This window comes from Dyadobacter sediminis, from assembly GCF_005860765.1.
GTDB lineage: Bacteria > Bacteroidota > Bacteroidia > Cytophagales > Spirosomataceae > Dyadobacter > Dyadobacter sediminis.
The window spans coordinates 1-48,741 of the sequence record NZ_VCEI01000001.1 but is presented as its reverse complement, the minus strand read 5'-3'; the positions used below and the strand labels follow the sequence as shown (position 1 = coordinate 48,741).

General features: G+C 44.0%; 36 protein-coding genes. 20 read left to right on the top strand and 16 right to left on the bottom strand.

From position 1 onward, the window contains the following. On the top strand, positions 1-183 hold a 183-nt coding region (locus FEM55_RS25085), incomplete at its 5' end, for a hypothetical protein (RefSeq protein WP_212748275.1). Between the two features lie 171 nt (positions 184-354). On the opposite strand, the gene FEM55_RS00180 is transcribed toward FEM55_RS25085, so the two are convergent. Continuing rightward, positions 355-705, bottom strand: coding sequence for a hypothetical protein (locus FEM55_RS00180; RefSeq protein ID WP_374756462.1), 351 nt, complete (start codon positions 703-705; stop codon positions 355-357). A 216-nt stretch (positions 706-921) separates the two neighbouring features. Here FEM55_RS00180 and FEM55_RS00175 point away from each other — a divergent pair, with 216 nt between their 5' ends. Next, complete coding sequence (locus FEM55_RS00175; protein WP_138279310.1) at positions 922-3,213, top strand: ATP-dependent helicase; 2,292 nt, start codon at positions 922-924, stop codon at positions 3,211-3,213. A gap of 110 nt (positions 3,214-3,323) precedes the next feature. Then, the gene (locus tag FEM55_RS00170) at positions 3,324-4,820 is read left to right on the top strand and encodes a DUF4301 family protein (RefSeq protein WP_138279309.1); all 1,497 of its coding nucleotides are present in this window, start codon (positions 3,324-3,326) and stop codon (positions 4,818-4,820) included. Between the two features lie 109 nt (positions 4,821-4,929). Here the strand turns inward: FEM55_RS00170 and FEM55_RS00165 are convergent, their stop codons facing one another. After that, on the bottom strand, positions 4,930-5,403 hold the full coding sequence (locus tag FEM55_RS00165; RefSeq protein ID WP_138279308.1) for an Lrp/AsnC family transcriptional regulator: 474 nt from the start codon (positions 5,401-5,403) through the stop codon (positions 4,930-4,932). Positions 5,404-5,589: 186 nt separating this feature from the next. Then, the gene (locus tag FEM55_RS00160; protein WP_138279307.1) at positions 5,590-6,531 is read right to left on the bottom strand and encodes a GDP-L-fucose synthase family protein; all 942 of its coding nucleotides are present in this window, start codon (positions 6,529-6,531) and stop codon (positions 5,590-5,592) included. Positions 6,532-6,625: 94 nt separating this feature from the next. Between FEM55_RS00160 and FEM55_RS00155 the strand changes: the two genes are divergently transcribed. After that, entirely contained in the window at positions 6,626-7,642 is a 1,017-nt protein-coding gene (locus FEM55_RS00155; RefSeq protein WP_138279306.1) for a toxin-antitoxin system YwqK family antitoxin, read from the top strand. An 88-nt stretch (positions 7,643-7,730) separates the two neighbouring features. On the opposite strand, the gene FEM55_RS00150 is transcribed toward FEM55_RS00155, so the two are convergent. After that, positions 7,731-9,005: a D-alanyl-D-alanine carboxypeptidase/D-alanyl-D-alanine-endopeptidase gene (locus FEM55_RS00150; protein ID WP_138279305.1), complete on the bottom strand. Its 1,275-nt coding sequence runs from the start codon at positions 9,003-9,005 to the stop codon at positions 7,731-7,733. A 283-nt stretch (positions 9,006-9,288) separates the two neighbouring features. Between FEM55_RS00150 and FEM55_RS00145 the strand changes: the two genes are divergently transcribed. The 3 genes from FEM55_RS00145 (at position 9,289) to FEM55_RS00135 (ending at position 15,011) form a co-directional block, all read left to right on the top strand. Continuing rightward, entirely contained in the window at positions 9,289-11,208 is a 1,920-nt protein-coding gene (locus FEM55_RS00145) for a RecQ family ATP-dependent DNA helicase (RefSeq protein WP_138279304.1), read from the top strand. Positions 11,209-11,279: 71 nt separating this feature from the next. Then, positions 11,280-12,638, top strand: a complete 1,359-nt coding sequence (locus FEM55_RS00140; protein WP_138279303.1) for a DUF5723 family protein — start codon at positions 11,280-11,282, stop codon at positions 12,636-12,638. 36 nt (positions 12,639-12,674) lie between these two features. Continuing rightward, on the top strand, positions 12,675-15,011 hold the full coding sequence (locus FEM55_RS00135; RefSeq protein WP_229209026.1) for a CehA/McbA family metallohydrolase: 2,337 nt from the start codon (positions 12,675-12,677) through the stop codon (positions 15,009-15,011). 26 nt (positions 15,012-15,037) lie between these two features. Here the strand turns inward: FEM55_RS00135 and FEM55_RS00130 are convergent, their stop codons facing one another. The 8 genes from FEM55_RS00130 to FEM55_RS00095 form a co-directional block, all read right to left on the bottom strand. After that, a complete protein-coding gene (locus FEM55_RS00130) occupies positions 15,038-15,352 on the bottom strand; it encodes a DUF6787 family protein (RefSeq protein WP_138279302.1) in 315 nt (104 codons plus the stop codon). 8 nt (positions 15,353-15,360) lie between these two features. Continuing rightward, entirely contained in the window at positions 15,361-16,092 is a 732-nt protein-coding gene (locus FEM55_RS00125; protein ID WP_138279301.1) for an RluA family pseudouridine synthase, read from the bottom strand. A 27-nt stretch (positions 16,093-16,119) separates the two neighbouring features. Further along, complete coding sequence (gene panB, locus FEM55_RS00120; RefSeq protein ID WP_138279300.1) at positions 16,120-16,938, bottom strand: 3-methyl-2-oxobutanoate hydroxymethyltransferase; 819 nt, start codon at positions 16,936-16,938, stop codon at positions 16,120-16,122. Positions 16,939-17,099: 161 nt separating this feature from the next. Beyond that, complete coding sequence (locus FEM55_RS00115) at positions 17,100-18,440, bottom strand: murein hydrolase activator EnvC family protein (RefSeq protein WP_138279299.1); 1,341 nt, start codon at positions 18,438-18,440, stop codon at positions 17,100-17,102. A gap of 92 nt (positions 18,441-18,532) precedes the next feature. Then, positions 18,533-19,381 carry a lipoprotein insertase outer membrane protein LolB1 gene (lolB1, locus tag FEM55_RS00110; RefSeq protein ID WP_138279298.1) on the bottom strand — a complete coding sequence of 283 codons (849 nt, stop codon included), beginning with the start codon at positions 19,379-19,381 and terminating at the stop codon, positions 18,533-18,535. Next, complete coding sequence (locus tag FEM55_RS00105; RefSeq protein ID WP_229209025.1) at positions 19,371-21,122, bottom strand: tetratricopeptide repeat protein; 1,752 nt, start codon at positions 21,120-21,122, stop codon at positions 19,371-19,373. Before FEM55_RS00105 ends, lolB1 begins: the two co-directional genes overlap by 11 nt. Positions 21,123-21,309: 187 nt before the next feature. Further along, positions 21,310-23,739, bottom strand: a complete 2,430-nt coding sequence (locus tag FEM55_RS00100) for a TonB-dependent receptor plug domain-containing protein (RefSeq protein ID WP_138279296.1) — start codon at positions 23,737-23,739, stop codon at positions 21,310-21,312. A gap of 64 nt (positions 23,740-23,803) precedes the next feature. After that, positions 23,804-25,138: an APC family permease gene (locus FEM55_RS00095; RefSeq protein ID WP_138279295.1), complete on the bottom strand. Its 1,335-nt coding sequence runs from the start codon at positions 25,136-25,138 to the stop codon at positions 23,804-23,806. A gap of 105 nt (positions 25,139-25,243) precedes the next feature. Between FEM55_RS00095 and FEM55_RS00090 the strand changes: the two genes are divergently transcribed. From FEM55_RS00090 to FEM55_RS00075, 4 genes are all read left to right on the top strand, one after another. Then, on the top strand, positions 25,244-26,356 hold the full coding sequence (locus tag FEM55_RS00090; RefSeq protein ID WP_171036421.1) for a sensor histidine kinase: 1,113 nt from the start codon (positions 25,244-25,246) through the stop codon (positions 26,354-26,356). After that, complete coding sequence (locus FEM55_RS00085; RefSeq protein ID WP_138279293.1) at positions 26,337-27,032, top strand: LytR/AlgR family response regulator transcription factor; 696 nt, start codon at positions 26,337-26,339, stop codon at positions 27,030-27,032. Before FEM55_RS00090 ends, FEM55_RS00085 begins: the two co-directional genes overlap by 20 nt. Positions 27,033-27,150: 118 nt before the next feature. Beyond that, the gene (locus FEM55_RS00080) at positions 27,151-27,888 is read left to right on the top strand and encodes a dioxygenase family protein (protein ID WP_138279292.1); all 738 of its coding nucleotides are present in this window, start codon (positions 27,151-27,153) and stop codon (positions 27,886-27,888) included. A 139-nt stretch (positions 27,889-28,027) separates the two neighbouring features. Next, complete coding sequence (locus FEM55_RS00075) at positions 28,028-28,708, top strand: pirin family protein (RefSeq protein ID WP_229209024.1); 681 nt, start codon at positions 28,028-28,030, stop codon at positions 28,706-28,708. A gap of 77 nt (positions 28,709-28,785) precedes the next feature. Here FEM55_RS00075 and atpC read toward each other — a convergent pair whose 3' ends face one another. Together atpC and atpD are read right to left on the bottom strand one after the other, a co-directional pair. Next, positions 28,786-29,028 (bottom strand): ATP synthase F1 subunit epsilon, encoded by a 243-nt coding sequence (gene atpC, locus FEM55_RS00070; protein ID WP_138279290.1) that lies wholly within the window; start codon positions 29,026-29,028, stop codon positions 28,786-28,788. 116 nt (positions 29,029-29,144) lie between these two features. Further along, positions 29,145-30,659, bottom strand: coding sequence for a F0F1 ATP synthase subunit beta (gene atpD / locus FEM55_RS00065; protein WP_138279289.1), 1,515 nt, complete (start codon positions 30,657-30,659; stop codon positions 29,145-29,147). 164 nt (positions 30,660-30,823) lie between these two features. Here atpD and FEM55_RS00060 point away from each other — a divergent pair, with 164 nt between their 5' ends. From FEM55_RS00060 to FEM55_RS00035, 6 genes are all read left to right on the top strand, one after another. Next, on the top strand, positions 30,824-33,487 hold the full coding sequence (locus FEM55_RS00060) for a tetratricopeptide repeat protein (protein WP_171036420.1): 2,664 nt from the start codon (positions 30,824-30,826) through the stop codon (positions 33,485-33,487). Between the two features lie 31 nt (positions 33,488-33,518). Beyond that, positions 33,519-33,971, top strand: a complete 453-nt coding sequence (locus FEM55_RS00055) for a hypothetical protein (protein WP_138279288.1) — start codon at positions 33,519-33,521, stop codon at positions 33,969-33,971. Positions 33,972-34,026: 55 nt separating this feature from the next. Then, on the top strand, positions 34,027-34,737 hold the full coding sequence (locus FEM55_RS00050) for an ABC transporter ATP-binding protein (RefSeq protein ID WP_138279287.1): 711 nt from the start codon (positions 34,027-34,029) through the stop codon (positions 34,735-34,737). Positions 34,738-34,822: 85 nt separating this feature from the next. Next, entirely contained in the window at positions 34,823-35,545 is a 723-nt protein-coding gene (locus tag FEM55_RS00045; protein ID WP_138279286.1) for an RluA family pseudouridine synthase, read from the top strand. A 68-nt stretch (positions 35,546-35,613) separates the two neighbouring features. Then, positions 35,614-36,348 (top strand): hypothetical protein, encoded by a 735-nt coding sequence (locus tag FEM55_RS00040; RefSeq protein ID WP_229209023.1) that lies wholly within the window; start codon positions 35,614-35,616, stop codon positions 36,346-36,348. A gap of 44 nt (positions 36,349-36,392) precedes the next feature. Continuing rightward, complete coding sequence (locus tag FEM55_RS00035) at positions 36,393-36,719, top strand: hypothetical protein (RefSeq protein WP_138279285.1); 327 nt, start codon at positions 36,393-36,395, stop codon at positions 36,717-36,719. A gap of 159 nt (positions 36,720-36,878) precedes the next feature. Here FEM55_RS00035 and FEM55_RS00030 read toward each other — a convergent pair whose 3' ends face one another. Together FEM55_RS00030 and msrA are read right to left on the bottom strand one after the other, a co-directional pair. Continuing rightward, positions 36,879-37,409 carry a hypothetical protein gene (locus FEM55_RS00030; protein ID WP_138279284.1) on the bottom strand — a complete coding sequence of 177 codons (531 nt, stop codon included), beginning with the start codon at positions 37,407-37,409 and terminating at the stop codon, positions 36,879-36,881. Between the two features lie 142 nt (positions 37,410-37,551). Further along, positions 37,552-38,235 carry a peptide-methionine (S)-S-oxide reductase MsrA gene (gene msrA / locus FEM55_RS00025; RefSeq protein ID WP_212748274.1) on the bottom strand — a complete coding sequence of 228 codons (684 nt, stop codon included), beginning with the start codon at positions 38,233-38,235 and terminating at the stop codon, positions 37,552-37,554. 151 nt (positions 38,236-38,386) lie between these two features. Between msrA and FEM55_RS00020 the strand changes: the two genes are divergently transcribed. From FEM55_RS00020 to FEM55_RS00005, 3 genes are all read left to right on the top strand, one after another. Beyond that, a complete protein-coding gene (locus tag FEM55_RS00020) occupies positions 38,387-38,920 on the top strand; it encodes a CopD family protein (RefSeq protein ID WP_138279283.1) in 534 nt (177 codons plus the stop codon). Positions 38,921-39,217: 297 nt separating this feature from the next. Further along, positions 39,218-44,770 (top strand): Kelch repeat-containing protein, encoded by a 5,553-nt coding sequence (locus FEM55_RS00015; RefSeq protein ID WP_171036419.1) that lies wholly within the window; start codon positions 39,218-39,220, stop codon positions 44,768-44,770. A gap of 1,418 nt (positions 44,771-46,188) precedes the next feature. Then, positions 46,189-48,741 (top strand): putative Ig domain-containing protein (locus tag FEM55_RS00005; protein WP_171036418.1); only part of this gene is annotated, 2,553 nt, incomplete at its 3' end.

Genomic DNA, 48,741 nt, shown 5'->3' with positions numbered 1-48,741 from the left:
CTGCTGTCAAATCCAATCCATAACAGATCTTCCCTAACAGCGCCGAATTCTCCTAAACAAATCTCCTTGTTTTGCTCTCTTCATCATGTCAAAGAACTTGGCCCTGATTGCCTCAGAACTGATGGCCCTGCCGCTCGCAAGACCCGTTATTTCCCGATTGGGAGTGCAAAAGTGCAACTTTAACCTTTTATACGCAAGTGCAAAACCAAAATATTGCTGAACTTTTTTAAAGATATTTCCTAACCCGTTGATAATCACATTTATCGAAAGGTAAAGTTTTCAGAAAAACTTTCAAAAACCTCACAGATGCTTCCCAAAGACCTTCCAAATACCAGCTTTGAGCCGATCCGTTCTTTATAGACGAAAGTATTCCAGCACATGCATCTTCAACAGGTTTTCCTGCTTTAGGATGTCTCCAACAGGCAAGGCACGGTTTAAACGATAATGCGGCCAGCCGTCACTGTCGGTATACTCCAAAACGTAGTAGGAAGACAAGCTTAAAACTTTACATATGCCTATATGCATCAGATCTTGTTTTTGCTCTTTTGTAAAGCGCTTTGCTCCCTGGCCAAGTTCCTGAACGCCGATCAGGAACAATACGCCATTTAAATCAGCCGGCCTTTTACCGATCATCGTTTCCAGTTTATCCAGTAAATGATTCCACTGAACTTCCAATGGCTGATCTTCAATATCTATGTCGTCCATGTCTGCTCTACTTAATTATATACTTGATTTGCAATTTTCCTGAAAGAGTGAACAGAAACACAACATGAATGATTTGGTTTTAACCTTTAAAGTTTTTTCTGCGTTCTTCATTTTAAAATATTTTTCCAGCTGCTTAGATCTTTATATCCGATTATATAATATATTGAAAGAAGGCTTTTAATGCTTTTTCCTAACTTTGGCTTTTGCTGTAATAAGATGAATCAATTAGAAAAGCATACAATTTTGAATCATAACGATTATTTGTCAACTCTGAATGACCCTCAGCGGGAAGCGGTATTGCATGGAGAGGGTCCTTTGATGATTATTGCAGGAGCAGGCTCCGGAAAAACCAGGGTACTGACTTACCGCATTGCCCATTTAATTGAAAATGGAGTTGACCCGTTCCGGATTCTATCGCTGACTTTTACCAATAAGGCATCCGGCGAAATGCGCCATCGTATCGAAGGTGCCGTCGGTACGGAAGCACGCAATATCTGGATGGGTACTTTTCACTCTGTATTTGCCAAAATATTACGAATTGAAGCCAGATATCTGGGGTATACAAGTGATTTTTCAATTTATGATACCGATGATTCCAAGTCATTGTTAAGAAGTATTATCAAGGAATATAACCTGGATGACAAGACTTACAAGGCAAATGTAGTTTTTAACAGAATATCGGGAGCAAAAAACCGGCTTGTATCTGCAGACGATTACATCAACAATCCAGCTATTCAGGCGGATGACGAAGCTGCCAAAATGAAAGAAATCGGCAGGCTGTACAAGACGTATGCAACGCGCTGTTTCCAGGCCAATGCAATGGACTTTGATGATCTGTTATTTAATACCAATGTCCTTTTCCGCGATTTTCCTGATGTGTTGTATAAGTATCAGCACAAGTTCCAGCATGTCATGGTGGACGAGTTTCAGGATACCAACGTTTCGCAATATCTGATTACACGCAAACTTTCTGCTGTTCACCGCAACATCTGCGTCGTTGGCGACGATGCACAGAGTATTTATGCGTTCCGAGGAGCCAATATCGAGAATATCCTGAACTTTGAAAAGGATTTTCCGGATGTAAGGACGATCAAGCTGGAACAGAATTACCGGTCTACGGGCACCATTGTAAATGCAGCTAATTCTGTCATTGCACGAAATAAATCGCAGCTTAAAAAAGAAACCTTTACAGCAAACGAGGAAGGATCTCTGATTGATGTGCTTAAAGCAGGTTCCGATAATGAAGAAGGCCGGCTGGTTGCTACGGCAATCTTTGAAGAAAAAATGCAGAAAGCGCTGCGGAACGAGAACTTTGCCATTCTTTACCGTACCAATGCGCAGTCACGTTCCTTTGAAGAAGCTTTGCGCAAGCTGGGGATCAAGTACCGGATTATTGGCGGACAGTCATTTTATCAGCGAAAAGAAATCAAGGATCTGCTTGCTTACCTTCGGTTTACAGTTAATCAGAGAGACGAGGAAGCTTTCAAACGCATTATAAATCTTCCGAAAAGAGGAATCGGTGACTCAACGGTAGCTAAAATAGCCGTTGCCGCTTCCGAAAATGACCTTCCGATCTGGGACGTTGTGGCAAACATCGGAAATTATGCAAGCGGACGTACCATTACGCCAATTGATCAGTTTGCAACTTTAATCAAGAGTTTCAAGATTCTGGTGGAAGAAGGAAAAGATGCCTACGAAGTTGCCGCGCACATTGCAAAAGCTTCGGGCATTTTGCGTGAACTGTATGAAGATAAAACAGTAGAAGGTTTGTCGCGCTATGAAAACGTGCAGGAATTGCTGAACGGTATCAAAGAATTTGTTGATAATCCCGAAAGTGAAGACAAAACTTTAAGTGCTTTTCTGCAATCCGTTTCCTTGTTGACAAACGCCGACGAGCCGGATGACAACAATGACAATGACCGCGTTACGATGATGACCATTCACTCTGCAAAAGGGCTTGAATTCCGCAATGTGTTCATTGTCGGCCTGGAAGAAGATTTATTTCCAAGCCAGATGATGCTGGAAAGCAGGCAGGATCTGGAAGAAGAAAGAAGATTATTTTATGTCGCCATTACGCGTGCTGAAAAAAGGCTTTCATTTTCGTATGCCGAAAGCCGCTATCAGTGGGGACGTTTGAAAATGTGTGAACCGAGCCGCTTTTTACTGGAAGTTGATCCTAAATTTCTTAATGCTTCCAGGATTCTGCATGGCCCTGAAAGAGACAGTTCCCAGCCGGCTGCTTCCTCTGCCCGGAACCTGGTTCAGCGTAAATCCACAGAATACAAACCTGTTTCCAATGTAGCGCCGCATATTCCGTCCGAAGGGTTTGTGCCAACCGATACTTTTGACCTTGCAGAAGGTGACAAAGTGGAACACTTGAAATTCGGTTTCGGGGAAGTTACAAAAATAGAAGTAAACGGCTCTGATCGGAAAGCCACGGTTAAATTCGATCTGGTTGGAGAAAAAACCTTGCTGTTGAGCTTTGCCAAACTTCGTATACTTAAATAAATTTATTATAATGATTATAGCAGGTACTTACACCGCTTATTATTAATAATATTCATACAAATGCAGTTCAAATAAATTACTCTAAAACTTCACTGATAAAATTATAATTTATGTTTGTTGAAAAAGATATATTACAAATACAAGAACGCGGAAGTGACATAGCAACTGTGGAAGAACAAGTTCGCTATTTTATCGATGGCTTTCCGTTTCTTCAGCTTTCAAAAGCTGCAACAGTCGGTGACGGAATTATTCGTCTTACTGACGATCAGATTACAGAAGTGATCAGTGAATTTGACAAAAGTGCTGCCGAAGGTGAAATTGCTTTATTGAAATTTGTGCCGGCTTCGGGTGCTGCAACCCGCATGTTCAAATCCTTGTTCGGGTTCCTTCAGGAAGGAAAAAAAGATAAATCGGTCGAGGAGTTTTTTGCAAAACTTCCTGATTTCGCGTTTTATGAAGATCTGAAAACAAGTATGGCTTCGGACAATTTCAACATTGAAACAGCCGACGAAAATACAATCGTTTCCTATTTCCTGACGAATAAAGGATTGGGTTACGGTGAACTGCCGAAAGGATTGCTGAAATTCCATAACTACGAAGACCGTTCCCGCACTCCGCTGGAAGAGCATTTGGTGGAAGGCGCAAAATATGCCAACGCAGGCGGCAACGTGCAGATCCATTTTACCGTATCTCCGGAACACCGCGACAAGTTCGAAAAACTGGTCGTGGAGGTGCTTCCTACTTATCAGAGTGAATTCGGAGTGAGATACATTGTTTCTTTTTCCGAGCAGAAAAGTTCAACGGATACGATTGCTGTAAATCTGGACAACACGCCTTTCCGGGAAAAAGATGAAAGTTTGCTTTTCCGTCCGGCAGGCCACGGCGCACTTCTTGAAAATCTCGGACAACTGGATGCCGATATTATTTTTATCAAAAACATCGACAATGTAGTTCCTGACCGCATTAAGGAAGAAACCATTACTTACAAAAAAGCACTGGCCGGAATTGTTCTGAAATATCAGAAGCAGATTTTCGGATACTTGAGAAAGCTGAACGAAGAAAGTGATGCTGCGTTACTAAGCGAACTGGATTCATTTTTCAGAAATGAATTGTGTGTTGTTCCGCCCGCCGGATTTGATAGCTGGAATGACGAAAAGAAAAAAGAATATTTTGTTCAGAAGCTGGACAGGCCTTTGCGTGCATGCGGAATGGTGAAAAATCAGGGAGAACCTGGCGGCGGACCGTTCTGGGCAGAAAATGCGGACGGATCTTCTTCTTTGCAAATCGTGGAATCTGCTCAGGTGGATGTGGATGACGAGGCGCAAAACAGTATTTTCAAGAATTCGACGCATTTTAATCCTGTCGATCTGGTTTGTGCAGTGAAAAACAGCAAAGGAGAATTGTTTGATCTGAAAAAATTCAGAGATCCCTTAACCGGCTTTATTACCGGAAAATCAAAGGACGGAAAAGAGCTGAAAGCACAGGAATTGCCGGGTTTGTGGAATGGCGCCATGGCCGACTGGAACACGCTTTTTGTTGAAGTTCCGCTGATTACGTTTAACCCTGTAAAAACCGTTAACGATCTTTTGCGCGAACAGCATCAGTAATAGTCAGCTGAGGAGAAATCTGAACTTGACGATCAAAACCGCTTGAAATAACAAAAAAGGCGCAGAAATCAGTTTCTGCGCCTTTTCTATGAAATAATTGAATGAGAAATCAAGGAATAGGCAGTACTTTGCTTTCCTTGAAAGTAGACAAAATAACCATAGTCTGCGTACTTGCTACTTCTTCAATTTCATTGATTTTTTCAAGCATCAGCTTCTGATAAGTACTTATATCTTTAGAAATGACCCTTAGCAGAAAATCCCCGGTACCGGTTATGTGGTGACATTCAACAACTTCCGGAATTGCATGTATTTTTTCAACAAAAGATTCAGTAACCGCTTTTCTGTGTCCGACCAAGGAGATCTGTACAAAAGTGCTGACGCCCAATCCTACCTTTTCAGGTTCAAGCTGAGCATGATAACTCTTGATGATTCCGGATTGCTCGAGTTTCTTTACACGTTCCAGTGTGGGTGCAGGAGAAAGTCCTATTTCCTTGGATAATTGTGCATTTGTTATTTTTGCGTTCGTTTGTAAGATTTCCAGTACTTTACGGTCGATCTGGTCTAACTTAATTATGGCCGACATTTCTCTATGACTAAGGTTTCGTATAGCGCCTCTTTTAAGACGATGCAAAACTAATTAGTTTCCCCGAAGAATCTTATAATTATATACTGAAATTTGTCAAAAAAAAAGAATTATCGTAGGCAAAAAGTCAATTTAGTTTGGAAATATTAGGCTTGCGTATCTTGTAATGCATTAACTTCAATCAGCTTACGAAGCATATGTTTCAATTTTCTGCAAAAAATCCTGGTACGTCATTCTTATGCCTTCTTGCAGTTCTGTGCGATGTTTCCAGCCAAGACTGTGCAATTTGCTTACGTCCATCAGCTTTCTCGGAGTGCCATCCGGCTTGTCCGTATTCCAGCGGATTTCACCTTCATATCCTGTTACATTCATGATCAGTTCGGCCAGAGATTTTATTGTTACATCGGAGCCTACGCCAATGTTCAGGAATTCCGGTTCATTGTAATTCTGCATCAGAAAGTAACATGCATCCGCAAGGTCATCTGCATGAAGAAACTCCCTTAAAGGCGAACCTGTACCCCACAACTCGACAAAAGGTCTGTTTTCTTCCCTGGCCGTATGGAATTTCCGGATCATCGCTGGCAATACGTGAGAGTTGTTAAGGTCATAATTATCGTTCGGGCCGTAAAGGTTGGTTGGCATCACAGAAATAAAGTTGCAGCCGTACTGCGAACGGTATGCTTCACACATTTTGATACCCGCAATTTTGGCAATGGCGTAAGGTTCATTGGTCGGTTCCAGCAATCCGGTCAGAAGCGATTCTTCACGCAGCGGTTGCGGGGCCAGTTTCGGATAAATGCAGCTTGATCCCAGAAACATCAGTTTTTTTGCATCTGTTCGGTAAGCGCTGTCAATTACATTGTTCTGAATCAGTAAATTGTCATTCAAAAATTCGGCACGGTAAATGTTGTTGGCCATAATTCCGCCTACCTTTGCGGCTGCCAGGAAAATATATTCCGGACATTCTTTTTCAAAAAATTCTCTTACCGCATTTTGATTCCTCAGATCCAGTTCGGAAGAAGTTTTTAAAACAAAGTTTTCATAGCCTTCTTTTATCAATTTTCGATGAATAGCAGAGCCAACCATTCCCCGGTGTCCGGCAATATAAATTTTAGCACTTTTTTCCACTGTGTTTTTTTAAATTTGTGTGTTGAAAATCAATATAGAAAAAACCTGTTCGTTACAAAAGTAATCATCTTGCTTTGAAGAAAAACTTATACACATGCAAAGAGTAACTTCGATCTGCTGTTTTTTTCTCCTTTATCTGATTAAAAGCGCTTCTGCACAATCAGAACAAAAAGAAACTGCACCGCCGCCTTCATGGCTGCCAAAGGAAACTGTCAAGAAAGATACAGCCAGCCGCTCCAAGGACCTCAAATCATTTATCAGCGGTCTTGATCCGGTGATGGGTTCGTCTGTGCCGGGCGCCAATGGAAAATCAACAAGCCTTTCAACGCTCTTCGGAGAAACCATTCCTGATCTTGGCTTACGGGTAAAGGAATACAAAAGCCAGAAGAAGGACAGGAAGTCAAGAAAAGAAAAAGCCAAACTGGCCAAAGTTCAGTACGAAGGAATTCCGATGCAAAGCATGTCTGTGAAATACGGCAGCGGCGACCGGGCGACGGTGGAATACTTTCATGTTCTGAAAGAATACAAGCCGATCAACCCTTACATCCGTACAACAGAAACACGTTGGTATGATAAAAAAGGCAAAAAATTAAGCTCGGCAGTCATCAAGGAAAAAGAACAGGCTCTTCCGCTTCACGGATCGTATAAGAAATACACGGGCGAAAACCTGATGGAAGAAGGCTATTATTACATGGGTGCAAAGGACGGCCGCTGGGTTAAATACGATGCAAAATACAATCTTGTTGACAAAGTAGTCTGGAACAGAGGATTTCCTGCCGAGTCACGCATTGCATATTATGATTCTGCTCATACGCAGATTATGGAAGTGGTTCCCGTTGTATTCGGTAAAGTAGAAGGAGAATATATGAAATTCTACAAAGAAGGCCAACTTATGCTGAACGGCAAGTACGATAATGGGCAAAAAGTAGGCCGCTGGGTTGAATATTACCAGTTCCGTCGTCAGCGCAAAAAAGAAATCCAGTATCCGAAAACAGCCTGGGAAGAAGAATTTGAGCCATTTGTTTTAAGAGAATGGGACGATAAAGGCAAACTTCTTTACGATTACACCAAAGATCCTCGTGCTTCGGTAGAGGAAGAGATTGAAAACTGACAGTCTCGAAAGAATTTTCATTACACACACTTAATTGGCATGATCACTTTATCTGCCGATCCTAAGAATCAAATAAAATAAAGCACAGTTAGAACTTCTCATTCAATCCTGTCAGGATACGTTCTGCTTCTTTCCGGATATCGCCCGTTGGCCGCACAAAATTGTTGTTCATAAAACTGAATGCAAGTACCTTTCCTTTTCTGGTCACAAGGTATCCGCTGAGATTATAAATGTTGCTCAGACTTCCCGTTTTGGCAAAAACAAACGGTTTTTCACCCTTGAACAAATTGCTTAATGTGCCCGTTTTCCCACCTTGCGGCAGTATGGAAAATAATCTCTCCTGCGGAACTTTTGTATAAATTTTTTGCAGTAAAGCCACGATTGTTCTCGGCGTAAACAGATTATACCGGCTGAGCCCCGAGCCGTCTTTCCATACTGGACGGTCCGGCAAGTCGTCCATATGATGTTCCATGGCATAGGCAATGGCTTTTTCTGTGTTCAATGGCAGGCCATTTTCCGAAGCATAAAGCAGCATAAGCTGTTCCGCAAGCATGTTGTCGCTCGTCTGCATCATTCGGGCATAAAGAGAATCGGACGGAATACTGTATACTTTTTGTAATTCCACATCCAGCGGAATATTGATCAGCTTGATTTCCCTTTTTAATGTATCGCTTAAAAGCTGTGCAGTCAAGTCATCCGACATATGAACGGGAACATCCTGAATCAGTCCTTCCGGAACAACAAGCCGGGAATGACGGAACAAATTCTGGAATTCATCTCTTTCAATGCCCGAAACGGTGCTGTCAAAAACCATAGACTTGTTCCAGATGCCCGGACTTACCTGAAATTGCTGTGAAGCCTGACCTTTAAACCTTGCAATGTTTCCATAAACAGGCATCGGAGAAACTTCCGGCTGATAATAATCATTGTAATCGCTCCAAGCCCAGCCCGGCCCGAAGCGCTTGTTTTCAAAGTTGAAAGGAGTCAGAAAAATCGGATCTTTCCTGTTCTTTAAAAAATCAAAAACCTTGCTGTGAGGCAAATCGGGATGCAATAAAGAAGGATCGCCTGTTCCCCGGATGATCAGTAACTCGCCCCACTCCAGGTATTCCAGTCCGGGAACAGAATCTCCAAGCGCGCACAATCCGGCGTAAAAGCTAAACAGTTTCGTATTGGAAGCAGGTGTAAAGTACTTGTCATCCTGATAAGAAGCAATGTCTTTTTTGCCGTTAACTTCCCGAATGGAAATTCCCGTATGCTGCTGGGTAAATACTGTTGAGTTTTTCAGCTCACGTTTCATATAATGCGAAACAGAACAGCCGGATAATGCCAGAATACTCATGAAGAAAAAAAGCGTACGCATGGAAATACGTTAGGATTAAGACCGTTAAAGGTACTATTTTGCAAATTTAAATCGACTTTTACATTAAGTCATCAAAGTAAATTGATGGTGTGAAGAAAACTGTATTTTGTCCTTTTTATTTCCGGTTTATGCAAGTTTATCTTTTGGTAATTTGTGATTTTATTCATTTTGAAATGAAATCTGGGTGGTTTGACACAAGCCGGCAAGCACAATTTCTTTACTTAACAAACATTATCCTATTACTTTGCACATCAACAGGCACACTGCAATTGTTAAAAATCTGATGACTGATCTTCATTCCGTTCTGAACCAATATTGGGGTTACGATTCGTTCCGGCCCTTTCAGGAAGAAGCCATCCGGACGGTCCTCAACGGAATGGATACGCTTGTTTTGCTTCCGACGGGCGGCGGCAAATCAGTTTGTTTTCAGGTGCCTGTCATGGTTTCTGACGGCATTTGCATTGTCGTTACGCCGCTTATTGCATTGATGAAAGATCAGGTGGAACAGCTCAAAAAACGGGGCATTCCGGCTGCGTCCATTCATTCCGGCATGAGCAAAAATGAAATTGACTTTACGCTGGATAACTGTATTCACGGAAATACCAAATTTCTGTACGTATCCCCGGAAAGGTTACGGACTGAAATTATGATTGAACGCGTCAAAAAGATGAAAATCTGTCTTCTGGCCGTAGATGAAGCGCATTGTATTTCTGCGTGGGGTTATGATTTCAGGCCGTCCTATCTTCTGATTGCTGATTTCCGAAAGCTGATTTCCGGCGTTCCCGTCATGGCACTTACCGCAACGGCTACCGAAGAAGTCCGGGCGGATATTCTGAACAAGCTGCAGATGCGCCATGCAAGGGTGTTCAAACAGTCTTTTGCAAGGGCAAACCTCTCCTACTCTGCTTTTCTGGAGGAAAGTAAAGAAAGAAAATTATTTCAGATTTTAAAAAATGTTGCAGGATCGGCAATCGTATACGTAAAAACGCGCAAGCAAACCAAAGAGCTTGCGGACTGGCTTAACCGGCAAGGAATCAGTGCTTATGGTTATCATGCCGGATTGCCGCTGCGCGAACGTTCCGACAGACAATCCGCCTGGATCAAAAATCGGGTCCGGACGGTTGTGGCTACCAATGCTTTTGGAATGGGAATTGACAAACCGGACGTCCGGGCAGTCATCCATTTTGACTTGCCGGATAATCTGGAAGCGTATTATCAGGAAGCAGGCCGTGCCGGACGCGACGAAAAGAAAGCGTATGCCGTTGCGCTGTTCAATAAAATTGATCTGGAAGAACTTTCCGCAGGCATAAACAGAAAATATCCTTCTGCCGAAATCCTGAAAAGAGTTTATCAGGCGCTTGCCAATTATTACAAAATTCCGACGGGCGGAGGCGAATTTGCAGGTTTTAGTTTTGACATTCAGGAATTTACAGGAACATTCGGACTGCCTGTCAATGAAACGCATTATGCTTTGAAATTGCTTGAAGAAGAAGGATTTATACAACTGAGCGAGAATTTTAATGATTTGTCCAAAATCCATTTTCTTATTGATAACCGTCAGCTTTATGACTTTCAGATTCGTTATCAGGAACTGGATTCATTTATCAAAACAATGCTCAGGCTGTACGGAGGAGAACTTTTTACAGAGTATGTCCGCATTTCGGAAAGTGAACTTGCACAGATTTATTTTGCTCCGGAAACAGAAATAATCAGGAAATTGAAATTCCTGCAAGAACGCGACATCATTGATTACGAACCCAGACGGGACAAGCCGCAGCTTACATTCCTGACGCCCAGGTATGAAGCTGCTTTACTGCCGCTGAACGTTTTTGAGATAGAAAAGAAACGGAACAGAGATCTGAAAAAAGCCTATGCAGTAGTACGTTACGCTTCACATACCAAAATTTGCAGAACCTTGCTGCTGCTTGAATATTTCAACGAATTTGATGCGCAGGAATGCGGTGTATGCGACATATGCATTCAGAACAGGAAAAATGAACCGACAAATGAAGCCGGACTTGAACAGGCTCTGATCCGGTTTTTAAATCAGAACGGACCAATCGGCCCGCGCGATTTGTTGAAAGCATTTGAAAGGATTTCAGAAAACAGTTTTACACACACTATAAAGCAACTGATCGAAGATGAAATTGTACAATATGATTCACTCGGAAAGCTTGCTTTGACTAACAAAACACAACCTTGAAAAAAGTTATTATTTTTTGCGCTTTTTTATTTTTGAACTTACGGAGTGCCTATACGCAAGGGGTTTCAAGTATGCAAACCAGCAATTACGGAGGGCTTTACCGTGCAACTTACAACCCTTCCATTACAGGCGGATCAAAGCAAAAGTGGCAAATAAATATTGGAACCGCAGGCGGCAGCATCAATTACAGATACTTTGTTTTCCTCGGTAAAAACTCCTTGCTATACCCTCTTCTGGTACCGCATTCAACAAAGGAATTATACGGCCGTTCCAGAACAATGGGATCATTGATTCAACGCGATCCGGTTTATCTTGCAAGCGAAATCCGCTGGCCGTCAGCAATGATTTCCTTGGGAAAATATCACGGATTGGCATTTCAGCTGAGAACAAGAGGATATTTTTACGGAAAAAATATTCCCGATGCCGTTCAGAATCTTTATTTCAAAAGACTTGATACCGAAAGTACGCCTGTAACTGCAAACCAGTCTTGGGGAAATTTCAGTCTTGTACAGCAGAGTTTTTCGGAAGCAGGTGTATCGTACGGTGCGCAACTGCTGGATTTGCATACGCATAAACTGCGTGTGGGCATTACCGGCAAACGCATTTTTGGAGCACGGATTGCATACATGGATGCGTCCGCGGATCACTTTGGCGTTCGACAGGCAATCGGAAATGTGAAGTCTAGTGAACTGGTCTTATCAGATTTCAGGTATGAAAGCGGTTACAGTGCTCCGGTACAGAAAATGCACTTTAAAAACTTGTTCGATTCAGGTCATTACGGTTCCGGCTGGGCATATGATCTCGGGGTTTCCTATGAACTGGGCGCATATTGGAGCAGGAAAAAAGAAGAATTTGATGAAAGTCCCGAGTATCTGCTTCGTTTAGGCGCGTCTCTGACGGACGTAGGCTTCATCCAGTATAAGACGTCACAAAGCAGGATTATATCCGGAGTGCAAACCGAAGCTGTCATCGGGCAAAATGAACTGGAAACAATCAGTGACTTTGGGCCGGAAGGTTTTATGAATCTTTTTCCGGCTAAAACAGATACCATTTTCAGAAAAAATGTCCAACTTCCGCAAGCTGTTCACCTGGAAGCAGATATACAGCTTGTAAAGGGATTTTTCCTGAATCTGGAACAAACCCGAAGATACAGAAGCCGTACTGAAAGGCCATTGGATATATTCCGGCCAAACTCATTTACAATTACGCCGCGTTTTGAAGATGAAGATTCCGATTTTGCTTTTCCAATCTCCTTTGTACAAGGAAACAAACGGCCTTCTCTGGGTGCTTTTGGGCATTTCGGGCCTCTGTTTCTGGGGTTCAGTAATGTAAATGGATTGTTTAAAAAACGGGGTGCAAAAGGAAGTATGCTGTACATCGGCTTTACAGCGTGGAAAATGAACAGGAAAGATGCAAAAAGTAAAAGGTAGGCAGTAAACTGTAAGCTGTAAAACGTGAAAAGTAAAATGAAAAAGATAGTTATGCTTTGCTTGATTAACTTGTTTTTACCGGGCGTTTTGCTTGCGCAGCATCAGCATCATGAATCTGCTTTTTCTGCAGGAACAGGCATTGAGCCACAGCCGTTGCTGGCTCAGGCATTGCGTTTGCAGGAAGCACTGACTTTTTCGGGATCTTCTTTGTCTTTGGAAGATGCAAAACGTTTGAGGATTTTAAGCGACAAGCCGCTGAATGAAGAAACCGTAACGGGCATTCAGGAAATTCTGGATCCATACTGTTTGAATGTAGTCCATATCAATCCGGAAGGACGTGTAAAAGTGGAAAGAGGCCCGGCAAAAGCATTGCTGGTTCAAAACGGATGGACTAGTTTTCTGGTCAAGGTTCATAATGAAGCCGGCATTACTGCAAAACTTGAAGCCGCAAGTCCGAATGCCGCCAGGCCGTTTCATTCTCCGTCTTTTGAACCAGTTATCAAGAAAGAACACGAACTTTCGCCCGGACAGGTTGCCAATCGTTTTGTAGAAATTCAAATGTATGCCAACCGGCCTTTACAGCCGGAACTGACGGGCTTGAAACTGGAATATGCCATTGTTCAGATTTACTCGAAAGATGCCGGAAAGCGGGAAATTGAAATTGGCTATAATGCTGGTCAAGGTTCGCAGGATCTTGGTTTTCGTAATTCCACGCATATTTTGTTTGATGTAAAACCTTCGGTAAAAGTAAAGTTCCATATCAAAGATGACGATGGAACGCCTGCCATGGCGTCATTTCTGATTACAGACGGTCAGGAACATGCTTCGGGAAAGTTTACCGGCGTTTATCCGCTTCCATCGCGTCGCGTCGCTGCATTTGACGCATATCCCGACTTCTTTTTTCAGCCTCAGATTTATCGCAAAGATGGCGAGCATGTGTTGCTTGCACCTGGAAAATACACGATTTCATATACACGCGGACCTGAATACATCAGGCAGACCAAAGAAATTGTTATACCCGGTCATGCAGAATCCATGGATATTTCCTTTCAGCTGAAACGCTGGATTAAAATGGCGGAACTGGGCTGGTACAGCGCAGATCATCATGTTCATGCAGCCGGATGCAGCCATTACGATAGTCCGACCGAAGGCGTTGATCCGAAAGATATTTGGCGGCAGGCATTGGGCGAAGATCTCAATATTGCTGCAAATCTGGCCTGGGGACCAAGCTGGTATCATCAGAAAAGCTTTTTTACAGGCAAAGACGATCCGTTGTCTGATCAGAAAAATATCATGCGCAACGATGTGGAAGTTTCCGGTTTTCCGTCGTCTCATGCCGGGCACATTGTGCTTTTGCGCGTAAAAGAAGATGATTATCCTGGAACGAAGCTTATTGAACAATGGCCAAGCTGGACGGCTCCGGTTTTGACCTGGGCCAAATCACAAGGTGCTGTTGTTGGATATGCGCATTCTGGCTGGGGCTTGGAGCCTGTGCAGTCTACGGATAAACTGCCCAATTACATGGTTCCGAAAATGGACGGAATCGGCGCAAATGAATACATTGTAACGGTAACACAAAATCTGGTCGATTTCTACAGTGCAGGCGATACGCCGGCTCCGTGGGAACTCAATATGTATTACCATACGCTTAATTGCGGCTTTAAGACCCGACTAAGCGGGGAAACAGATTTTCCATGCATTACAGATGCGCGCGTAGGGCAGGCAAGAAGCTACTTCAAACCGGCTGCAACAAACAGCGCACTGAACTACGATGATTTTGTGGAGTCACTTAAAAAGGGCAGGAATTACGTTTCAGATGGCCGGTCGCATATCATGGATTTTGCCGTGAACGGAAGAGAAGCAGGCATTGAAGAAAGTGAATTATCGGTCAAAGAAGGACAAAATGTGCATGTTACAGCAAAGATAGCAGCGTACCTTCCGGCGGAACAGGACAAAACAGGAGAAAAAACAGCCCAGACGCCGCTTACTAAAATGCCATACTGGGATATTGAAAGGGCTCGAATAGCCAAAACAAGAAAAGTCCGCGTTGAACTTGTTGTGAATGGCGAACCGGTGGACAAAGCCGAAGTGGAAGCGAACGGCAGCGTTACGGATGTTCGATTTTCTTATAAAATAGACAAGTCAAGCTGGATGGCGCTGCGGATTTATCCGAGTTCACATTCCAATCCTGTATTTGTAAAGGTAAACAACAAGCCTGTTCAGGATAAAAAAAGTGCAGAATGGTGTTTGTCGGCATTGAATCAATGCTGGAAAATGAAAGAACCCAATATTCGCGCCGAGGAAAAAAAGGCCGCCGAAGCTGCTTATGAAAGTGCCCGAAAAGTGTACAGGAATATGATAGACAGCAGGTAAAGTTGCTGTTCAGCATGCGAAGGAAGTTAAATCCGGCTGCTTTTCCGTCTGAACAGGCTTCCGATGCGACTGAACATTCTTTTTTCAAACGCCCAGAAGAAATCAAATTTTCGCCATATCCAGCCCCAGAACAGCAATATAACCTGATACAACGGAAGTACAATCAATATGTTAACTGCCCAGCGAACCCATGCAGGAGACTGTTTTGTAAGACCGATTAATTCAAAAATCCAGCGTTTGGCGTATAAAACGGAAAAACCCGTACAGGCAAAAACGCACAGAATGATCAGGACGTCCCAGCCATTTTTTACATTCCAGCGCTGTTTGAGTTTTTCGATCATCCCGGTTTTTATTCGTAAAGAAAGCCGAGGTGTTCAGGCTTGATTTCTTCTGTATCGAGCGACAAAAATTCTTCCCAGAAAGGATCGTTCGGAAGCCCGGCTTTGCATATAATCGGTTCTTTTTTTACAGGATGTTCAAAATAAAGCCTTCTTGCATGAAGATTGATATTTTCGTCCGGATTGCCTTTTGGATAGCCGTACTTTACATCGCCTCTGATCGGGCAGTTCATGGATGCAAGCTGAACCCGTATCTGATGCGGACGGCCTGTAACGGGTGTTACTTCCAGCAAGTGAAACTTGTTTATTTCCCCGAGCCAGCGATAGGAGAGTTCTGCACGCTGCGTTCCCGGCGCTTCATAATCATATGCCGTGGTCACGTTTTTGGACTCATTTTTGGATAGCCAGTGCACCAGTTTTCCTTTCTTTTCAGCCGGTTTGTTCTTAACAATCGCCCAATACGTTTTCTGGACATCGCGCTTTCTGAATATCTCGTTCATGCGTTCCAGTGCCTTCGATGTACGTGCAAACACCACCAGTCCGCTCACCGGTCTGTCAAGACGGTGAACCGTGCCCAAAAAGACAGCACCGGGTTTATTGTAGGTTTCCTTGATATAGTCTTTTACCATATCGAGCAGGCATTTATCGCCTGTTACATCACCCTGAACCAGAATTCCCGGCTGTTTATTTACTATAATCAGGTGATTGTCTTCGTATATAACTTGGAAAGGCTTTTTATTCATATTGTCTGGTAAATACTTTTAAAAAGGTCAATAAGACTCTTTTTCATTCGGAAATGATTTGGCTTTCACATCCTTGATATAATTTGAAATGGCATCGGTCATAACACCGTTCAGATCCGCATAGCGCCGCAGAAAACGAGGCTTGAATTCTTTATTGATACCCAGTAAATCGTGCAGAACAAGAATCTGGCCATCTGCATGCGGCCCGGCCCCGATCCCAACGGTCGGAATCTGGATACTTTCGGAAACCTGCTTGGTTAATGAAGAAGGAATTTTTTCAAGAACAACAGAGAAACAGCCTACTTCTTCCAGCATGCGGGCATCTTCCAGTAATTTCTGCGCTTCCGCTTCCTGCTTTGCCCTCACGGTATAAGTTCCGAATTTGTAAATCGACTGAGGCGTAAGTCCCAGATGACCCATAACCGGAACGCCCGCACTCAGAATTCTTGTAATGGAATCCCGGATTTCAAGGCCGCCTTCCAGCTTTACAGCATGAGCGCCGGATTCTTTCATAATCCTGATGGCAGAATTAAGCGCTTCGCGCGAATTGCCCTGATACGAACCGAAAGGCAGATCCACAACAACCAAAGCCCTTTTAACCGCTCTTACCACAGAAGCAGCATGATAAATCATCTGATCTATTGTAATGGGCAGTGTCGTTTCATGCCCCGCCATTACGTTGGATGCAGAATCACCGACAAGTATCAGCTCCACACCAGCGGCATCCACAATTCCGGCCATAGAATAATCATAGGCGGTAAGGCAGGATATTTTTTCACCGCGGGTTTTCATTTCCTGTATGACATGAGTAGTTACACGCTTGATATCAGGAGTATGTATGGACATAATTTACAGGATTTGTAAGTAAATATTTTCAGGAACCGGCAACCGGCTGTCGCTTGTAGCAATAAATGAGCAAGGATGATAACTTCACAGCAAAGTCCGGCTTTCAGCCATGTAACAACTTACCCGGCCCGATCATTCCTTTTCAAACCGACAATCTGGTTTTACCTTCTGATGAGCCAGTTTTCAGGATTCAGTCGTGATGTATTTTTCCAGATCTGGAACTGCAGTTCCGAGGTGCCGTCGCTATCCGTTGCAACTCTGCCGATGTTTTCTCTCGCTTTTACTTTCTGTCCGGCTCTTACCGTAACGCCGTTCATTTTTGCATAAATAGTCATGTAATTTCCATGCTGGATCGCCACTACATTTCCCATTCCCGGCATCTCCGTTACATCCAGTACTACGCCGTCGTATACGGAACGCACCGGCTCTCCGGCGGAAGTCTGAATATCCACGCCAAGGTTATCCACCATAACGCCTTTTAAAATAGCATGCGGACGCTGGCCGAAATGTCCCGAAACAAAGCCTTTTACAGGCCATGGCAAGCGTGATTGGGAAGCTGTAAAGGAAGAGGCCAGCGTAGTTTCTTCTTCGCTCATACCGCTTGAAATGACCGGTTCTTCTTCCACTTTCGGCTCTACTTTGACGGCAGCTTCTCCTTTTCTCTCTCTTTCTGCATTTTCACGTGCAATTCGTTCCCTTTCTGCACGTCGTCTTGCTTCGCGTTCTTCTCTTTCTCTGCGTTCTCTTTCCAGACGTTCGCGGCGTTCTCTTTCTGCAATCCGGCGGATATTGGCTTCCAGCAAATCGGTCGCTCTTTTGTTCTCGGCAATCTGTTTCCTCAGCTCGACTTCCTTTTGCGAAAGCACCTGAATCACTTCATTCTGCTTTACTTTAAGTCCTTCCAGCTTTGTATTTTCACTTACCCGTGTGTCCAGAACATTTTTTTGCTGGTTTTTCTTAACCGTAATCCGCTTGCGTTCAACCGCAAGCTTGTCTTGCAGAATTTCTATTTCCTTTACTTGTCCCTGCCTTGCTTCCGTATATTGTTTCAGGTATTTATACCGCAGTACAAACTGATTGAAGGTCCCGGCAGAAAACAAAAAGACCAGCTGATTGAAATATACATTCCGTTTGGATGCTTCATAAATCATATGGCCGTACTCGACTTTCAGTTTGGCAAGATCGTTATCCAGCACCTGGCGTTTTTTTTCAAGTACTTTCAATTCGCCGTTCAGAAGTTCAAGATCATCGGAAAGCAGGTCAATCTGCTTTTTATACGTATTAATTTGCTGGTTTAAGGCTTTCAGCTGGCCAAGGTTAACGTTTTTCTGAGAAGACGTCTGCTTTAAAATATTCTGTATTTCCCTGATCTTGCTCTGGTTTTCACTCTTTTCACGTTCCAGCTGTTCGCGCGTTTTCTGCGCAAATACCGCAGTATGCGTGCAAAAAGTGAATGTCAGTAATAAAAATAAAGCACGAAAAAAGATTTTTTGAAAGGGCATACGATTAATTCTTGCGGCCAGATACCTTAAAAAGCAGGCAAAGTTAAGCAGACTTGGGGTTTTTGCCCTATGATTTCAAGGACATTGTGAATTTACCTTTTACGCTTGTAACCCGACGGAACACTGAACGGGAAACCGGGACTTTCACGGACAAGATCCACTTTACTGTGCCTGATGCGCATGTCGGTCTGATTTACCTGCTGGTCTTTCTGCGACTTTACATTAAGATTGATGATACTCGTAAATGGAAAAAGAAATCCCTGTACTTCCCTGAAATCTTCATAATCCAGTATAAAAGTGTTCTGCGTCGGTACTTCAGTTGCTTTGAGCCGTGATAATTTCAGGTTGTTTTCTCCGATAAAGTTGTCAACTTCAAGCCTTTCCACCATTTGTTTCAGAACGTAAAAATCATTCTGTTTGACAAACGGCGCATCCGCAGGCTGGGGAAAAGGCATATTTCCGATGATAACGGACTGAAGAAGTGCAAAATTGAGATTGAAATTATATTGCTTGCTCAGCTGCTCGTAACTGAACACAAAGTAATCTTTATGAAACTTGTCCATAAAAATAATGGAGTCTGGCGTAATCAATCCGCGGGCCACTTCAAAACCGACGCCGGTTACCGAAATCCAGATAACGCTGTCTTTTTTGATACGAATATTCACGTTCGTATTGTCGAAATCCTGGGTTTTGCTTTTGAAAGAGAATTTGGATTTTGCTACGAGATAATCAAACTGGATTTCATTGACCTTAACCGCTGCATTTGTTTCTGCAGAGTCTATGGCTGCTACTGAAGAATCCGGGTTTGCCGGTAACGAATCAACCGCAACGGAATCCGTAGCGACTATTTGAATGACACTTGTTGAAGAACGTTGTTTGTGACACGATGTAAGCCATAGAAAACCAATTGCTACAAACCAGATCGAGATTTTATTGCTCATGTAATGCACCAGTTGCTATTTTTTTATCAAGAAGTTCCGTTGTTTCTCCCATTCTTTTGGCCTTTTTCCATTGTGCAACCGCATTGTCGCGCTCTCCAAGCTTGAAGAGGACGTCGCCGTAATGTTCCACAATCGTTCCGCTGACGCTGTTGCTGTCCAGCATGGCCTTTTCAAGAAATTCCTTTGCCTTCTTGTATTCTTTCCGGATATACAAAACCCACGCATGCGTATCGAGGTATGTCGGGTTATTCTGATGCTGCTGCACAAGCTTTTCGGACATTTTAAGTGCAAGATCAAGTTTTTCCCGACGGAGCGACAGAAAATAACTGTAATTGTTCAGCACATGATCGTCGTCCGGATTGCCTTTCAGCGCAAGTTCATACGCTGCATCCGACTTCGCATGTTCGCCGAGTCCGTTGTAGGCATCGCCAAGCTGCGCATTGATATACGGGATCATTTCGGGTTTGTCGCTGATCAGTCTCAGGCTTTCTTCCAGCGAAGAAATAGCCTCTTTGTACTGCTTTTTAATCAGGTGCGCTGTTCCGTTTGAGTACCAGAACATACCCTGATTTGGAAATACTTCCAGTGCTTTTTCCGAGTGTACAAGCATGCTGTCAACCTGATTAAGGTCGCCGTCCAGCTGTAAAATAGCGCCCCATACCGCAAAGTCAGATGCATCCGCATAGGCTGCTTTCAGATACATTTCTCGGGCCTCTGCTTTTTTATCCTGACGCGCCAGCAAATCACCATAAATGACATGCGCACGCGGTTCATTGGGATGCGTTTCCGAAAGCTGTCTGATCAGCGTGACGGCTTCGCCCAGCTCGGCCGGTGTTTTCAGCATTTTGAGATAACCGCTCAGAACCCTGATTTTAGGATCCGCATCCAGATTTGGATTGGCAAATACAAGTTTCAGTTCCTGATTGCATTTCTGTACATCGCCGTTCCTTCTGTAAATATCGGCCAGCAGTACATGCGCCTGCGCTTCGTCGGGGTTAATTTTAAGTGCTTCTTCCAGCGGGGCAACTGCTTCAACAATCCGGTCATTGGCAATCAGCATTTCGGCAAGTTCCACTCTGTAACTCACTTCCGCCGGCTCGGATGCAATCAGTTTTTTACCTTCGGCCAGTGCTTTTTCAAGGTTGTTCTGTCTCAGATAAAGCTGTTGTTTCTGTCGGGTGATTTCTTCTGTTATCCCGAGTGTTTTTTCAAGAATATTGTACGTGTCAATGGCTTTGTCAAACTGGTCATTGAACACGTAAATGGCGGCAAGTTCAATTCCGTACTGGATATTGGAAGGGTTTTTGGAAAGGAGTGTTTCGTAAATGCCGGCTGCTTCGCTGTACTTTCTGCGTTTGGCATACAATTCGGCCAGCTGCTGCGCATAATAAATATTTTCCTTGTTCAGGTCGTACGCTTTTTTTGATGCGGTAATCGCTTCATCAAACTTTTCCATTTTGACCAGCGCCGTAGCCATCAGGTAATGGCCCGCAGCATCGTTACCGTTCGCCTGAACCAGCTTTTCAAATACAGGAAGCGCGCGGTCCGGTTCATCTTTCATCATGAACTTCATTCCTTCTGCGGCGAGCGATTCCTCTGTCAGGCGAAAATCGGTATTTTCAGCTTTCTGAGGTTCTTTGTCACGGTCTTTCCCGCGGCGCTGCGCATTTGCCGGCCAGGAAATTCCCAGATTTGCAAACACACAAAAGAAAAGGATCCATTTTATATATTCAGTCCTCATATTTGAATCTAATGCCATCAGATCGTAGACGTGACCGGCTGTTTCGGTGTATATGCCAAAGTTATCAAATTTTGTCTGTATGATTTACCCAAAGCATCGTACAAATAAAATTAGTAACGTGCAAAATGGAAGATTCTTGTCTGAAAATCAGCATATACGAAAAGTTTTCAGCACTTTCTGCAAATCCTTACTGCACGGCATAGCCTGCATTTGCCGCGCCCTGTATTCCGGAAGGACTCAGTGCCTCCACACGCACATCGACGCTGGTTGCAGCATCCGTATTGTAATACCGGAATTTTACTTTTCCGCTTTTATCTGTTTTCAGCATAGGTGCCCAGTGAATGGTAGAGCGGAAATCGGGTAGGGCATTATCCGGCATTTTAACGGCATAGGCAGGTGCATAAAATTCTTTTGGTACGTTAAAACCTGCGATTTTTGAAACCAGTACGCCGGGAACGATGTCCTGCGAATAATCGTAGCTGGCATTGCCTCTTTTGGTAAGGACCGAAATAACGCCATTGCCGCCGCGACTGCCGAAAATAGCCGCAGAAGCGCCTTTCAGAACATCAATGGATTCTACATCGAACACATTCAGATTCGTGATCATGGCTTTATCGACCGGCATGCCGTCCAGCACAAAAAGCGGTTCGCCTCTGTTTCCGCGGATAAACACGGACGCGTTCATGCCCGAGCCGCTCACCTGAACGCCTGCAACCCGGCCCGCCAGCATATCCAGCACACTCATGTTTCCCGAAGCCAGCTGAGGCGTTATTTTCAGCGTTGCATCCGCTGTGTTGTACAGTTTCCTTGAATCTCGAGGCACTTCTTTTTTAGCTTTGATTGTCACTTCTTTCAATAATCTTTCCCGGTTTTCCCTGATTTTTCTCGTCAGCTCCTGTTCTTCTCCGGCTCTTTTCAGGAAATCCTTAAATTTCTGAGCTTCCACGGTTACGGGGTAAAAAGGTACTTGCAGGAGTGTCATTCTGGGCGGATCAAAAGGGTTAAGAACAAAGGAAAGATTCTGGTTTCCTTTTTTGTTCATGCCCTGAAGACGAATCTGAAGCGAATCTGCAAATACAAGGTTATAGATGGCAAATTTACCGTTTTCATTGGTTTCAGCACTCAGGAAATTACTCAGGCTGTCGTTGCTCAGAAAAAGCGACAGCATGATTTTACTGTTCACCGGTTTGTCATTGCGCAGTACTTCGCCTGTCAGCGTAATGCCTTGTTCCAGAAAACGGCCGGGTGCTTCCAGCGAATCGCGCAGCACATCTTCCCATCGGAACCTGCTCCATCCCTGCGTCATCATGAGATAATCCGCATGGATTTTGCGCTGTTTTTTCTCAAGGTCAAAATAATAGCCGGGCTGCTCGATAAACCCTTTGAGGTCGGATGATAAAAGCAGGTAAGAAACAATATTGGCATCATAGGGCTGCTGTTTGATTTGTCCGGCATCCGTTACGGCAACCGAAAGGTTTGCTTCTGCCGGCTTGCCTGCAGAGTCGGTTGCAACAATTTCTATTTCGGTTTGTTCTCTCGGTGCAAAAGCTGTTTTGGACAAATTGACTTTCAGGTTCAGACTTCTCTGATGATTGATAAAAACCAGTCTTTCGCAAACCGGCTTGTTCTGATCATCAAAAAGGGTCAGGTGCGTAATTCCGTCCGGCAGTTCTGCTGTGGGAAGGCTCATAGTCAAACCTTTATCTGAAATCACGCCTCTTGCAGCAAATGAAATGATTCCTCTGGAATGGCCGACAATATGCACCGGAATGTCTTTCTTTTCAGGCGTTTTACAATAAGCAATGATCCTCATTTTCAAAGGATTAGACAAATTATCCACCAGCAATGTAAAGCCGTTTTCCTGTACTTCCGGAAAGTTGAACCGGGTTGCTTTTCCGTCTTTTGTCCTGATAAAAGCCGTGTAGTTTTCGCCGGATTTGGGTTCAAACTGAAATCGGCCCATTCCAAGATATTCGCTGTTAAAAGAAGAAACGGTATCGTTGTTCCGGTTCAGTATAAAGCCTTTTACATCCGTTCCCAGCCCGTTTCCGTTCACGGCCTTGAAGGCAACGCGTGTGTTGATGCCCGCTACAAGTTGGCCGCTTTCAGGAAAAAACTGGACGTTGGTGAGATCGGAAGGAGCATTGGCGGTACTACTTTCTGTATCAAAAAGGTGAATGCTTTTCTGGAAGAAAAAAACGTCTGAAAAATTACGCATCCAGTTTGTATAAGCACGGATTGTATAAGCGCCGGCGGGCAAGGAATCCAGTGTAATTTCACCATGCCCGATTCCTCCGCTCATCTGAACGCGGCGCAAGGCCACGTTTTTACCTGTCTGCTGTTCAATGAAATCTACATACAAAAGATTGCTTGCGCTGTCGGGAAGGTGCATGGAACCGTCCACAAGATACCCTTTAAACCATAAAGTATCACCGGTTACATAGTACGGTTTGTCTGTATGCAAATAGGCTTTTTCATACGGAAACTGATGCCGGTAAAGCTGCAATTTTGAAGTAATCTGTCTGGTGAAATCTTCGTCCGCCCATTTCAAAGCCATCAAAGCCATAAGAAGAGCAGCAACGAGCATACTTTTCTGCAGATATTTGGTCAAATGCATAGTTCCTGTTTACATACGTTTAATGCAATTTATTAATTTTTAGATCGCAACGATATTGACTTATTTAACGGTTGAAACGGCTCACAAGTAAATAGGCGGGGTAACTGATGATCATGAAAAGCAGTGCAAACTGGCTGCTAGGCAAATCCTGAACAACGGCGCTTGCAAGAAATGCAAGGGAAATAAGCAGCATCAGAGCCGGCAGAAAAGGGTAGGCCGGAACTTTCCAGGGACGGGGCAGAAGCGGTTCTTTCTTCCGCAATGCCAGCAGCGAAGCAAAGCCCGAGGCATGGCCCAGCACGAAGAAGAAAGTGGCAATATCCGACAGTTTTTCGCATGCATCTTTCCCGATCAATATTAAAAAGATGGCAACGGCGGACGTGGTAAGCATGGCGGCGGCCGGCGTACCGCCTTTATTGACACTACTGCCGGCTTTCAGGAAAAGTCCGTCGCGGCTCATGGAATACAGTACGCGCGGATTGAAAAGCAGCTGCGCATTGACAATCCCCAGAATGGAAATCATCAGAAAGAGCGTAACAATTTTGCCCGAGCCTTCACCAAAGATCAGCCTTATGGCATCTGCAGCAGCAAGCTTGGATTGCGAAAGCTCGTTCATGGGCAGAATATGCAGGATAGCAAGGTTGCAAAGCAGATAAATGGCAATGATCAGCAAAACGCCTCCGATCATGGAACGCGGCAGATTTCTGGAAGGATCGCGGTCTTCTTCGGAGAAATAGGCCGCCGTATGCCAGCCGTCGTAAGTATAAAAAATCGCCTGAAGTGAAAAAACAACCGGCGCTATCCAGCTTCCGGTGCTCATAATCCGGCTTGTAGTCAGCGTGGCCTGTTCCGACGTAATTTCATTGCCGTAGATATAGCAAACCGCCACAAAAATGAAAAGGCCGACGCCTTTCAAAACACTCATGATATTCTGGAAACTGCTTGCCAGCGCAAGTCCGATCCAGTGAATAATCGTCAGGATCAGCAATATGGAAGCTGCCACATAAGGCTCGTATCCGGCAAGAGGAGAAAGGAGCAAAGCCAGGTATTCACTCATGGTATAAACGCCAAAACCCAAAGCAGAACAGGTTCCGAGCCAGCTGTTTATGCCTACAACAAAGCCTGCATAATCGCCGAAAGCCCTTCTTGCATATACATACCAGGCGCCGGCTCTGGGCATGGAAGTGCCCAGCTCAATGGTACAAAGCGTTCCCAGAAATGCATACAGGCTTACCGCCAGCCAAAGCCCCATAATGAGCCACGGATCGCCAAGCTGTGCGGCAATGGGGCCGGGTTTCCTGAGAATTCCGGTACCGACTGTGCCGCCAACGGTTACAGCTATGCCGAAGCCTACACCTAAAATCTTGAATAATTCATTTTTGGCAGCGGGTTGTTGCATAAGGGAAGATTTCTGTATCTCTCGAAAATAGGAAAACTTTTTCTTTTTGTAACTTCTATATTCGTCGTGATTTACATGTTGTTGGAATAAATGTGCGGCTCAGATATGTTTCAGACAAAAAAGCTTTGGATCTTTCATCTTTTTGGATGGCTGCTGTTTATCAGTTTGCCGCTGACGATCCTGTCCAGAGAACGCGATCCGGAACTGGAATTCACACTGCTTTCATCCGGCTATTTCTGGTTGTTTTTCCTGATTTACTTTCTGCTATTTTACCTGAATCTTTGGATATTGATTCCGCGGTTTTTCCTGAAACAGAGGCCTATTCTTTATACAGGATTCTTTTTCATCGGAATTACAGCCGTCCTTTTCAGTCAGCCGTTTGAAAACCTGATTTTCAGGAGATTTCATCATCAGCAGCAAATCCTGCCGACAAACAGATTTCCCGAACTGCCATCCGAAAATTTTCATCCTGAATTTGCGCCGCCACCGTCGCCGGAAAGAACAGCGCCGGCAGTGGATTTTGTCAGCCTTGTTCTGTTTGTAATGGTCTGGATTGTGTCCATGGCTATCAGGATTTCGGAGCAATGGCGGCTTTCGGAAAAAAAAGTAATCACGTCTGAAGCGGATAAAGCGCAGGCAGAACTGTCATTTTTCAAGGCACAGATTAACCCGCATTTTCTTTTCAATACGCTTAACAACATTTATTCGCTTGCCGTCAGCCAAAGCGAACATACGGCGCCGAGTATCCTGAAATTATCCGGAATGATGCGGTACATTACAGAAGAAGCAATGGAAAACGATGTGCCGCTGGAAGACGAAATCACTTGTCTTGAAAATTACATTGATCTGCAGAAACTGCGAATGAACGCAAAGACCCGCGTGGAATTTACATTTACAGGAAACGGTCAGCAGACCCGAATAGCACCTTTGATCCTGATGACCTTTGTTGAAAATGCGTTTAAATACGGCATCAGCAATCACCATGAATCGACGATTGCAATCCGGGTCGAGCATACGCAGCATACCGTTTCCTTTTTTTGCCGGAATACGATTTTTGATTTTAATAAAGAAAATAACCGGATAGGAGTGGGCATTGCCAATACAAGAAAACGACTTGACTTTCTGTATCCGCAACGGCATGAACTGCATATGGATAATGACGGGAAAGTATTTACGGTAAATTTAAAACTGATGTCCGATGAAATGCATAGCCATTGACGATGAGCCGCTTGCACTGAATATTTTACGTAATTACATTGCAGAATTTCCGGCGCTTGAATTGCTGCAAACGTTTGACGATGCCGTAGAAGGCGCGCTTTATCTGAAAACCCATGCCGTTGATCTGTTGTTTATTGACATCCATATGCCCGATCTTTCCGGACTTGAAATTGTGTCCAGACTTGAAAACAGGCCCATGGTTATTTTCACAACGGCGCATAAGAATTTTGCGCATGAAGGGTTTGAGCTGGAAGCAATTGATTATCTGCTGAAACCCATTGGTTTCCAACGTTTTGAAAAAGCAGTGAACAAGGCACTGGAACAATTTCAGTACCGCAATTCACGGCAAACGCAGGAAAACGAAGCCATTGTTGTGCGATCTGAATACAAAATGGTGAAAATTGATTTGAAAGATATTGAATACATTGAAGGAATGGAGGACTATATCAAAATTCATCTACTGAATGCAAGGCATCCGGTTCTGACGCTGATGTCGCTGAAAGAAATTCTTGAAATACTTCCGCAAAACCGTTTCAGCCGCATACACAGAAGTTACATTGTTCCGGATGTGCTTGTAAAATCAATACAAAACAGGAAAGTACGCCTGACAACAGAACGGGAACTGCCACTGAGCGACAGTTATCTGGATTTTATCCGGAAATGGAAAAGCCATTAACAGAAACCCGGGCATTCACCGGCAAAACCCAACCATTAACCGATACATGGACTGAGCAGCGCAACAAAGTTTCGGGTACATGCGATTATGTATGGAAACAAAGAACTATTGCGAAATCATGGAACGTAAAGAATTTTTAAAAAGAGGATTTTCAATGCTTGGCTTTGCTGCCGTTGCCCCTTTAATCAGCTGCTCGGACAGCACAGTTGATCCGGCAGAAACAATAACCGCCACAAATCCTACTTCGGGAACAACAACCGATTTAAATTCCGGAACTTGCACGGCAACCGCTTCAGAAACTGCGGGCCCATTTCCTACAAAGTCCCCGGCCAGCCTGGTCAGCAACGACATTACGCTGGACAGACAGGGAAATAAACTGACTGTAAAAATCACAATTCAGAACAAAAACAACAATTGTGAGGCATTATCGGGTGCATGGGTGGATATATGGCATTGTGATGCAGCGGGCAATTATTCCGAATATGGCGGAAGCGGAATGCAGTCAACAAATTATCAGAATGTTCATTTTCTGAGAGGAAGGCAAACGACGGACGCCAGCGGGCTTGTGACTTTTACGAGTATTTATCCCGGCTGGTACTCGGGCAGAGCGCCGCATATTCACGTACATATTTACAATGCCAGCGGTAAATCCTTGCTTGTAACCCAAATTGCATTTCCTGAAGAAATCAGCAAAGTAGTTTATGCACAAGGCGTTTATGCCAGCCACGGACAAGCGGATACGACCAATGCTAGGGACAATGTTTTCAGTGACGGCGTTTCCACTGAAATGGCTACCGTTACAGGAAGTGTTTCCACTGCATTTGAACTGACGCATGCCATTGTTGTAAGTGCGTAAAGCTGTTGGCTGTTAGCTTATGGCCATTGGCTTTTGTTCGATAGTTCCGACTTTTTGTCGCTAACTCGAAATTCCAATTGCTAACAGCCAGCCGCTAACAGCTTCGGACAGCATTATTCAAATTGTTAATTCTAGTATTATGCTTTTACAGCCAGAAGCCCGGATTTATCTTCAGAGTCAAAGAGGCGTTTTTCAGACAGCGGATTTTTATCGTTTCTGTACTTTCAATTTTGACACTTATCATGCGGAAAGCAGAGGGCCGTTTGGAAATTTGCTGGCTTTAAACGATGAAATGCTTCTTCCTCAAAGCAGTATTGAAATAAAAACAGCAGAAACGGTCCGCATTGTTCTGCTTCCGCTTGCCGGCGCATTGGAAATTCATTCACCGGAAGAAGTTAAGTATGTAAATTCAGGTGAAATGCTGGAATATCTGACCGGGCCGGATAACAGTTTGACTATAACAAATCCTTATGCAAATGAAACGGTCAATTATCTGCAGATCCGATTCAAGGAAACTGAAAATGCATGGTCTAGTGCCGAATTAACTGCTTTTGATATTTCTGATAAAAACAGACTTCTGACGATAAACAGGAAACGAGAAGACGAAAACCGGATTTTGATCGGCCGGTATGACGGCAGGGAAGAAGGCACTTTTTTTTATAATTCAGATAAAGCCATTTTTGTTTTTGTAATAGAAGGCGCCTTTGAAGTCCAGAACCGGCTGCTGGAACAGCGTGACGGACTGTCGTTGAGGAATGTAACCGAAATCGAGTTTGAAGCTTTATCAAACAATGCAATACTTCTTGTTATGGAAGTGTAATGATGATTGGCTAAAAGAAAATAAAAAAGCAGATGCCGTTTGAACAGCATCTGCTTTTTCTGCAATGTATATTTTTCCTATAAAACAGCCTCGGCCAACACCAGCACTTTATTATTCAGCACTTCCACAACTCCTCCGTCAATAATATAAGTTTGCTTTTCAGCACCGGTATCCACAACCACATCTCCCTTGCCCAGCGTGCTGACCAGCGGAGCGTGACGGTTCAGAACCTGAAACTGTCCTTCGGTACCCGGTAATGTAACGGCATTTGCCTCGCCGGCAAACACTTTTTTATCTGGGGTAATTATTTCTAAATGCATTTTTATAGCTGCGGTACGCCGCGCGTTTAGTTGTCAGTCATTTTCAGCGGGTAAAAGGAAAAACAAATTTCTATTCCTTGAACAGCCAGCTTATTTATGACCAAGCATTTATTAACTTATCTGGTTGCTTCTGCAAGCATTTTTTCTCCTTTTGCCTGAGCGTCTTCAATCGTACCGACAAGGTTGAAAGCCATTTCCGGAAGGTGATCGTAACTTCCGTCCATAATCAGGTTAAAACCTTTGATGGTATCATTGATATCCACAAGCGTTCCTTTCAGACCTGTAAACTGCTCGGCCACAAAGAAAGGCTGTGACAAAAAGCGTTCAACACGGCGGGCACGGGATACAACCAGTTTGTCTTCGTCAGAAAGTTCTTCCATACCAAGGATCGCAATAATATCCTGCAATTCCTTGTAACGCTGAAGAATGTTTTTAACACGCTGTGCGCAGTCGTAATGTGCTGCACCCAATGTTTCTGCATTCAAAATCCTTGAAGCTGAATCGAGCGGATCCACAGCCGGGTAAATTCCTTTTTCAGATACTTTACGGCTAAGTACGGTTGTTGCGTCCAAGTGGGCGAATGTCGTAGCAGGAGCCGGGTCAGTCAAGTCATCCGCAGGTACGTAAACCGCTTGTACAGAAGTAATAGAACCACGTTTTGTTGACGTAATGCGTTCCTGCATTTGTCCCATTTCAGTAGCCAGTGTCGGCTGATAACCTACCGCAGAAGGCATCCGTCCCAAAAGAGCGGATACTTCGGAACCAGCCTGTGTAAAACGGAAAATGTTATCGATAAAGAAAAGAATATCGCGGCCTTGTCCTTCGCCGTCGCCGTCACGGAAATATTCCGCCATGGTAAGACCGGAAAGTGCAACACGCGCACGGGCGCCAGGAGGTTCGTTCATTTGTCCGAACACGAAAGTTGCCTGTGAATCTTTCAGCATGTTATAATCCACTTTGGAGATATCCCAGCCGCCTTCTTCCATGCTGTGCTTGAATTCGTCGCCGTATTTAATGATACCGGCTTCGATCATTTCGCGCATGAGGTCATTTCCTTCACGGGTACGCTCGCCAACACCTGCAAATACCGAAAGACCGGCGTATGCTTTTGCAATGTTATTGATCAATTCCTGAATAAGTACAGTTTTACCAACACCGGCACCACCGAACAATCCGATTTTGCCACCCTTTACATACGGAGCAAGCAAGTCGATTACTTTGATACCTGTAAAAAGGATCTCTGTAGAAGTTGCCAGATCTTCAAATTTGGGAGCAGAACGGTGGATTGAGATACCGTTTGAAGAATCAATTGCCGTCAGTCCGTCGATCGCTTCACCGATTACATTGAATAGGCGTCCTTTGATCCCTTCGCCGATCGGCATTTTGATAGGCGCTCCAAGCGGAGTCACCGTCATACCACGCTGCATACCTTCGGTACTATCCATTGCAATGGTACGGATGCGGTCTTCACCCAAATGTTGCTGACATTCAAGAACAACTCTCTGACCGTTTGATTTGATGACTTCCAACGCATCAAGAATAGCCGGAATATTTCCGCTGTCTTCAAATGATACGTCTACAACCGGACCAATTACCTGTGTAATTTTTCCTATGTTTGCCGCGTTTGCCATTATATGATTTTGATTATCTCCAATGAGGTTTTTTTCAGACCGCAAAAGTAGGAGATAATTTGGTCAGTACCAACAGTTCAATTATTGAAATATTGGATATTTTTTAGAAAACAAGCCGTTTTTTGCTCAAACTGTATTTGAAAAGACGGATTTAATTAAAATCTATGAAGGAATTCTTTTTCTGGAAAGTGTGGTCGCCGTCTGAGCGCAGGATGACAGCCGTCGCTTTTGCAGTATTATTACTGTCACTGCTTTTCTTTATTATCAAAAGTATCGATCCGCTTGCCAATGTAATTCGCTGGAATGTGCTGAGCGAACTGTCGGAAATACCGTCTGTCGTGGATGTGTTTCAGCTCGGTCAATGGAAATATGGCGTTGCTGTTCCTTCGCACCTTGTTACCGAAAGTTTTATTGCTTCCGTTATGGAAACGGACTTTCTGGTTGTGCAGCTTTTCTGGGTATTTGCATTGTCCGGACTTTCTCTCGTTCTGGCTTCACTGACGACCATGCCGCGTTTCTGGTATCTTGCGGGAATGATCGTGTTTATTCTGCTTTTAAGTTTTTCACAACTTGAAATACTGAATGTTTTCGGAGAAGGAAACCGGTCCATGTTTCTGCTTGCCGTTGTGTTATATGGCGGGCTGGGTTATTATTTTCATGCTTTCCGGCCCGACTTGGGCATTGCCGTACGGATTTCAGGCATGCTGGCTGTTTCAGTAGTATTTGCGCTGATTGTCATGTTTGGGGCAAAAACGGCTTTTCCCGCATTTACCGCCGCATCTTATTCTTTTCCGCTCTGGCTTTTGCTTACCGTTTTGTTCCTGCTTGTTTCGGCCACAGAAATAATCGCGGCGCTGGTCTGGCTGAGTACAAGCGCTTCTCCGGGCAAAGGCAAAGCAGGACTGATCAACTTTATTGTTATCAGTGTCCTGTATCTGCTTCTACTATTGCTGATGTATTTAAAAAACACAAAAGTTATTGACTGGAACCTTACGCTGATCAGTCCGGTATATCTTGCCTTGTTTGCTGCTGTCGCCGGTTTGTGGGGTTTCAGAAGAAGAGCGGATGCTACGGCCGGCACGTTGCCTTTCAGGTCTACAGGTTTCTGGCTTTATACCGGCTTGTTCATTATTTCTGCTGCATTTGCTGCGTTTGCGGCCGGCACTGCCAATGATCCCGTTCTGGAAGTTTTGGAAGATGTAGTCGTTCAGGGTCAGCTTGCCATGAGTACGGTTTTCCTTTTTTATGTACTCATCAATTTTTATCCGCTTTTCCAGCAAAATCTGGCTGTATATAAAGTACTCTACAAACCGCTCCGCTTTGGCCTTACGCAAACACGCCTGTTCGGATTTGCCGGAGTCATTATTTTGTTTTCTATCCAGAAACTGCTGCCGTTCAATCAGGCCATTACCGGATATTTTAATGGCTTGGGCGATTTGTATTCCAATACCGGAGAATTTGTGCTGGCTGAACAGTATTACAAACTGGCCTTGCAGCAGGAATTTCAAAACCATAAATCCAATTATGCACTCGCTTCGCTTGCTCTCAAGCAAGGTGACGAAAATGCTTCCGCCTTCTATTTCCGGCAAGCTTTGCTGAAAAATCCTTCGCCGCAGGCCTATGCAGGACTAAGTGGAATTCTGGTGCAGGAAAATCTCTTTTTTGACGCCGTGCACAGTTTGAAAGAAGGAATCAATCGGTTTCCGGAAAACGGCGAATTGCTGAATAACCTCGGTATGCTGTATTCCAGAACCAACGTGGCGGATTCTGCCTATTTTTATCTGGATAAAGCCGCAGAAAATACAAGCCGCCCCGAAATTCCGGCAACGAATCTGCTGGCGATTCTGGCAAAGAGCACCGATTCCGGTTTGCTGGATTCATTAGCGGCAAAAAGTGAAAAACACAGTTACTTGTCATGGCAGGCAAACTGGCTTGCAATACAAAATTTGAGACAGCAGTTCGTCAAGGAAGAATTCAATAAAGAAGCCGTTCCGGCAGATTCCATGCTGAGCGTTTCTGCATTTGCGTACCTTTTAAATTATACAACCAATCAGGCCAAACTGGACAGCATGCCGGCCATTCTGCTGCCAAAGCTGGCTGCAAAGAACCCGGTATTATCCGAAGATCTGACATTTGCTTCCTTGTATTCCGAATTTTACAGCCGCAGCAAATTAAAGGCGCTGGAAACGCTGACGGCCTGGACCGAAGAAGAAGGCGAAAAAAGCCAGCTATATAATAAAGTGCTTGGCCACTGGCTGTTGCAGCTTGGCCTTTATGACAAAGCCATTGAATTCTTGTCGCAAGTGGAAGGAACCGAAGGCACGATCGGAATGGCTATTGCCAATGCGTTATCTGACAAAAAGGAAGTGGCTGTTGTTTTGCTCGACAAGCTTCAGGAAAAATCTCCGGACAATGCGATTGGCCAATTGAAACAAACGCTTTTCTCCGACGCTAAACCCCGTTCCGGTTCCGACTCGCTTGTTCAGGTAATAAGCAAATCACCTTCGGAAAAAAACTTTGACAATGCAGTTAAAAACAATCCGTTTGATGCCGGGATCGTGTCTGCGGCATCCGAATATTTCAGAGGGAAAAAGCAGATTTCAAAAGCGTATAAAATTATTCTGGATGCGCTGCGGTATAATGAATATGCGCCCCGGTTGTGGGAACAATACGCGTTTCTAAGCCTGGAACAAGGTTTGTTGGGACAAGCAAATGAAGGCGAAATAAAGGTAAAGCAATGGGCATCAGCTGCCGATTATCAGCAATTTATGAACCGTTATCAGCCCATGAGAGCTCTGATTGAAAAACAGAGAGCCGAGTTTCAATGATTTTATACTTTAGCTTTACACTTCATCCAATATGTCCTTGACCTGGAAATCCAATTTTAGCGGAAATGAATGCCGGATTTTTCGCGGCAAACTGATTGTAGGCATTTTAAAAAGCAGCAGCTGGAACAATGACGGTTATGGTGAACTGAACGGTCATCTTGTAAAATTCAGGACCAAAGGCGTAGGAAAGCGCACCACAGAAATCCTCGACATAGAGGGCGAGAAGCAGCTCGGACAAATAAAATACAATTTCTGGAAAGGCTCGGCGAAGATTTCATACAACGAACAGGATTACGAATGGAAGTTTGAATCCTGGACAAGAAGAAAATGGTCCGTACAAAACGCGGATGCAACAGCCGGTTTCCGGCTGACGAGTTTCTGGAAAAATGAAGGCGACATTGAAAATGAAGATGTTTCCGCGGCAGTGATCCTTTCGGCATTGTTTGTACATACTTATTTCCGGAAACTTTCGGCTGCATCCTGAAATGCTATGGACAGAAATCAGAAAATAAATTTTAAAGCCTGAAAAACAGCATTGCATGAAAATTATAGAAACCTCGGATATTGCAAAACGTTACATTATGGGCAGTGAAGTTATTCAGGCGCTGAAATCGGTCACTATTTCTGTCAATAAAGGCGAATACGTTGCTTTCATGGGTCCTTCCGGCTCTGGAAAATCCACGCTGATGAATATCATCGGCTGTCTGGATACGCCCACAACCGGTAAATACATACTGAACAACAAGGACGTAAGCGACATGACGGAAAACGAACTGGCTGAAATCAGAAACAAAGAAATCGGGTTTGTGTTTCAGACCTTTAATCTTCTTCCCCGAATGTCGTCACTCGATAACGTAGCTTTGCCGCTTATCTATGCTGGCCTGAGCAAATCGGACCGAACGGAAAAGGCAATGCTCTCATTGAAAAATGTAGGTCTGGAAAACCGGGCCGGACACAAGCCCAATGAACTTTCCGGCGGGCAGCGGCAGCGTGTCGCCATTGCGCGCGCATTGGTAAATGATCCGAGTATTCTGCTTGCGGATGAGCCGACGGGAAATCTGGACACCAAAACTTCCTATGAAATCATGGATCTTTTCGACCAGTTATACAGCAAGGGAAATACAATCGTTATGGTTACGCACGAAGAGGATATTGCGCATTATGCACACCGCATTGTACGCCTGCGCGACGGCCTTGTGGAGTCGGACACCATTAATCCGAATCCGACCAAAGTAAGTATTCTGATGTAGTAAATCGTTATCTTTGCACGAAAGCAAATCCGGATCAATTACAGTTTGCATGTAATTAATCCGGATATTTTTATTAAAAACAACTATGAAGATCGATTTTAAAGACCTGATATTATTTGAGGACGAGGATTTTTTACTGGTCAATAAACCGCCGCATCTAGCTACACTGGATGAAAGAACGGCAGACCGGGGCGGCAGCGTGCTGCGGCTGGCAAAAGAATATAACCCGGAACTGCAGGCTGCACACCGGCTGGACAAAGAAACTTCCGGCGTACTGGCATTTGCCAAGAACCCGGCTGCTTACCGGCATCTGGCCATGCAGTTTGAACATCGTGAAGTAACCAAGAGGTACCATGCGGTTGCAAACGGCATTCATAACCTCGACAGTATTTCAGTTTACCTTCCGATTCTGCCGTTAAAAAACGGTACTGCCGTAAAAATCGACCGGGCAGAAGGAAAGATTGCCGAAACCATTTTCAATACGCTGAAAGTTTACCGTGGCTATACGCTCATCGAATGCATACCGATCACCGGAAGAATGCACCAGATCCGTATTCATCTTTCCTGTCTGAAAGCGCCGATTGTTTGTGATCCGCAATACGGCGGCGAGCCTATTTTTCTTTCCAGTCTCAAGCGTAAGTTCAACCTTAAAAAGGAAACAGAAGAACAACCTTTGATTCAGCGCGTTGCGCTTCATGCGCATTCATTGTCTTTCGCATTGATGAATGGCGAGCCTGTGCGCGTGGAAGCGCCGTATCCGAAAGATTTTGACGTTTTGGTAAAACAGCTGAACAAATTCGGTGTGTAATTCTGCATTGTTGTTCCTGTTTCCGACCAGTTTGAAGAAGTAAATTTTTATATTCTTAACAATAAATCATGCAATCACACACACTTAAAAAAGCCATTTTTATTTCATTTGGATTGGTCTTGCTTTCTTTGACAAATTCTGTTTATGCACAGTCACTTCGTAAAAATGATGTCATCGTCAGACGTGACAGCACGCGGATTCAGGCGCTTATCCTGCAGGTAAGTTATGAGAAAGTCAATTACCGTGACCTTGCCACTCCAGACAGTGCCAAAGCATTCATTTATATGGATCAGGTTGCGCGTATTTTACTGAAAAGCGGTAAAACGATTCATGTAAAAGATTCTGTAGCAGCGGTCCGTATTTCTCCGGATTCCGTCGGGCAATATGCAGATATGGCCAACTTGCCTGAGAATCCATTTGATAAAAGCATCGTTATGGCCAATTCCGATCAGCTGAGGGATAAATACGAATTTTATAAAAACAAGGCGATTGATGGAAAAACGGGTGCTGTTGTATTCACATCTTTCGCTGCTGCTTCACTGATTTCAGGGTTTATAATTGCTAATTCCGGCAACAGTTCGGACAATAAAAAGTTCGGAAATTCACTTGCTGTTGCCGGTCCTGTTTTTGGCGGCGTATTCGGTTTGATATGCTTTAAAAACCATAAAGTCTACAAAGCAAAAGCGGAAAAAGTGAAATCGGAACTGGAAAGAAGAAATCAGCCTCTGGAAAGTTTAAGATTTACGCCGGGATTTAATGTGCGGAATAAATCCGGTTTTTTAACGTTAAGTTTTTTCTTTTGATCCAGCTTTGTTTAAATTTTGAATTAACTACAAATCTCAACCTTATGAAAGATAATCTCACTTTCAAAACCAGATTGTTATCTCTAGCTTTTTTGATTTCGCTGGTAAACTTTTCATTTGCTCAAACCATCAGAAAGCCGGATATTATTGTTATGAAAGACAATACGAAGCTTGAAGTGCTGATACAGGAAGTAGATGAAAATGTCGTAAAGTACAGGAAAGTTTCTGATCCTGAAGGCCCGGTTTATTCAGTTAGAAGAACAGAAATTGCTTCTATCAAATATGGAAATACAGAAACAGGAACTTTTGATAACGCACCGGAAAACCCTGATCGGCATCCTGCTTCTACACCGGAAAAAGTGCATCGTTAATGGCGATTATGGAAGGTGAAATTGATAGGTAAAATGTGGATTGATAATTGTCTTTATGGAAATTTTCAGATTTATATTTATCAAGTGTAAACCATATCAACAATGACATAAAAAAAGCGATGCAACTCAATGCATCGCTTTTTTTATGTCGTTATGATTTTAGAATTTGAATGTCGCTCCAACTTTTAAAGTAGAAACGCCAAATCCAACCTCAGCAAAAGCTGCAATATTCTCTTTGAAATAGTAACGGCCACCGGCAAACAAACCGAAAAGACCTTTGTTTCCATAAGCATTGTCATAAACTCCAGAGTATCCTGAGTTGTCGCTGTAGCTGGAAATGTAGTAACCTAATGCAGCTCCTCCATATAAATCCAGTTTGTCTGTGCTAAGATTAAGCAACTGTCCAAAGTGGTATGATCCGCGTAATGCAACCGGAACAAAAGTATAGCTCCATTTATATCCGCCGTAACCGTATGACCATCTTGAAAAGTCAATTTGTGCACCTACACTAATTGCATCTGTAACGCCGTATTCAAACGCTACTCCGATTGGAGTACCACCGCCGTAATAGGAGTTTAGACCAATGCCAACGTTCAGTAATTTATCTCCTTTTTCGTACTGTGCGAAAGCTTTTTCAGAAGCTAAACTCATAAACGCTGCAACAAAAAACATTAAGAAAACCTTTTTCATAGTAATAGATTAGTTATTGTTAAAAAATTATGGCACAAATTAAAGCCTTTATTTCAACGCTTCAAAACTTGTGCCATTAGTAGTTATTGTACGGGTTAAAAGCTGGGATAAATGGTTTAAAACAGCTTTTAAAGTATTCAAATCATATATTACTGCGCAATTTGTCTTTGAATACCTTTTTGAACTTGTCCAGTTTCGGGGCAATTACAAATGCGCAATACCCTTGATCGGGATTATTGGCAAAGTAATTCTGATGATAATCTTCTGCTATATAAAACGTTGGCGCTTTGGATATTTCCGTAACAATCGGTTTGGAATAGGCCCCTGATTTATCCAGTTCGCTTTTTGCCTTTTCAGCCAGATTTTTCTGCTCTTCGTTATGATAAAAAATGACCGAACGATATTGCGTTCCGACGTCATTTCCCTGACGGTTCAGTGAAGTAGGGTCGTGGCTGCGGAAAAATGCCTGCAGCAAGTCGGCATAAGAAATTACTTTCGGATCGTACGTTACTTCCACACATTCTGCATGGCCTGTGGTACCGGTACACACTGTTTTGTAGTCAGGATTTGCAACATGGCCGCCGGCATAGCCTGAAACCACTTTTTTGACCCCATCAAGCGATTCCAGAACTGCTTCCGTGCACCAGAAACATCCGGTTCCAAAAGTTGCGATTTCCGTATTGGAAGTATCCACATGATCTTCGTCCAGTGCCGAAGCCGTTTCTTTGTTCATTTTGGTTTTTTGTTTTTTATCCGACTGCGCGCATGATACGACAACCATGCAGCACAAAAACAGAAACATGAAAATCGGGATGGTTTTTTTCATACTTGTTGGTTGCTTTATTTGCCTGAATAGTTAACGAATAGTTTTCAAAGAAAGTTTTATCTGAGGTATTCATTAATATTTACGAAATTTGACCACAAAAAGATCGTTTCCAAGCAGCTAATGCGTACTGAAAAGTACTTAACTTGCAATCATGACTTATCTTCATTTCAAGGCCCTTCACATTATTTTCGTTGTCAGCTGGTTTGCAGGACTTTTTTATATGCCACGCCTATTTGTGTATCATACAGAAGCATTGGAAAAGACTGATACTGAACGGAATGTGCTGTTTGCCCAGTTTGCGAAAATGGAAAAACTGCTCTGGAATGCCATTATGACGCCTGCTTGCTGGCTCACTTTGCTGTTTGGCACCATCCTGATTTACCTGAACCCGGCATGGCTGGATCAGGGATGGATGCAGCTGAAACTTGCGTTTGTTCTGGGCTTGCTGGTGTATCATTTCTTTACACGTAAAATACTGCTCGAATTGCAGCAGGGAAAATTTCGTTTTTCTTCTTTTCAGCTGAGGTTATTCAATGAAGTTGCCACCATTTTTCTCTTCTCCATTGTCTTTCTCGTAGTATTAAAGAACACAGTCGACTGGCTTTACGGTGTGCTCGGCCTTGTTGCTTTTGCCATCATTATCATGGCGGCAGTCAGGATGGTAAAAGCAGCCAGAAAAAGGTAACTTTCAAATAGTTATCCTTGGTTGCAAAGTATTTCTACAGAGTTTGCACAAGTATTATGTATTGTCAAAAAAATAGTTTTTGCGAGGCTAACTTGCTCATTGACAACTATTTGTTGACAAATTATTAATTGGCAGAATTTTGGGTAAATCTTGGGTTTGTAATATTTACAACTCTATATTTATGTGTCTGTTAGTATATTAATTCATCCTTAGTATCAAATAATACATAATTATATGAATCATTGTTTTACCTTTTTTCTCCCCATTCGAAAGCTCTTTTTTCCTGTTTTTCTCTCCTTGATTTTCAGTATCACGATAACTTTCGGTCAGAATGTAAATTTTACAACGAGCAGTCTGAAAGGCATATCACTGGATAACCCGACCAGTCTGCAGTTTGGTCCGGACAACCGCTTGTATGTTTCCCAGCAAAATGGGATCATCAAAGTTTACACGATTACCAGAAACGGAGCGAACAATTATACGACAACTGCTACGGAAACCATTTCACTGATCAACGGCATTCCCAATCACAATGATGACGGAAAGGTTAATACTTCGGTGACGACCCGCCAGATTACTTCCCTGCTGGTGGCGGGCACGGCTTCTAGTCCTGTACTATATGTAACATCCAGCGACAGCCGCATCGGCGGGCCTTCTGGCGACCTTAATCTGGATACCAATTCCGGGATTCTTTCCAAGCTTACAAAAACAGCCAGTGGCTGGGACAAAACAGATCTGATCCGTGGCTTTCCGAGATCCGAAGAAAACCATTCTACGAACGGCATGCAGCTGGATACCCAAACCAATACTATGTATCTGACTGTTGGCGGGTTCACCAATGCAGGAGCACCTTCTGCCAATTTCGCATACATTACCGAATACGCATTGGCAGCAGCCATTGTATCCATTGATCTTGCAAAAATCGAAGCAATGCCGGTAAAGGGAAGCGGAAACAACAAATACAAATATGACCTTCCGACCGTTGATGATCCTACCCGCAGCAACAATGCCGACAACTCCGACGTGAACGATCCTTTCGGCGGAAATGACGGATTGAACCAGGCGAAAGTTGTGGCAAACGGCCCGGTTGCCATTCATTCCACCGGTTACCGTAATGCCTATGATTTTGTGATTACCAAAACACCCTGCAAGGCAGGAAGAATGTACACTGTTGACAATGGCCCGAACCAGGGGTGGGGTGGAGGCCCTGACAAAGAAGGCAGCAATGGAACGGTTACAAACAATTACGTTTCAGGAGAACCTGGTTCCAGCGGGCCGGGCATCAATGATCCGCAGGTAAATAACCTGGACGGCTTTCATTACATCGGCAATTTGAGTACATATATAGCAGGAAGCTATTACGGAGGACACCCGAATCCGATACGGGCAAACCCGGCTGGCGCAGGACTGTACACAAGGTCGGGATCAACGGGCGTATGGCGTACAAGCAAAACCGGAAGCAATCCTTTGCCTGCCGACTGGCCGCCGGTTCCTGTAAATATGGCCAACCCGATAGAAGGAGATTACCAAAGTCCGGGCGAAGCGGACAAATCGCTGCTTACCTTTCCTACTTCTACAAACGGGCTGGTGGAATACACCGCATCCAATTTTAATAGTGCATTGAAGGGTAATTTGCTTGCCGCCTGTTACAATGGAAATATTTATACTATAAAACTCAACGAAGCCGGTGACGGCGTACTGAACAAGAAAGGAAACAAAAGACTTATTCAGGATGCGCCTTTTGCCTCCAACTTCGGATCGCAGCCGCTGGACATCACTGCGCAGGGCGACAACGAAATTTTTCCGGGTACGGTTTGGGCCGCTACTTACGGCGCCAATGCAATCACCATATTTGAACCGTCTGATCTGGTTTCATGCAGCGGCCAGTACAGCACGACTTTGGACGAAGACAATGACGGTTACTCCAATGCCGACGAAATTGATAACAAAACCAATCCATGTCAGGCGTCCAGCAAGCCATCCGATTTTGACGGAGATAAAATTTCTGATCTGAATGATCCGGATGATGACAATGACAAAATCCCGGATAATGCAGATTTTTTTGCAAGAGACAGCAACAATGGTCTGAATACAACATTGCCTGTTCAGTACGACCTGTTCAACAACTATCCCGGAACGGGATTCTTTGGCCTTGGATTCACCGGTTTGATGAACAACCAAAAGGCAACGAACAATTATCAGAACCAGTTTGATGAAGAAAACCTGATTGCCGGTGGTGCCGTTGGTGCTTTTTCGGTTGTAGCAACTACGGCCGGCGACGCATTAGGCAGCCTTAACAATCAGGAAAATGCTTTCCAGTTTGGAGTTAATGTAAATGCTTCGACCGGGCCTTTTACCATAAACGGCCGGATACTGGCCAATTTTTTCAATAACAATGTTCCAGCAGACAATCAGTCACAAGGCATTTATATAGGAACAGGAGATCAGGACAATTATATCAAAATTGCTCTGGATGCAAATGCAGGGAAAGGAGGCATCCAGATCGTATCGGAAAATGCAGGCGTGGCAACGACAAATGTCATAACGGTTGCAAACATACTTTCGGCCACGACGATCGATTTGTTTCTGGCAGTCAATCCTGCTACCGGCGTTGTACAGCCAAAATATTCTATTAACGGCGGTACGGCGGTAAATGCAGGTACAGCGATACAAACAGGCGGTGCGCTTTTAACTGCTATTCAAAGTACGCCTGCTCTGGCTGTCGGTATTATTTCAACTTCCCGCAATGCTGCTTCTTATACTGCAACCTGGGATTACATTCATGTTGCCGCCGATCAGGTGACTTCTCCCGGAAGCTGGCAAACGCTTGTTTCAAGTTCGGGTACGCCGATCGGCCGTGAGGAAAATGCATATGTACAAGCCGGAGACAAGTTTTATCTGATGGGCGGAAGAGGAATAAAGGCCGTACAGATTTATGATCCCGTAAAGAAAACCTGGACAAACAAGAGTAACGTTCCAATGGAGCTTCACCATTTCCAGGCGGTGACATTGGACGGACTGATTTATGTAATCGGCGCTTTTACGGGTTCTTACCCAAGAGAAAAGCCGGTTTCGGATATTTACATTTATAATCCGGTTACAGACAAATGGACAAAGGGCGGTACCATTCCTGCCAGCCGCCAGAGAGGATCAGCCGGGGTTGTGGTTTATAATAAAAAGATTTACCTGATAGGAGGGATTCTGGACGGACACTGGACGGGCCATGTCAAATGGCTGGATGAATTTGATCCTGCTACCGGTACCTGGAAAACTTTGCCCGATGCGCCGCATGCCCGCGATCATTTTCATGCAGCGGTTGCCAATGGCAAAATCTATGCAGCCGGCGGTCGCCGTTCCTCAGGAAGTACAAACCAGGTGTTCAGCCTGACAGTGCCCGAAGTGGATGTTTATGATTTTGCTACGGCCAAGTGGACTGCGCTTGCGCAAAGCAGCAATATTCCAACGCCGCGCGCCGGTGCCGGAAACGTAGTGCTGGGCAGCGAACTGATCGTAATCGGTGGCGAAAGTTCTCAGCCCGATGCACATATTGAAACAGAAGCACTCAATATCAGTACAAATGCATGGAGAAAACTGGCCAATCTCAAACAGGCCAGACACGGCACGCAGGCCATTGAAAGCAACAATGGAATTTACATTGCCACCGGCGCAGGAAAGCAGGGCGGCAGTCCGTTACTGACTTCGCAGGAGGCATTTTACTTTGGCGGAACAACAACTCCCGTGGGTACCGCGCTGACGCAAAGTTCGCTTTCAGGAAATACAAGCCTTGATTTCGGGCAGGTTGCAGCTTCTTCTGCAAGCAGCAAAACACTTGTGCTGCAGAATACAACGGGCAATCAGGCTATTGTCATAACTTCTGTTACCAAATCAGGCGACAATTCCTTTTCCTATACTTTGCCTTATCAGTTGCCTTTCGTCATTCCGGCAGGCGGCAGCATGAATGTTTCGGTAAATTTTGCACCGGCATCTGCGGGCAGCAAGTCGGGAAGTATTTCAATCAGTCATACCGGGCAAGCTTCCACTTTTACAGTTTCACTAAGCGGAAATACAGGCGGAACGGTTTCTTCACTTTACAAGATCAACAGCGGCGGTCCGGCACTGACGCTTGAAAACAAAACCTGGGCAGCAGATCAGTATTTTAAAGGAGGAAAAATATTTACCAACACAAAAATCGGCGATATAGCCGGTACCAATTCGGATGCGTTATACAAAACCGAGCGCAGTTCGGCTACACCGTTCGGTTATGCATTTCCTGTTGCGAACGGCACGTATCAGGTGAATCTGCATTTTGTTGAAATCTATTGGGGCGCAACCGGCGGGGGGCCAGCCGGAGCAGGAAAAAGAGTGTTTGGTGTGAACCTGGAAGGCGGGCCTGCCGAATTGCCGAACTTTGATATTTATGCAGAAGCCGGTGCAATGAACCTCCTTGTAAAAACCTTTGAAGTGACGGTGAATGACGGCATGCTTAATATTGATTTTTCAGTCAATATCGATCAGCCGAAAATATCGGCCATTGAAATTTTACCCGTTACTGCCAGTACAGCTGACATCACGGCAAGTCCGGCATCCTTGCATTTCTTCAGTCAGCAGGCAGGCACCGTTTCCGCTTCCCAGAATGTAACATTGAAGAACAGCTCGGCAGTTTCAAAGCAGATCAGCACCATTTCGGTTATGGGTGCAAACAGTACAGAATTTAGTCATGATTTCTCAGAAGGTGTTACGCTGGCTGCCGGTGCTTCCAAAGTGGTTGCCGTAAATTTCAAACCTGCATCGCTCGGTACCAAAGTAGCTCAGCTGCATGTAACTTACAGTGAAGCCGCCGAACCGCTGATGATCGGACTGACAGGAGAAGGAACAGATAACCCGAATCAGGCACCTGTTGCCAACGCAGGAACAGACAATACGGTTACTTTGCCGGTCAATAACGTGAATTTAAGCGGGTCGGGAACAGATACTGACGGTACCATTCAGGAATATATATGGAGCCAGGTCAGCGGCCCGAACAATGCCGTGTTCAGCAGTGAATCTGTTGCAAACCCTTCCATAAGCGGACTTGTGGCCGGAAGTTACGTATTCAGCCTTGTGGTAAAAGACAATCTGGGTGCAAGCAGTGCCGCCGATCAGGTTACACTAAATATTCAGCCGTCACCTACGGCAAGCCAGCAGGTTACAGAATTCAGGCTCATCAATGCAGATAATGATCAGGTTATTCAGACCATAACTGAAGGTGCAGTTCTCAACTTAAATGCATTTTCAAAAAATCTTAACATTCAGGCTGTAACCAATCCCGCTGTTGTGGGTAGTGTAAAGTTTGCCCTGACAGGTCCTCAAACCAAGAACCAGACCGAAACGGATGCGCCTTATGCATTGTTCGGCGACACAAAAGGGAATTACTACAACTGGGTTCCGGCAACAGGTAACTACACTTTGACGGCAACACCTTTTACGCAGGCAAATGGAAAGGGTACTGTGGGTACGGGTTTGACAGTGCATTTCAGTATGGTGAAACAGGCACTCAAAGCTTCCGGGAATCAACGGTTATCCGATGCAAACAATCATTTCCTGACGTCGTCAAATGTGGAAAATGAAGCCTCTGCTGAGGTTTTCCCGAATCCGGCAGGTGAAATGATCCATGTAAGCGTATCAGACTGGAAAGCAATCAGATCAGTTACAATCCGCAATTTGTCAGGAAAGGCAGTGTTCTTTTCAGAAAACACTGTCGAGCTGTCTCAGGGAATATCGGTAAAGGACTTCTCGTCAGGATTATACCTGATACAGATTAAAAGAACGGATCATACTTTAACTACAAGCAAAATTATTGTAACCAGATAATTAGCAGAAATTACGTAAACAGCTACAAATCCGCTGAGAACCTGACAACAGGTTTTTAGCGGATTTATGGTTTACGGGGGAATGTAATTTGCTGATTTGCACAGTGAATGTCATAGAGATCAGGAATGCGGATTTCGGGTTCTGATTTTGAACCAACGACAAAATTTACGTATATTGTTATAGGTTACTGCGTTATAGTTTTACAAAGGAATGCGAAATATTACGCTGGAAAATTATTATAATTATTGTACTTTTTTAAGGACCGAGTAAATATCGGGAATAGAAAACGATTGGAAGTTTAAAAATCATCTAGGAACTGTTTTCAAGGTTATTATTTCCAGTACATAAAAAAATTATTTTTAGTTTTAGAATAAATACTACTAAGTTCCTGATTTGTAATTACTTCTAAGTTTGATAAAATGACAGTTAAATTTTTGTTTCTGATCATTTTGCGCTTTATTGTGTAACTGTTTGCCCGGATTATAAGACGAATTTCCGTTTTATAGATACTTTTTCCGCTTCATTGGCACATTTGCCTGTTTTATCAATATATGCTTTTTGCAAGATTACTATTTGCTGAGATTTGTTAATATGTAAACCAGGAGTTATATAAGATTATGGGAATCAGTACAGTACCCGTTTTATAATATTCCTAGCCGGCATACCCGAATTAACAGCAAATAACCCACTCCAGAAATACTCTTTTTTCACATTGCAATTACAGAATATGTAAAATTGAATAATACTTGGAAGTATTCTTATAAAGTCTGCTTCCTTGCTCTCTGTTCAGTCTGATTATTCATTCATATTCAGCTCTGTTTCAGAAATTTTGTGTATTCAGAAAAAAATTACCCTCTTATATCAGTTTACGTTAATAACAATTGTTTCTGTATTGATTTTGGCACGAATGACAAGTCTGGTAAGAAAAAAATAAAATCCGTTTTTCAACTGCGCAATGCTGTATCTGCATACAGCAATTGAAGTCTATGTGCCTTACATTCAGACAATTGAGTTAAAACAGTTCGTCAAAAATTTGAAAACAAAAAAGATGATCAAAAACCTTTACGCTGCGCATCATTTTCTTGGTTTAATGCTTTCCGGAACGCTCCGGATTTTCACCGCTTCAGGGTCGTTTCACAAGGATTCATTAGACAAATCTTCCCTCGATCTTAAATGTTTTCCTGAATGTGGCTATGCGGCTGTCAACAGAACTGCAGCATACCATTTGACACCTGTTACAATTCACAATCCTATCAGTAAAGTCATGCTGTAAATCCCCGGAAAGCTTCCTTGAACCCAACTTCATTGATTTGTCCTCTAACAGGTTTGGTTTATACAACAGGTTGTTTATCAAGCAGTAAATATTATCATTTCCAATTTTCAATATCCTTAAAATTAATTATTACTACCGATTAATCATGAAGAAAGATTACTCTTTGATTCACAAGCCACGGCGCTATTTTGCGTGGGCTTGGCCATTAATCATTTTAATCGGACTGATAGTCAGTATGCAATCCTTTGCACTGAGTTTCGTCCGTGAAAATGATTTGTTTTCTTGGCCGTTGAAAGAGTTTGCTGCCGTAAAAACGGCCGTTGCTCGCTCATCGGAAAAGACGAAGCCTGAACATGGCTTTACACAAAAGTCAAAAGGGATGAAAACAAGGGCATTGCCGTTGGCAGATCCTTGTACAAACATTACAACCCTGCCTTGCGAACAGGTAAATGTAACCTTGCCATTCAACTTGAACTTTGATGGCAACGAAGGCGGATTGGCAGACAAGAATGGAGCTACGGTCGGCTTTACAATGGTCGGCGACCTTTCGGGGACTCCGGTGGCGACAGACTCCATTTCTGCTACTGCCGTTCCAAAGGGCTACAAGCCTTCGAGACTGACCGTTGCCGATGGAAAACTGAACATCCGGACAAACAGTGGAATAGCATTTCAGACAAACAATAATCAGGTTAATGCGCTGGGCGCCGGGATTTTGGCAGACGGCAGAGTTGTTTTTGAAACTACCGTAATAAACCCGTTTAACGGTACAAAGTCTGAACAGGCTGGTTTGTGGGTTGGACTTAATGATAAAACCTTTTTGAAGCTTTCGATAAGTGGAAATAAGGTAGAGATGCGCAAAGAGTTGAATGATGCTTCTTCGAGCCTTACAACAACTGCAAGTCCTGATCAGCGTATTACAGGTGTTATAGACAATTTGAATTTAAAGACTGTTCGTCTTCGTATGGTTGCGGATTTTGTTACCAATACTTTGGAAGGCTATTATTCTACGGATGGTGTTGCTTATGCGAATGTTGGAACTGCTTACACGTCAGGTACCAATCCGGCTGCTATTAACATTGCCGACATGGCGCTGGCCGGAAAGACCATTTATGCGGGTATTTATGCAACGCATCGTACTAATACATCTGCTCTTACTTACAGCTTCGACAACTTTTCAATCAAGAATTACGAATTCCCGATGATTACGGCTCCTTACCGGATCAATGCCGGAGGGATTCAGCGGACAGTCGGCTCAGTCGTTTACAATGCGGATGATATATATGCGCGGTTAGCAGGAAACGTGAGTAATGTAAGCTATACCGGTTTGCCAAGCACTGTGAAGGTACCTGAACTTTATTACGAGCGCCGTCTTGGATCTAAATTTTCCTATTACCTTCCAATTGCAAATGGAAGGTATACGGTTAACCTGCATTTTGTCGAAAACTTCCAGGGAGCGGTAGGCGGAAGAATTTTTGATGTTAATTTTGAAGGTAACACGCTTCTTGATAATCTGGATATATTTTCAGAAGTTGGCAAAACCAATGTTCTGATTAAAACGATTGAAACGCAAGTATCTGACGGAGTACTGAATATTGATTTCATCGCTTCAAAAGACAATGCAATTATCAATGCAATTGAAATCCTGCCGGTAACACCTCCCAACGAGGCACCTGTTTTTGCCAGTGCAACTTACTCGTTCAATAAAGATGAAGCGACCACTGTGGGCGCAGGCATCGGTCAGGTTTCCGCAACGGACGCTGCCGACCAGACGGTTCGGTACAGCATTACTGCTGGAAACCAGTCGTCCAAATTTGCGATTGATTCCGAAAGCGGAGCTATTACACTTGCAGGTACATTAAATTATGCTACGGATTCGGTTTATGTACTGACCGTTCAGGCTACGGACAATGCTATCCCGGCACTTTCTTCTTCAGCAGAAGTTACGATCCGTGTAAATAAACCTGTAGCGGGTAACCACACACCGGTTGCAGCTTTGCCAATTTCGGATCAGAATGCTGTAACAGGAACTGCCTTCACTTATAATGTAGCAGCAGGCACTTTCACGGACGAAGATTCAGATCCTTTAACTTACACGGCTTCTTTGGCCAATGACGGATCCCTTCCTTCATGGCTTTCCTTTGATGCAGCTAATCTGTCATTCAGCGGCACACCTGATGCAGCAGCGACATACCGCATTAAACTGACGGCTAATGACGGAAAAGTTTCAGCCAGCACTGAATTCAATCTGGTCGTAAATGCAGCCGCCGCTATTAATCACACACCGGTTGCGGCTTTGCCAATTTCGGATCAGAATGCTGTAACAGGAACTGCCTTCACTTATAATGTAGCAGCAGGCACTTTCACCGACGAAGATTCAGATCCTTTAACATATACGGCTTCTTTGGCCAGTGACGGATCCCTTCCTTCATGGCTTTCCTTTGATGCAGCTAATCTGTCATTCAGCGGCACACCTGATGCAGCAGCGACATACCGCATTAAACTGACGGCTAACGACGGAAAAGTTTCAGCCAGTACCGAATTTAATCTGGTCGTAAATGCAGCCGCCGCTATCAATCACGCTCCGGTTGCGGCTTTGCCACTTTCGGACCAGGTTGCTGTCACAGGGACTGCCTTTACCTACAATGTGGCAGCGGGCAGTTTCACCGACGAAGATTCCGACGCTCTGACGTATACGGCG

Excerpts from the sequence above, each read along its gene's own strand:
- FEM55_RS00180 (WP_374756462.1), bottom strand. The coding sequence starts at position 705 with ATGGACGACATAGATATTGAAGATCAGCCATTGGAAGTTCAGTGGAAT.
- FEM55_RS00175 (WP_138279310.1), top strand. The coding sequence starts at position 922 with ATGAATCAATTAGAAAAGCATACAATTTTGAATCATAACGATTATTTG.
- FEM55_RS00170 (WP_138279309.1), top strand. The coding sequence starts at position 3,324 with ATGTTTGTTGAAAAAGATATATTACAAATACAAGAACGCGGAAGTGAC.
- FEM55_RS00165 (WP_138279308.1), bottom strand. The coding sequence starts at position 5,403 with ATGTCGGCCATAATTAAGTTAGACCAGATCGACCGTAAAGTACTGGAA.
- FEM55_RS00155 (WP_138279306.1), top strand. The coding sequence starts at position 6,626 with ATGCAAAGAGTAACTTCGATCTGCTGTTTTTTTCTCCTTTATCTGATT.
- FEM55_RS00150 (WP_138279305.1), bottom strand. The coding sequence starts at position 9,005 with ATGCGTACGCTTTTTTTCTTCATGAGTATTCTGGCATTATCCGGCTGT.
- FEM55_RS00145 (WP_138279304.1), top strand. The coding sequence starts at position 9,289 with ATGACTGATCTTCATTCCGTTCTGAACCAATATTGGGGTTACGATTCG.
- FEM55_RS00140 (WP_138279303.1), top strand. The coding sequence starts at position 11,280 with ATGCAAACCAGCAATTACGGAGGGCTTTACCGTGCAACTTACAACCCT.
- FEM55_RS00135 (WP_229209026.1), top strand. The coding sequence starts at position 12,675 with ATGAAAAAGATAGTTATGCTTTGCTTGATTAACTTGTTTTTACCGGGC.
- FEM55_RS00130 (WP_138279302.1), bottom strand. The coding sequence starts at position 15,352 with ATGATCGAAAAACTCAAACAGCGCTGGAATGTAAAAAATGGCTGGGAC.
- FEM55_RS00125 (WP_138279301.1), bottom strand. The coding sequence starts at position 16,092 with ATGAATAAAAAGCCTTTCCAAGTTATATACGAAGACAATCACCTGATT.
- panB (WP_138279300.1), bottom strand. The coding sequence starts at position 16,938 with ATGTCCATACATACTCCTGATATCAAGCGTGTAACTACTCATGTCATA.
- FEM55_RS00115 (WP_138279299.1), bottom strand. The coding sequence starts at position 18,440 with ATGCCCTTTCAAAAAATCTTTTTTCGTGCTTTATTTTTATTACTGACA.
- lolB1 (WP_138279298.1), bottom strand. The coding sequence starts at position 19,381 with ATGAGCAATAAAATCTCGATCTGGTTTGTAGCAATTGGTTTTCTATGG.
- FEM55_RS00105 (WP_229209025.1), bottom strand. The coding sequence starts at position 21,122 with ATGAGGACTGAATATATAAAATGGATCCTTTTCTTTTGTGTGTTTGCA.
- FEM55_RS00100 (WP_138279296.1), bottom strand. The coding sequence starts at position 23,739 with ATGCATTTGACCAAATATCTGCAGAAAAGTATGCTCGTTGCTGCTCTT.
- FEM55_RS00095 (WP_138279295.1), bottom strand. The coding sequence starts at position 25,138 with ATGCAACAACCCGCTGCCAAAAATGAATTATTCAAGATTTTAGGTGTA.
- FEM55_RS00090 (WP_171036421.1), top strand. The coding sequence starts at position 25,244 with ATGTTTCAGACAAAAAAGCTTTGGATCTTTCATCTTTTTGGATGGCTG.
- FEM55_RS00085 (WP_138279293.1), top strand. The coding sequence starts at position 26,337 with ATGAAATGCATAGCCATTGACGATGAGCCGCTTGCACTGAATATTTTA.
- FEM55_RS00080 (WP_138279292.1), top strand. The coding sequence starts at position 27,151 with ATGGAACGTAAAGAATTTTTAAAAAGAGGATTTTCAATGCTTGGCTTT.
- FEM55_RS00075 (WP_229209024.1), top strand. The coding sequence starts at position 28,028 with ATGCTTTTACAGCCAGAAGCCCGGATTTATCTTCAGAGTCAAAGAGGC.
- atpC (WP_138279290.1), bottom strand. The coding sequence starts at position 29,028 with ATGCATTTAGAAATAATTACCCCAGATAAAAAAGTGTTTGCCGGCGAG.
- atpD (WP_138279289.1), bottom strand. The coding sequence starts at position 30,659 with ATGGCAAACGCGGCAAACATAGGAAAAATTACACAGGTAATTGGTCCG.
- FEM55_RS00060 (WP_171036420.1), top strand. The coding sequence starts at position 30,824 with ATGAAGGAATTCTTTTTCTGGAAAGTGTGGTCGCCGTCTGAGCGCAGG.
- FEM55_RS00055 (WP_138279288.1), top strand. The coding sequence starts at position 33,519 with ATGTCCTTGACCTGGAAATCCAATTTTAGCGGAAATGAATGCCGGATT.
- FEM55_RS00050 (WP_138279287.1), top strand. The coding sequence starts at position 34,027 with ATGAAAATTATAGAAACCTCGGATATTGCAAAACGTTACATTATGGGC.
- FEM55_RS00045 (WP_138279286.1), top strand. The coding sequence starts at position 34,823 with ATGAAGATCGATTTTAAAGACCTGATATTATTTGAGGACGAGGATTTT.
- FEM55_RS00040 (WP_229209023.1), top strand. The coding sequence starts at position 35,614 with ATGCAATCACACACACTTAAAAAAGCCATTTTTATTTCATTTGGATTG.
- FEM55_RS00035 (WP_138279285.1), top strand. The coding sequence starts at position 36,393 with ATGAAAGATAATCTCACTTTCAAAACCAGATTGTTATCTCTAGCTTTT.
- FEM55_RS00030 (WP_138279284.1), bottom strand. The coding sequence starts at position 37,409 with ATGAAAAAGGTTTTCTTAATGTTTTTTGTTGCAGCGTTTATGAGTTTA.
- msrA (WP_212748274.1), bottom strand. The coding sequence starts at position 38,235 with ATGAAAAAAACCATCCCGATTTTCATGTTTCTGTTTTTGTGCTGCATG.
- FEM55_RS00020 (WP_138279283.1), top strand. The coding sequence starts at position 38,387 with ATGACTTATCTTCATTTCAAGGCCCTTCACATTATTTTCGTTGTCAGC.